General features: G+C 46.8%; 74 protein-coding genes, 1 tRNA gene and 1 pseudogene (1 of these 76 cut by a window edge). 60 read left to right on the top strand and 16 right to left on the bottom strand.

Going from position 1 to position 54250, the window contains the following annotated elements:
* Nucleotides 1-885 carry the 5' portion of a hypothetical protein gene (locus Q0200_RS01145; protein ID WP_297936772.1) on the bottom strand. 96 nt of this gene lie to the left of the window's left edge, so only the first 885 of its 981 coding nucleotides appear in the window; the start codon lies at nt 883-885; the stop codon falls past the left edge of the window.
* 72 nt (nt 886-957) lie between these two features.
* Nucleotides 958-1638 (bottom strand): annotated as a pseudogene (locus Q0200_RS01140) (CRISPR-associated endoribonuclease Cas6).
* 145 nt (nt 1639-1783) lie between these two features.
* On the opposite strand from Q0200_RS01140, the gene Q0200_RS01135 reads away from it, so the two are divergent.
* The 6 genes from Q0200_RS01135 (at nt 1784) to Q0200_RS01110 (ending at nt 6252) form a co-directional block, all read left to right on the top strand.
* Nucleotides 1784-2956: a MalY/PatB family protein gene (locus Q0200_RS01135; RefSeq protein WP_297936770.1), complete on the top strand. Its 1173-nt coding sequence runs from the start codon at nt 1784-1786 to the stop codon at nt 2954-2956.
* A gap of 214 nt (nt 2957-3170) precedes the next feature.
* Nucleotides 3171-3644 carry a cyclic pyranopterin monophosphate synthase MoaC gene (moaC, locus tag Q0200_RS01130; RefSeq protein WP_297936774.1) on the top strand — a complete coding sequence of 158 codons (474 nt, stop codon included), beginning with the start codon at nt 3171-3173 and terminating at the stop codon, nt 3642-3644.
* Nucleotides 3619-3882, top strand: coding sequence for a DUF493 domain-containing protein (locus Q0200_RS01125; RefSeq protein WP_297936768.1), 264 nt, complete (start codon nt 3619-3621; stop codon nt 3880-3882). Before moaC ends, Q0200_RS01125 begins: the two co-directional genes overlap by 26 nt.
* A gap of 8 nt (nt 3883-3890) precedes the next feature.
* On the top strand, nt 3891-5162 hold the full coding sequence (locus tag Q0200_RS01120) for a hypothetical protein (RefSeq protein WP_297936767.1): 1272 nt from the start codon (nt 3891-3893) through the stop codon (nt 5160-5162).
* Nucleotides 5159-5314: a hypothetical protein gene (locus tag Q0200_RS01115; protein WP_297936765.1), complete on the top strand. Its 156-nt coding sequence runs from the start codon at nt 5159-5161 to the stop codon at nt 5312-5314. The genes Q0200_RS01120 and Q0200_RS01115 overlap by 4 nt, the downstream gene beginning before the upstream one ends.
* The gene (locus tag Q0200_RS01110) at nt 5311-6252 is read left to right on the top strand and encodes a DUF4299 family protein (RefSeq protein WP_297936763.1); all 942 of its coding nucleotides are present in this window, start codon (nt 5311-5313) and stop codon (nt 6250-6252) included. Before Q0200_RS01115 ends, Q0200_RS01110 begins: the two co-directional genes overlap by 4 nt.
* A gap of 237 nt (nt 6253-6489) precedes the next feature.
* Here Q0200_RS01110 and Q0200_RS01105 read toward each other — a convergent pair whose 3' ends face one another.
* The 3 genes from Q0200_RS01105 to Q0200_RS01095 all read right to left on the bottom strand — a co-directional run bounded on the left by Q0200_RS01105 (nt 6490) and on the right by Q0200_RS01095 (nt 9074).
* Nucleotides 6490-7269, bottom strand: coding sequence for a hypothetical protein (locus Q0200_RS01105; RefSeq protein WP_297936761.1), 780 nt, complete (start codon nt 7267-7269; stop codon nt 6490-6492).
* A gap of 104 nt (nt 7270-7373) precedes the next feature.
* Nucleotides 7374-8240 carry a DUF3137 domain-containing protein gene (locus Q0200_RS01100; RefSeq protein ID WP_297936759.1) on the bottom strand — a complete coding sequence of 289 codons (867 nt, stop codon included), beginning with the start codon at nt 8238-8240 and terminating at the stop codon, nt 7374-7376.
* A gap of 279 nt (nt 8241-8519) precedes the next feature.
* Complete coding sequence (locus Q0200_RS01095; RefSeq protein WP_297936757.1) at nt 8520-9074, bottom strand: LemA family protein; 555 nt, start codon at nt 9072-9074, stop codon at nt 8520-8522.
* A gap of 2 nt (nt 9075-9076) precedes the next feature.
* Between Q0200_RS01095 and Q0200_RS01090 the strand changes: the two genes are divergently transcribed.
* Nucleotides 9077-9226 (top strand): hypothetical protein, encoded by a 150-nt coding sequence (locus Q0200_RS01090; protein WP_297936755.1) that lies wholly within the window; start codon nt 9077-9079, stop codon nt 9224-9226.
* A 244-nt stretch (nt 9227-9470) separates the two neighbouring features.
* Here the strand turns inward: Q0200_RS01090 and Q0200_RS01085 are convergent, their stop codons facing one another.
* From Q0200_RS01085 to dnaG, 3 genes are all read right to left on the bottom strand, one after another.
* Nucleotides 9471-10046 (bottom strand): restriction endonuclease, encoded by a 576-nt coding sequence (locus Q0200_RS01085; protein WP_297936753.1) that lies wholly within the window; start codon nt 10044-10046, stop codon nt 9471-9473.
* 298 nt (nt 10047-10344) lie between these two features.
* Complete coding sequence (locus tag Q0200_RS01080; protein WP_297936751.1) at nt 10345-11331, bottom strand: argininosuccinate synthase domain-containing protein; 987 nt, start codon at nt 11329-11331, stop codon at nt 10345-10347.
* The gene (gene dnaG / locus Q0200_RS01075) at nt 11328-12986 is read right to left on the bottom strand and encodes a DNA primase (RefSeq protein WP_297936749.1); all 1659 of its coding nucleotides are present in this window, start codon (nt 12984-12986) and stop codon (nt 11328-11330) included. Before dnaG ends, Q0200_RS01080 begins: the two co-directional genes overlap by 4 nt.
* Before the next feature lie 63 nt (nt 12987-13049).
* Here dnaG and Q0200_RS01070 point away from each other — a divergent pair, with 63 nt between their 5' ends.
* From Q0200_RS01070 to Q0200_RS01050, 5 genes are read left to right on the top strand one after another with little or no spacing between them, the layout of a single operon-like run.
* Nucleotides 13050-14075: a hypothetical protein gene (locus tag Q0200_RS01070; RefSeq protein WP_297936747.1), complete on the top strand. Its 1026-nt coding sequence runs from the start codon at nt 13050-13052 to the stop codon at nt 14073-14075.
* The gene (rnhA, locus tag Q0200_RS01065; protein WP_297936745.1) at nt 14053-14490 is read left to right on the top strand and encodes a ribonuclease HI; all 438 of its coding nucleotides are present in this window, start codon (nt 14053-14055) and stop codon (nt 14488-14490) included. The genes Q0200_RS01070 and rnhA overlap by 23 nt, the downstream gene beginning before the upstream one ends.
* Entirely contained in the window at nt 14490-15158 is a 669-nt protein-coding gene (gene rnc, locus Q0200_RS01060; RefSeq protein ID WP_009494817.1) for a ribonuclease III, read from the top strand. The genes rnhA and rnc overlap by 1 nt, the downstream gene beginning before the upstream one ends.
* Nucleotides 15155-16369 carry a chorismate synthase gene (gene aroC, locus Q0200_RS01055; protein WP_297936742.1) on the top strand — a complete coding sequence of 405 codons (1215 nt, stop codon included), beginning with the start codon at nt 15155-15157 and terminating at the stop codon, nt 16367-16369. The genes rnc and aroC overlap by 4 nt, the downstream gene beginning before the upstream one ends.
* Before the next feature lie 47 nt (nt 16370-16416).
* Nucleotides 16417-16569 carry a hypothetical protein gene (locus Q0200_RS01050; RefSeq protein ID WP_297936740.1) on the top strand — a complete coding sequence of 51 codons (153 nt, stop codon included), beginning with the start codon at nt 16417-16419 and terminating at the stop codon, nt 16567-16569.
* Nucleotides 16570-17217: 648 nt separating this feature from the next.
* On the opposite strand, the gene Q0200_RS01045 is transcribed toward Q0200_RS01050, so the two are convergent.
* The 3 genes from Q0200_RS01045 to Q0200_RS01035 form a co-directional block, all read right to left on the bottom strand.
* Nucleotides 17218-17793 (bottom strand): ribonuclease HII, encoded by a 576-nt coding sequence (locus tag Q0200_RS01045; RefSeq protein ID WP_297936738.1) that lies wholly within the window; start codon nt 17791-17793, stop codon nt 17218-17220.
* A 90-nt stretch (nt 17794-17883) separates the two neighbouring features.
* Nucleotides 17884-18765 carry a hypothetical protein gene (locus tag Q0200_RS01040; protein WP_297936736.1) on the bottom strand — a complete coding sequence of 294 codons (882 nt, stop codon included), beginning with the start codon at nt 18763-18765 and terminating at the stop codon, nt 17884-17886.
* An 11-nt stretch (nt 18766-18776) separates the two neighbouring features.
* Nucleotides 18777-19871: an ATP-binding protein gene (locus tag Q0200_RS01035; protein ID WP_297936734.1), complete on the bottom strand. Its 1095-nt coding sequence runs from the start codon at nt 19869-19871 to the stop codon at nt 18777-18779.
* Nucleotides 19872-20032: 161 nt separating this feature from the next.
* Here Q0200_RS01035 and Q0200_RS01030 point away from each other — a divergent pair, with 161 nt between their 5' ends.
* The 33 genes from Q0200_RS01030 (at nt 20033) to Q0200_RS00870 (ending at nt 37767) form a co-directional block, all read left to right on the top strand.
* The gene (locus tag Q0200_RS01030; protein WP_297936732.1) at nt 20033-20527 is read left to right on the top strand and encodes a tetratricopeptide repeat protein; all 495 of its coding nucleotides are present in this window, start codon (nt 20033-20035) and stop codon (nt 20525-20527) included.
* Nucleotides 20528-20921: 394 nt separating this feature from the next.
* The gene (gene rpsJ / locus Q0200_RS01025) at nt 20922-21233 is read left to right on the top strand and encodes a 30S ribosomal protein S10 (RefSeq protein ID WP_002947121.1); all 312 of its coding nucleotides are present in this window, start codon (nt 20922-20924) and stop codon (nt 21231-21233) included.
* A gap of 14 nt (nt 21234-21247) precedes the next feature.
* On the top strand, nt 21248-21826 hold the full coding sequence (rplC, locus tag Q0200_RS01020; protein WP_297936728.1) for a 50S ribosomal protein L3: 579 nt from the start codon (nt 21248-21250) through the stop codon (nt 21824-21826).
* Complete coding sequence (gene rplD / locus Q0200_RS01015) at nt 21823-22437, top strand: 50S ribosomal protein L4 (RefSeq protein ID WP_297936726.1); 615 nt, start codon at nt 21823-21825, stop codon at nt 22435-22437. The genes rplC and rplD overlap by 4 nt, the downstream gene beginning before the upstream one ends.
* Before the next feature lies 1 nt (nt 22438).
* Complete coding sequence (locus Q0200_RS01010) at nt 22439-22720, top strand: 50S ribosomal protein L23 (RefSeq protein WP_002947118.1); 282 nt, start codon at nt 22439-22441, stop codon at nt 22718-22720.
* Nucleotide 22721: 1 nt separating this feature from the next.
* Nucleotides 22722-23552: a 50S ribosomal protein L2 gene (rplB, locus tag Q0200_RS01005; protein ID WP_002947117.1), complete on the top strand. Its 831-nt coding sequence runs from the start codon at nt 22722-22724 to the stop codon at nt 23550-23552.
* A 2-nt stretch (nt 23553-23554) separates the two neighbouring features.
* Nucleotides 23555-23836, top strand: coding sequence for a 30S ribosomal protein S19 (rpsS, locus tag Q0200_RS01000; protein ID WP_002947116.1), 282 nt, complete (start codon nt 23555-23557; stop codon nt 23834-23836).
* Between the two features lie 9 nt (nt 23837-23845).
* Nucleotides 23846-24178, top strand: coding sequence for a 50S ribosomal protein L22 (gene rplV, locus Q0200_RS00995; RefSeq protein WP_002947114.1), 333 nt, complete (start codon nt 23846-23848; stop codon nt 24176-24178).
* Nucleotide 24179: 1 nt separating this feature from the next.
* The gene (rpsC, locus tag Q0200_RS00990) at nt 24180-24881 is read left to right on the top strand and encodes a 30S ribosomal protein S3 (protein WP_009494829.1); all 702 of its coding nucleotides are present in this window, start codon (nt 24180-24182) and stop codon (nt 24879-24881) included.
* A gap of 2 nt (nt 24882-24883) precedes the next feature.
* Complete coding sequence (gene rplP / locus Q0200_RS00985) at nt 24884-25309, top strand: 50S ribosomal protein L16 (protein WP_002947109.1); 426 nt, start codon at nt 24884-24886, stop codon at nt 25307-25309.
* A complete protein-coding gene (rpmC, locus tag Q0200_RS00980) occupies nt 25296-25481 on the top strand; it encodes a 50S ribosomal protein L29 (RefSeq protein ID WP_002953667.1) in 186 nt (61 codons plus the stop codon). Before rplP ends, rpmC begins: the two co-directional genes overlap by 14 nt.
* 10 nt (nt 25482-25491) lie before the next feature.
* Nucleotides 25492-25743 carry a 30S ribosomal protein S17 gene (gene rpsQ, locus Q0200_RS00975; RefSeq protein ID WP_009494830.1) on the top strand — a complete coding sequence of 84 codons (252 nt, stop codon included), beginning with the start codon at nt 25492-25494 and terminating at the stop codon, nt 25741-25743.
* Nucleotides 25743-26111 (top strand): 50S ribosomal protein L14, encoded by a 369-nt coding sequence (gene rplN, locus Q0200_RS00970; RefSeq protein ID WP_002947105.1) that lies wholly within the window; start codon nt 25743-25745, stop codon nt 26109-26111. The genes rpsQ and rplN overlap by 1 nt, the downstream gene beginning before the upstream one ends.
* Complete coding sequence (gene rplX / locus Q0200_RS00965) at nt 26111-26347, top strand: 50S ribosomal protein L24 (protein WP_002943173.1); 237 nt, start codon at nt 26111-26113, stop codon at nt 26345-26347. The genes rplN and rplX overlap by 1 nt, the downstream gene beginning before the upstream one ends.
* Before the next feature lie 2 nt (nt 26348-26349).
* Entirely contained in the window at nt 26350-26895 is a 546-nt protein-coding gene (gene rplE, locus Q0200_RS00960; RefSeq protein ID WP_002947103.1) for a 50S ribosomal protein L5, read from the top strand.
* Between the two features lies 1 nt (nt 26896).
* The gene (locus tag Q0200_RS00955) at nt 26897-27082 is read left to right on the top strand and encodes a type Z 30S ribosomal protein S14 (RefSeq protein WP_002941532.1); all 186 of its coding nucleotides are present in this window, start codon (nt 26897-26899) and stop codon (nt 27080-27082) included.
* A 9-nt stretch (nt 27083-27091) separates the two neighbouring features.
* Nucleotides 27092-27487, top strand: a complete 396-nt coding sequence (gene rpsH, locus Q0200_RS00950) for a 30S ribosomal protein S8 (RefSeq protein ID WP_002943159.1) — start codon at nt 27092-27094, stop codon at nt 27485-27487.
* Between the two features lie 508 nt (nt 27488-27995).
* Complete coding sequence (gene rplF, locus Q0200_RS00945) at nt 27996-28532, top strand: 50S ribosomal protein L6 (protein ID WP_002943347.1); 537 nt, start codon at nt 27996-27998, stop codon at nt 28530-28532.
* A 10-nt stretch (nt 28533-28542) separates the two neighbouring features.
* Complete coding sequence (gene rplR, locus Q0200_RS00940) at nt 28543-28899, top strand: 50S ribosomal protein L18 (RefSeq protein ID WP_124851303.1); 357 nt, start codon at nt 28543-28545, stop codon at nt 28897-28899.
* A gap of 11 nt (nt 28900-28910) precedes the next feature.
* Nucleotides 28911-29354: a 30S ribosomal protein S5 gene (gene rpsE, locus Q0200_RS00935; RefSeq protein WP_002943402.1), complete on the top strand. Its 444-nt coding sequence runs from the start codon at nt 28911-28913 to the stop codon at nt 29352-29354.
* 9 nt (nt 29355-29363) lie between these two features.
* Nucleotides 29364-29765, top strand: coding sequence for a 50S ribosomal protein L15 (gene rplO, locus Q0200_RS00930; protein WP_009494836.1), 402 nt, complete (start codon nt 29364-29366; stop codon nt 29763-29765).
* The gene (gene secY / locus Q0200_RS00925; protein ID WP_297936715.1) at nt 29765-31027 is read left to right on the top strand and encodes a preprotein translocase subunit SecY; all 1263 of its coding nucleotides are present in this window, start codon (nt 29765-29767) and stop codon (nt 31025-31027) included. The genes rplO and secY overlap by 1 nt, the downstream gene beginning before the upstream one ends.
* Nucleotides 31027-31785, top strand: a complete 759-nt coding sequence (gene map, locus Q0200_RS00920; protein ID WP_297936713.1) for a type I methionyl aminopeptidase — start codon at nt 31027-31029, stop codon at nt 31783-31785. Before secY ends, map begins: the two co-directional genes overlap by 1 nt.
* A gap of 125 nt (nt 31786-31910) precedes the next feature.
* Nucleotides 31911-32129, top strand: a complete 219-nt coding sequence (gene infA / locus Q0200_RS00915) for a translation initiation factor IF-1 (protein ID WP_002943098.1) — start codon at nt 31911-31913, stop codon at nt 32127-32129.
* A 156-nt stretch (nt 32130-32285) separates the two neighbouring features.
* A complete protein-coding gene (gene rpmJ, locus Q0200_RS00910) occupies nt 32286-32399 on the top strand; it encodes a 50S ribosomal protein L36 (RefSeq protein ID WP_297936710.1) in 114 nt (37 codons plus the stop codon).
* A gap of 3 nt (nt 32400-32402) precedes the next feature.
* On the top strand, nt 32403-32771 hold the full coding sequence (rpsM, locus tag Q0200_RS00905) for a 30S ribosomal protein S13 (RefSeq protein ID WP_002943382.1): 369 nt from the start codon (nt 32403-32405) through the stop codon (nt 32769-32771).
* Nucleotides 32772-32780: 9 nt separating this feature from the next.
* A complete protein-coding gene (rpsK, locus tag Q0200_RS00900) occupies nt 32781-33173 on the top strand; it encodes a 30S ribosomal protein S11 (RefSeq protein ID WP_002947090.1) in 393 nt (130 codons plus the stop codon).
* Nucleotides 33174-33195: 22 nt separating this feature from the next.
* Entirely contained in the window at nt 33196-33822 is a 627-nt protein-coding gene (gene rpsD, locus Q0200_RS00895) for a 30S ribosomal protein S4 (RefSeq protein WP_297936706.1), read from the top strand.
* Nucleotides 33823-33836: 14 nt separating this feature from the next.
* Nucleotides 33837-34850 (top strand): DNA-directed RNA polymerase subunit alpha, encoded by a 1014-nt coding sequence (locus tag Q0200_RS00890; RefSeq protein WP_297936704.1) that lies wholly within the window; start codon nt 33837-33839, stop codon nt 34848-34850.
* An 11-nt stretch (nt 34851-34861) separates the two neighbouring features.
* Entirely contained in the window at nt 34862-35218 is a 357-nt protein-coding gene (rplQ, locus tag Q0200_RS00885) for a 50S ribosomal protein L17 (protein WP_002943070.1), read from the top strand.
* Nucleotides 35219-35683: 465 nt separating this feature from the next.
* Complete coding sequence (locus Q0200_RS00880; protein WP_297936701.1) at nt 35684-35953, top strand: NifU family protein; 270 nt, start codon at nt 35684-35686, stop codon at nt 35951-35953.
* Nucleotides 35946-36491, top strand: coding sequence for a histidine kinase (locus Q0200_RS00875; RefSeq protein WP_297936699.1), 546 nt, complete (start codon nt 35946-35948; stop codon nt 36489-36491). The genes Q0200_RS00880 and Q0200_RS00875 overlap by 8 nt, the downstream gene beginning before the upstream one ends.
* A complete protein-coding gene (locus Q0200_RS00870) occupies nt 36475-37767 on the top strand; it encodes a UDP-N-acetylmuramoyl-L-alanyl-D-glutamate--2,6-diaminopimelate ligase (protein WP_297936697.1) in 1293 nt (430 codons plus the stop codon). Before Q0200_RS00875 ends, Q0200_RS00870 begins: the two co-directional genes overlap by 17 nt.
* 76 nt (nt 37768-37843) lie before the next feature.
* Here Q0200_RS00870 and Q0200_RS00865 read toward each other — a convergent pair whose 3' ends face one another.
* Nucleotides 37844-38026 carry a hypothetical protein gene (locus Q0200_RS00865; RefSeq protein WP_297936695.1) on the bottom strand — a complete coding sequence of 61 codons (183 nt, stop codon included), beginning with the start codon at nt 38024-38026 and terminating at the stop codon, nt 37844-37846.
* Nucleotides 38027-38038: 12 nt separating this feature from the next.
* On the opposite strand from Q0200_RS00865, the gene panD reads away from it, so the two are divergent.
* From panD to Q0200_RS00805, 12 genes are all read left to right on the top strand, one after another.
* Complete coding sequence (gene panD, locus Q0200_RS00860; RefSeq protein WP_185898326.1) at nt 38039-38386, top strand: aspartate 1-decarboxylase; 348 nt, start codon at nt 38039-38041, stop codon at nt 38384-38386.
* A gap of 311 nt (nt 38387-38697) precedes the next feature.
* On the top strand, nt 38698-39384 hold the full coding sequence (locus Q0200_RS00855) for an EFR1 family ferrodoxin (RefSeq protein ID WP_297936692.1): 687 nt from the start codon (nt 38698-38700) through the stop codon (nt 39382-39384).
* Between the two features lie 382 nt (nt 39385-39766).
* Nucleotides 39767-40084 (top strand): YbaB/EbfC family nucleoid-associated protein, encoded by a 318-nt coding sequence (locus tag Q0200_RS00850; protein ID WP_002947064.1) that lies wholly within the window; start codon nt 39767-39769, stop codon nt 40082-40084.
* Nucleotides 40081-41292 (top strand): PDZ domain-containing protein, encoded by a 1212-nt coding sequence (locus Q0200_RS00845; protein WP_297936690.1) that lies wholly within the window; start codon nt 40081-40083, stop codon nt 41290-41292. Before Q0200_RS00850 ends, Q0200_RS00845 begins: the two co-directional genes overlap by 4 nt.
* A gap of 429 nt (nt 41293-41721) precedes the next feature.
* Entirely contained in the window at nt 41722-42561 is an 840-nt protein-coding gene (locus tag Q0200_RS00840) for a polyprenyl synthetase family protein (protein WP_366118060.1), read from the top strand.
* Nucleotides 42562-42767: 206 nt separating this feature from the next.
* Nucleotides 42768-43934, top strand: coding sequence for a hypothetical protein (locus tag Q0200_RS00835; RefSeq protein WP_297936686.1), 1167 nt, complete (start codon nt 42768-42770; stop codon nt 43932-43934).
* A gap of 169 nt (nt 43935-44103) precedes the next feature.
* The gene (locus Q0200_RS00830; protein WP_297936684.1) at nt 44104-45024 is read left to right on the top strand and encodes a hypothetical protein; all 921 of its coding nucleotides are present in this window, start codon (nt 44104-44106) and stop codon (nt 45022-45024) included.
* Complete coding sequence (locus Q0200_RS00825; RefSeq protein WP_297936682.1) at nt 45017-45376, top strand: hypothetical protein; 360 nt, start codon at nt 45017-45019, stop codon at nt 45374-45376. Before Q0200_RS00830 ends, Q0200_RS00825 begins: the two co-directional genes overlap by 8 nt.
* A 119-nt stretch (nt 45377-45495) precedes the next feature.
* Nucleotides 45496-46368: a hypothetical protein gene (locus tag Q0200_RS00820; RefSeq protein ID WP_297936680.1), complete on the top strand. Its 873-nt coding sequence runs from the start codon at nt 45496-45498 to the stop codon at nt 46366-46368.
* A 48-nt stretch (nt 46369-46416) separates the two neighbouring features.
* Nucleotides 46417-48330: a transketolase gene (gene tkt, locus Q0200_RS00815; protein WP_297936678.1), complete on the top strand. Its 1914-nt coding sequence runs from the start codon at nt 46417-46419 to the stop codon at nt 48328-48330.
* 163 nt (nt 48331-48493) lie between these two features.
* Nucleotides 48494-48670 (top strand): hypothetical protein, encoded by a 177-nt coding sequence (locus tag Q0200_RS00810; RefSeq protein ID WP_297936676.1) that lies wholly within the window; start codon nt 48494-48496, stop codon nt 48668-48670.
* On the top strand, nt 48670-49464 hold the full coding sequence (locus tag Q0200_RS00805) for an undecaprenyl-diphosphate phosphatase (RefSeq protein WP_297936674.1): 795 nt from the start codon (nt 48670-48672) through the stop codon (nt 49462-49464). The genes Q0200_RS00810 and Q0200_RS00805 overlap by 1 nt, the downstream gene beginning before the upstream one ends.
* A 74-nt stretch (nt 49465-49538) precedes the next feature.
* On the opposite strand, the gene Q0200_RS00800 is transcribed toward Q0200_RS00805, so the two are convergent.
* From Q0200_RS00800 to Q0200_RS00785, 4 genes are all read right to left on the bottom strand, one after another.
* Nucleotides 49539-50201 (bottom strand): metallophosphoesterase family protein, encoded by a 663-nt coding sequence (locus Q0200_RS00800; RefSeq protein ID WP_297936671.1) that lies wholly within the window; start codon nt 50199-50201, stop codon nt 49539-49541.
* Nucleotides 50198-50887, bottom strand: a complete 690-nt coding sequence (locus Q0200_RS00795) for a metallophosphoesterase (RefSeq protein ID WP_297936669.1) — start codon at nt 50885-50887, stop codon at nt 50198-50200. Before Q0200_RS00795 ends, Q0200_RS00800 begins: the two co-directional genes overlap by 4 nt.
* Before the next feature lie 55 nt (nt 50888-50942).
* A tRNA-Ser gene (locus tag Q0200_RS00790) sits at nt 50943-51030 on the bottom strand.
* Between the two features lie 174 nt (nt 51031-51204).
* Nucleotides 51205-52035: a class I SAM-dependent methyltransferase gene (locus tag Q0200_RS00785; RefSeq protein WP_297936667.1), complete on the bottom strand. Its 831-nt coding sequence runs from the start codon at nt 52033-52035 to the stop codon at nt 51205-51207.
* 142 nt (nt 52036-52177) lie between these two features.
* Between Q0200_RS00785 and Q0200_RS00780 the strand changes: the two genes are divergently transcribed.
* The 3 genes from Q0200_RS00780 to Q0200_RS00770 form a co-directional block, all read left to right on the top strand.
* Nucleotides 52178-52318: a hypothetical protein gene (locus Q0200_RS00780; protein ID WP_297936665.1), complete on the top strand. Its 141-nt coding sequence runs from the start codon at nt 52178-52180 to the stop codon at nt 52316-52318.
* A 175-nt stretch (nt 52319-52493) separates the two neighbouring features.
* Nucleotides 52494-53201, top strand: coding sequence for a hypothetical protein (locus Q0200_RS00775; RefSeq protein WP_297936664.1), 708 nt, complete (start codon nt 52494-52496; stop codon nt 53199-53201).
* The coding region (locus Q0200_RS00770; protein WP_297936662.1) for a Sua5/YciO/YrdC/YwlC family protein at nt 53185-54250 on the top strand (1066 nt) is incomplete at its 3' end. The genes Q0200_RS00775 and Q0200_RS00770, both read left to right, overlap by 17 nt.

Raw genomic sequence — 54250 nt, 5'->3', positions numbered from 1 at the left:
TGTCTCGAGATAATAATCTATGCTAAATTTTATGGCTTCCTCGGCGATTTCAATATTTTTTATATCACTTTTTGAAGTCTCTTCAAGTATTTTTACAATCTCTTCTAAATTTACTGAGCTACTCAAAATAGTCGGCAAAATCGCCATTTTCATACCGTAAAAATTGTGCGATAGCTTATCTTTTATCGCTTTAAAGCCGTTTTCTACCTTTTTTGCGCTATTGGCGCTTAGCGGCAGGAGTTTTGATTTGATAAATTGCATATTAGCAGGCAGCTCATTTACCGAGCAAAACGCCAAATTTGCATCGCCGCCGATACCTTTTTCATTTGTCAAAATATCGTATCCATAGGACGATTTTTGCTCTTTTATGCTGATATGATTTTCAAAAATTTGCTTAAAATAGGCAGAAATGGGCTTGCCCTTGTATGAGAGCGAGAAAAAAGTGGCGACCTTTTTGCCTTTTTCCTTTTTTATCTCATCAAGACCTTTGATCTCATATATAATATCGGCAAAATATTCTTCATTTATACTAGGTAACATAGACAAAATAGCGTCTTTTTCTATGTCGCTCGGCTCAAAAAACGAGAGCAAATTTGAAACCGATCTCAAAACGCCTTTTATAAATTTAGCTTCGTCTTTATTTACTTCTTTGGATAAGAATTGATAATTTGGAAAAAGATTACCGGAATTTGCGCCTACGCCAAATCTACATATTATCAGATCGTCTTTACTTATGTTCAAATTCGGCTCTATTCGCTTGCTTTCTATGTCACAGAGATACGCTTTGATTGCGTCGTATTTGTAGGCTTCGTTTTTGAGACGCTTTTCGTCTTTTTGGTATATTTCGCCTATGTCGGCGAAAATATTTTCCTTATTTGTATTCAAATAAAGTCTAAAAGATTTAACTAATTTTGCGCCTATCACACTTAAATATCTATAAGAAATTAAATAAATTTTCTAGCAATTTATAATCTTCACAAACCCCGCTCCGCAGTTCATACATCCGTTTCCGACGCCCGCATCAAGAATCAAATTTATGAGCTCGGGCTGCGCGCAAATTTTCCATTTTGATTGCCAAGCCTGAACCGGCGAGCGGTTATTGCCGTAATAAAAATTAAACGGATTTTGTTAATTTTGCCAGAGCAAATTTAGCTCAAATTTGCCGTCGTATCTGCGCCCGGTAAGAGTTTCAAATCTTTGCAAGGCGTTTGTTTCCATCATCTCAAGATGCCTAGAATCTTGCGGCTGTAGATAAATTTTATGCCCCAAAAGTCCGTCTACCGCGCATGCTACGTAGCCTTGCAGCACCGCTTCGCTTTGCGTAGTTCTGTGTTCGCTAACCGCCACAGTCGTATCGCACAGGCAAAGCTCGCCCAAGCTTAACCCGTCTTTTAGCACGGCAAGCGCGATTATTTTTTCAAATTCCGGCTCATATGAGGTAAATCTAATCCGCAAATTTACGCCCTTTAAACGAAAATCAAAATTCGTTCGTTTAAAAATTTTGCCGCCGGGTTCGTGCTTATATCCTTCGTGCTCGGCGCTTGGCAAATAGCGGTAGACGTAGCCTTGGATGAGTTGAGGCAATGCCTTTGAAATTTTTAAATTTGTGCTCGGCAAACGTGAGGTTATCGTGAGCATTTTTATCCTTAAATTTGCTAAATTTTTAATGCAATTATAAAAAATATTGCATTAAAAATCGACTTTGCTCAAAAATGTAGCAAAATTTTAAATTTTGCCCGTCAAATTCGCTAAAATATCCGAAAAAATCACGCAAGGAGAGTAAATGAAATACGATTTTGACGCGCCGGTGGAGCGAGGCGGGACGTATTCGTCAAAGTGGAAAACAAGCGGCGACGAGCTACCGATGTGGGTGGCGGATATGGATTTTAAAGTTGCGCCCGAGATTTTAGAAGCGCTGCAAAAGCGCCTGGATAACGGAGTTTTTGGCTATTCGTACGTGCCGTGGGAGTGGAGCGAAGCCATCTGCTCGTGGTGGAGCAGGCGCCACGACGTCAAATTTGACCCGAGCTGGCTGATTTTTTGCACGGGCGTTATCCCGATCATCAGCTCCGCCGTGCGCAAATTTACGAGCGTGGGAGATAAAATCGTGATCCAAAGTCCCGTCTATCACGTCTTTTACCGTAGTATCGAAAACAACGGTAGGATCGCGCTTACAAACGAGCTAGCCTACGACGGGCGCGGCTACGATATAGACTTTGCGGACCTCGAAGAAAAGCTCGCCGACCCGCTAACGACGATGTTTATCCTTTGCAACCCGCACAATCCCGTCGGTAAAATTTGGAGCGAGGAAAAGCTAGCCAAAATTGGCGAACTATGCGCTAAACACGGCGTTTTGGTGATCTCTGACGAGATCCACTGCGACATCACGAGCCCTGGCAAAAACTACGTACCGTTTATCCGCGCGAGCGAGACTTGCAAAAACATCTCGATCACCTGCGTTTCGCCGACAAAAGCCTTTAACATCGCAGGCTTGCAAAGCTCAGCCGCCGTAGTGCCAAATCCAAAACTGCGCGCCAAAATGGCAAAGGCTATCAACGACGACGAGGTCGGCGAGGGCAACGCATTTTCTTGTATCGCGGCGATCGCGGCGTTTGAGCGAGGCGAAGCGTGGCTCGAGCAGATGCGCGAATACGTAGAACAAAACCGCAAAACCGTGAGCGAGTTTTTGCAAAGCGAACTGCCGCAGATCAGGCTTGTAGAGCAGGACGCCACGTATCTGCTATGGCTTGATTGCCGCGAAATTTGCGACGACGCGAGCGATTTTCATAAATTCTTACGCCAAAAAGCGGGTCTTTGGCTAAACGACGGCAACGCGTACAGAGGTGCCGAAAAATGCTTCTTGCGCCTTAATATCGCCACGCAAAGATCGCGCGTGCTAGAGGGGCTAAAACGCCTAAAATCAGGTGCTCTGGCCTATGCGAAAAGTAGGGAATAATATATTTACGAAAAATTGGGATAAAATTTAGACCTTTTTGGTATGATTTGCGCGTCCGACAAGAAAACCTCCTTTTTGTAACGGCGCCTCGGCTCCCCCTGCCGAGGCGTTTTTGTCTTATTCATTAAGCTTTTTTAGCTATAATCCTTCTCATAAATTTACTCCGCCTAGCTCAAATTTAAGCAAATTTAGCGTTTCAGGCGAAAGGACGAAAATGCTAACTCACATAGACGAAAACAACCGCCCTAAAATGGTCGACGTAAGCGACAAGGGCGTAACTACGCGCATAGCCGTAGCAAGCGGCATTATAAAAATGTCGCGCGAAGCCTTTGACGCGATCAAAAACAACACGGGCAAAAAAGGCCCCGTCCTGCAAACCGCCGTCGTAGGCGCGATAATGGGCGCGAAAAAGACGAGCGAACTCATCCCGATGTGCCACCCGCTGCTAATCAGCGGCATAAACTGCGACATCGAGGAGTTAGAGGGTATCTGCGCCTACAAGCTAACCGTTAGCGTCAAGATAGAGGGCAAAACAGGCGTCGAGATGGAGGCGCTAACGGGCGTTAGCGTCGGGCTACTAACGATCTACGATATGATAAAAGCGATAGATAAAACCATGCAGATAACGGGTATCGCGCTAGAAAGCAAGAGCGGAGGAAAAAGTGGCGACTATATGCGATCTAAATAAAGAACCAGAAATCATCTATCCAAATTTCTGGGAATACAAAATCATCGTGCTCGAAAACGAAAATGCCGAAGCTATCGCGCAGGGCGTCGTAGGCGAAAGGCAACACAAGATAACGCCGTCAAAATCGAGTAAAGAGGGCAAATACAAAAGCTACAATTTAAGCGTTTTGGTTAATTCTAACCAGGAGCGGTTAGAGATATTTTCCGCGCTAAAACGCGTTTGCAAATACGTATTATAAGGGCTTTTATGCAAAATTTAGTCTTCATCCAAATCATAAAAGAGAACAAAAACGACCCGCAAATTTCCGTTTTGATCAGGGAATTTGCGCTAAGCGAGTTTAGAAAAAGCGTCAAAGGCGGCGACGCAAACGCGGCTCTGGCTAAAGAGTTTGAGCAAATTTGCGAGGCGCTAAAAGGCGAGGGTCTGCTAAACCGCCAAAACGTCGCCAACCTCATCCAAAGCGCGGGCGACGCGCTAAGCGAAGCAAAAGAGCAGTATATCCACCGCCTAATCTACGAAAAAGAGCAGATCGATCGGCAAATTTACGCGCAAAAAGACGAGATAAAAAACGACGTTCGCGCGCTACTTGAAAATATGGAAAATTTCATCAAAAGCAGCGACCTAGCGGATAAAGACGAAATTTTAACCGCGATAGACGAAAAAATGCTCTGCGAGCTACAAATGCTGGGAATCCTAAAAGAAACCACCGAGGCGGCGTTTCTAACTGCGATCGAAAAGGGCGACGGCGTGAAAGATACGGTGGAGCAAATCGCCAAAAACGTCGTACTTAGCGCGATAAACGAGGGCGAAGCGAGCAAAGAGCGCATCCTGGAGATCGCAAGGACGGTCTGCGAGGCGGCGTGCGAGATAGCCGATGTCGATCAGGCCTTTGCCAAAGAGCTAATCAGCGGTGCGATCGGCGGCGTAAAAGAGGCGCTTGGCAAAAGGACGGAGAAATTTATCGAGGAGATCAAATTTGCCCCGGACGGCCAGACGCTGCTGGGCGAGGCCAGAGAATTTGTTAGACTCGAGGAGAGATTTGTAGCGATGCTGCGCGATATGGCACGCTCAGATGAGCCGTCTGCTGCTGTGATAAACGAAATCCTAGACGAGTCCGTCGATAGCTACTTTGCTAAATTTAAGCGCCTGCAAAACGACGTTTCGCGCCAGATCGAGCTTCAGCTAGAGGAGCTAAAATTTAACGAAAATATCGATAAATTCGCTAGCCTTGCGGGAGCTAAATTTGAGGAATTAAAGCGCGAAGTCGGCCAGGCCGGCGATAAGCTTAAAGAAAATTTTAACGCCAAAGAACGCATAGAAGCACTAAAAAAAGAGATCAGCGACTTTGAAAAACGAACGCAGGAGAAGCTAACCGAGATAAGTGCTAGCGAGATCGGTGAGAACCTCAAAGCAAAATCAAAAGAACTAGGCGAAAAACTCTACAAAGCCGCCGAAAATCTCATAAAAACCGCCAAAGAAAAAATCGGTAAAAAAGAGGATGAGAAAAAGGACGAGTGAGCCCAGCCTGGGCGCATTTGGTTAAATTTGCGCCCGGATTTTACTTACCCGCTACAAACGGCGGCAAATTTGACGCGGCAAATTTGCGTTCAAATTTAACTCCGCCAAAATGCTACGCGACGCTAAATTTAATACCAAAGGATCAAAAATGAGCATCACGTTTTTCGTTAAAAATAAAAAGAAGTTTCTAGTCGGCCTTGCGCCCGTGATGAGCGTGGAGGAGGCGCTGCGACTGGTGCCGAATTTATCGCAGTTTAACGCCAATGAAGACGACGAGGAGTTTGACGCCGATGGCTTTTACGGCGCGAAGCTCGATGAGCTTGACTGCCTCGTTGCCGGCACGGACGGACTTAGCGGACGCGGCTTTGAGATCGGATACGAAGACGGCGCCTATAACGTCCGCATCGGCACGCCAAGCACCCGCACGGACTGGAAAATCGCGCTAGAGTACCTAAAAAACCTAGCCATAAAAATGGACGGTGATATAACGAGCGAGGACGGCGAGAAATTTAGCGCGCAAAATATAGAGGGCTTTAACTATGAGCACGACATACGCGCGGGGCTAGAGGCGATAGAGCAAAATTTGCAAAAAGAGGCGCAAATCAGCACTATTTACGGCACGCGAAACGAAGTGTCGTTCGATCAAAAGATCATAGCTCGCATACTTAGCGCAAAGGATCCAGCGGACGAATTTGGCAAATTCGTAACCGATATCCAAAACCTAGACGCGTATTTTGCAAATCAGATGTTTTATCGCAGGAACGATAACGGCGAGATCATCGGACAGTACGTCTTGTCGCAAGGCGTCGTTACCGCGCTGCCGTATGAACCTAGCGTGGAGTATAAAAATTTGCAAATGCTAGGCGATGAGAAGGTCGCGCACTGGTCGGTCGCGATATTTGGCGGAGAGGGCGACGATGAGGAAAAATACGAGATCCTAGCGACGCTAAAATATGAAAATTTCATCCAAAATTTGCCAAAAGATAAATACGAATTTATCGACGCTAAAAATATCGTCGTACGCGCGTTTAGCAAAGAGGAATTTGACGCTCTCATCGCAAAATGCGGCGAAGAGGGGCTGGCGGACTAAACGGCTTTTGACGACGGATATCCGACTTCTCGCTTTTTAAAGAGATGCAACGCAGGGCAAATTTAACTTTAAATTTGCCGATCTTTCATTTAAAAACGGCGATATTGCATCTGAATACATCGACTGTTAAAGCAAAAGATAAAACATGGCGGCTTTGGGCTGAGTTAATTTATTTTATTCGTAAGCAAGTCCGGTAAAATCAGCTACGGGGTTTGATTCTATACAGTCGTTTCAAATTTACTCCCCATCTTTTGCTTTGCCGATTTTGTCCGTTTTTACCCAAGCCGCGATATATATAAAAAACGAAGCTACGAGAAAAAACGAGCCAAATACCGCTAAAGAACCGCTCGCCCACATCAGCTCGCCCGCAAAAAACGTGCAAACGTAGACGCGAAAAAGCCCGTTTCTAGTTAGTCTTGCAAGCTCGAAAAAAACCTTTCCCCACACGAACGCGACGTAGCCCAGCAGCAGTAGCGCGATGATGGCGACAAGCTTAGCGAGCGGATGAGCCGCGTCTGCCATATACGATGCCAGCGTCGCCGTGACGTGAGCGACGAACATTACGATCATCGCCTTGCCGTAGTTTACGTGCAGATCCTCGCTATGAGCGAGCCGGGCGACTCCGCCTAGCGCCGCGTAGGTTAGCAGCGCGGACGATATGGCGGCGATATTGTCCGTGATCTGTAGCGCTAGCCCCGAGTAGCTAGCGATAAAGTACGCATATATCTTGATCGCGGCCGGCACGATACCCGATGCGATGCCTAGTATCCTAGCCCGCTCAAACGCCGCGCTCTCTTTTAGCGCAGCCTTCGTCTCCTCGCTTCTGGTATCCTTTACGGCGCGCTTTTCGCCCTCGTCTGCGATCACAAATACGTCTTTGGCAAATATCCCTCCGGGCCGAAACATTACTTGCTCGCCGCCGCTGGGTCGCCCCGAGCGCACGTCCTCGAAACTAAATTTATAGTATTTCCCGTCATCGCCGATTATCGTCGTTTCGTTTATCGCTACGCCCTTCAACAACTCTCCTTTTTGCGTTTTTGCCGCCCTATTTTAGATTAGCCCGCTCGTTTGTATTTTTGGGGTGCGGGTTATGCCGCCCGTCAAATTTGACGCCACGCTCCCTAGTCCAGCCAAATTTTACGGTTTAGCCGCAACTCCTCGACGATACGCAAAAATCCGCCGATCTCGTCTTTATAAAATCTATTCGCCCCCTTGCCCACGAGTGGACGGCGCAGATCGGGCTCGAAGTTATCGCGTCCCGTGCGGATCGCCATGCAGATTTTATCCCCGGTTAGCACGATGTTTATGGGGCGGTGAAATCTCATTTTTAGCAGTTTTAAGCTCTCCATCAAGCTTGGCGTGAGCGCGTATCTAGCCTCGATCTGATCGGTCGCGTAAACCCTAAAATACCGCTCAAACTCCGCGTCGTCCATCCTCGCGCGCTTGCCGCCATAGTCCTTAAAATCATCCGTCCCACTGCAAATTTTCGTGACGCCCTTTAAGCGTTTAGGAAAATCCGCGACGAACAAAAGCCCCGCAAAAAGCACTCTATGAGTCTTGTTCCCCTGCCAGTCCTCTTTGATGCTTATCGCCTCTACGTCGCTAAATTTGACCCGCACGCCCTCTATCTGCCCGAAAATCAGGTCGTTGCCCGAGTATTTATCGATGTCAAAATCGTAAATCATATAAAGATAATCGCTCTCTACGTATTCGCCCGGATAATACGTCAGACCGCACTCCTCCACGATGCTCCTCACGACTTTTCGCTTAAATTTAAAGGTAAAGCTATCCGTGAAAATACTCTCGAAAAAATAGTACATCGCAGTCCCACAAACCACAAATGCACCCGCGCTAAGAGCGGCGTTTTGCGCGGCTAGATAAAGTAGCCAAGCAAGTGTCGCGGCGACGAAGACGCAGGTGAGTTTTAGCCTAAAAATCGAGCGTAAAACCTTTTGTCGCTCAAGCTCTAGCAAGGCCAGATCGTCCATTTATGCTCCTGTTTTTCATTTAACGCAATTTTTGCAAATTTGGCTATTTTACGCCTGCATTTTGGCTTTCGTCTTTAAATTTGCGTTTTAAACCGCTTAAATTTAAGCTCGCCGTTTGCGGGCGACGACGCTCAAATTTGGATCAAATTTGCCGCTCAAATTTACCGCCCGCGCCGCTTTTGCACTCAAATTTGACGAACCGACGAAGGCTGCTTGCATTTTAAAGAGTGCTGTTAAGCGCTCAAATTTAACGTCAAATTTGACTAAACGAGCATAAATTTAGCGGTTAAAAAGCTCGTGCACGTCGTGCGGATCGTCTTGACCCTTTGGCACCTCGAAAAATGCCGCCTTATGAAACCTCGCCCAGCTAGCGACGATGTTTGACGGAAACATTTCCACGGCGTTGTTATAGTCGGTCACTGCGGCGTTGTAGGCGCGGCGCGCGGCGGATATCTGTTCCTCGATCTCGTTTAGCGTCTTTTGCAGGTGCATGACATTTTCGTTGGCTTTGAGTTCGGGGTAGTTCTCGACGACGACGTTGAGCTTTGAGATGAGGTTTGACAGCTCGCCGTTTAGCGCAAATCTCTGCTCGTCGCCCGCGGCCTTTTGGATGCCGCTTCTAAGCGCGGAGATGTTTTCTAGCAGCTCGCGCTCGTGCGTGATGTACTGCTTGACGGTGGCGACGAGGTTTGGGATGAGGTCAAAGCGCCTTTTTAGTTGCGTATCGACGCCCGATCTGATATTTGAGACCTGGTTGCGCTTGCCCACCAGCGAGTTGTAGAGTGAGATGACGATGAGCGCGAGAACGGCGATGATGCCTAGGACGATGTACATTTTTGCTCCTTTTTAGCCGTGATTATAGCCAAACGGGGCTAAAATTCGTAAATTTGAGCTTGATTTTGGGCTTTTGGACGGCTGTTTGGCTGCTGATAGTGCACGGACTTTTTTGGACGTTTGCACGGTTTGATTGCACTAGCTCGGCTTGACGGCGGATGCTTTTATTGTTTATGTTTGCAATATCAAATCGGCCCCCAAATTTATGCGCTCCGCAAAGCTGCCAATTTAACCATAGCCAAATTTAACGGTAAATTTTAAAAGAGAAAGTAAATTTCATTGCGTTGTTATTGCAGTCTTTACAGCATTGCGTTCGATTTAACTGCCCGCTTTATTGCGGACGAGGATAAGATGTAAATTTGATAAAAATAGAGTTGCGGCAAATGGTTTTGGATTTTACGTCAACGCGCTTAACTGTTTGCTTGCAAGCAGTTTTTCTAGCTTGCGATTTTTAAAGAATTTTACGACGTCAAACGCGATTTTGGCAGCCAAAAGCGCCAAAAAAACATGTCTAAAAGCATAAAATTTGCCTAGATATTTATGCTTTTTCATAAGTTTTAGCGCGAGAGATTTTATCGCTTCTATGGGCTTTTTGATTGCTTCGCCGATCATTTTGTCCTTTATCTCGTGGGCGACTAGAGCGGTGACGGTTTTTAGGTATTTTTTAGTTTTGGGCGCGGGTAAATTTTGCGTCTTGGTTTCGCCGTAAACGTCGCCGACCCAAGCTTCAAAATTTTGTCTAGCATTTTTGTTTTTTAGGAGTTTTTCGCCGACCTTGCTTATCTCGTAAATCCCTCGCGAGGTCTTTAAAACGATCCTTTTTTCTTGCGGCAAAGCTTGAATTTTAGGGCTATTTGCTATGACGCCTAAAAGCGCGTCCGTTTTGCTTTGGCTAGCACCCGTTTTACGCGACAAAAACTCCGATATTTCTTTACGACTCGCCTTTTTTCTCTCATTTACAAACTGTGCCAATAAAAATAATCCTTGATAATCCATCACAAAAACTCTCATTATTATATTAAAATGAGAATTATACTTAAAATATATCAAAATAAAATAAAAGCCAGTATCATTTTGATTTCACCTCGTCGTAAGATAAATTAAATTTGCCGAGTTGCAACAAAGGGTTTGTGTCGTAAATTTGAATTTTATCCGTGCGTGGGCTCTAAAATTTGCGGTAAATTTAATGAAAGACGACAAAAACTTAAGCGCTTCGAGCCGCTTAAATTTGCCATTTTCCGAAAATCAGGCAAATTTAAAGCTCCTAAATTTAACTAACAAAAAACTCCTGCGCGGGCTCTTTACTCTCAAACGGCTTCACGCAAATTTCGCGTTCGCCGACTCTAGCGAGCACTGCCGTATCTTTATCCGCTCTAGTGTAGGCAAGCGCCAGCCGCACGGCAAGCTGGAGGTCGGCTTCGTTAAATTTAGCGTCAATGAAACTCACCGCGCCCACGATATCGCCGTCAAATTTGATCTGAGTAAATTTCGGATTATTTAGAGCTAGCAGTTTGGCGTTGTCGTTTTCGTCGCGGCCGATGACCATTTTGGTGCCGTTTGTTAGGCGTAAATGGCGTCCGAGGCGCAGTAGCTGCATATCCGCGCTCGTCATTTCAGGGTCAAATTTGATGAAATCTCTGATTTTATTCGCAAAGCTCTCGATCGTGAGCAAGCACCCGCCGCCCGGCGTCTCGTACTCGCTAAAGCCAAACTCTTTCGCAAGCGCGAGCTGCCTTTTGCGGTCGCGTCCGCTGATGGCGAGCAGTTTGCTGCGATCGACCCAGCCCTCGCGCTCCGGTTTTGTGGGCTTCATCAGCTGCGCAGACATCGGACGCAGGATGAGATCCTCCTCGTCGCCGGCGGCGTTTTTGACCTGCGCCATCGCGTCGCGTCTCTGACTCATTGGACGCTGGCCGATCACTTCACCGGTCGCGATAAAATCTGCGCCCTCCGCGCTCATCATCGCAAGCGCGGTTTTAAACATATATCCGTGGCAGTCGATGCATGGGTTAAAGTGCTTGCCGTAGCCGTATTTAGGCGTAAAAAGCACGTCGCGCAGGTATTCGTTTCTGATATCGATTATTTTAAGCTCGGCTCCGGCTTCATTCGCGCGGCGACGTAAAATTTCGGCCTTTTTCTCGTCGCCGCTAAAGCCGATGTCGATGTGCACAGCCGTGACGTCGATGCCTTGGGTCGTTAGCAGCTTGATGGCGATCATGCTGTCCAGCCCACCGCTAAATAAAACTAATGCTTTCATTTTTTAAGTTCCTCGATAATTTTTTTTATTTTTGATAGTATTTGTTTTTTTTCCTCTAAAGGAATTTGTTTTGCCGAATATTCTTTGTGCAAATTCTCGTAAAATCTCACTTTTAAAATAACTATATTTTTTAAAATTTCATCCTCGTCTTTAAAGGCGTCGTAGTTTTCAAACATCAGCTCGCGAACAGCAGGATCGTCTGCATTAGCCCCCTGTGCAACCGCTTCGTAAATATCTCTGTGACGGACGAAATACTCAGTTTTTAAATTTTCTAAAACAATTTTTTTAAAATTTGGATTTTCGATCATCGTTTTTAAAAACCGAATTTCAAGTATATCTTTACGACCGCGCTGATTTTTGCCCAAATTTTGCATTTCGTAGGCTTGCATGCGCTCCTGAGCGGCTTGCGTATTTGCGCCCCTAGTTAACCAAAACGACCCCTCGGCTATCTTTAAAATTTTAGCCACTAGCGGGGCGTAGGAGTTTGCTACGACGGGCTTTAGACTTGCCGTAAAGGCCTGGATCGCTTCTAGCGCTTTTTGCTTTTGCACGGGGCGCGAGAGGTCAAAGCCGCTAGCTAGATGCCTGATGTAAAATTCGCCGATCTCCGTGCCGCTTTCAAAAATTTGCCGCAGATACTCTATCTTGCCGGCAACTACCATATCGGCCGGGTCTGCACCGCCTTCTATGATGACGACGCTGCCGTCGATTTCGTTTTGCGCGAGCAGCAGGGCGGACTTCGTCGCGGCGTTTATGCCCGCGTCGTCGCCGTCAAAGCACAAAATCACGCTAATCTCGCCGCGTTTTAAAAGCGGCAAATGCTTGGTCGTGAGCGCGGTTCCAAGCACGGCTACGACGTTGTTAAAGCCCGCCTTATGCAGCATGATGACGTCCATGTAGCCTTCGGTGATTATGATCTGATTTTTGGTGAAAATTTCGCGCTTTGCCAGGTGGTAGCCGTAAAAAAGCGTCGATTTGTCAAAAACCGCGGACTGGGGCGAATTTACGTATTTAGCGGGGTTGCCGCTGATCGTGCGTCCGCCAAATCCCACTAGCCGTCCCGCGTGCGTGTAGATAGGAAAGGTGATGCGGTTTATGAAGCTAGCGTAGATGCCGTTTTCGTTTTGCTTTACGATACCGATTTCTAGGGCTTCTTTTGGCTCTATTTGCTCGTTTTGCAGTAGCCTTATCGTTTGCGCGCTTTCAGGCGCGAAACCTAGTTCAAATTTATCTATTAGCTCGTCCGTTATACCGCGCGAGTACAAATACTCCACGGCCGCTGGTGTTTTATAAAGCAGTGAGCGGTAAAAGGCGTTTGCGTTTTCTAGGATGTGCTTGTTTTCTTTCGCCGGTTCGCCGCCGCACACGTAGTTTAGCGTGAAATTTTGCAGCCCGGCGATCTTTTCGACGGCTTCGGGGTAGCTTAGCTTTTCGTAGTCCATTACGAATTTGATCGCGTCGCCGCCGGCCTTACACGAAAAGCAGTGAAATATCCCGCGCGACGGGCTCACGCTCATGCTCGGGTTTTTATCGTCGTGAAACGGGCATACGCACACGAAGTTCGCGCCGCTTTTTTTCAGCGGCAGATAGTGCCCGACGACATCGACGATATCGGTTTGCGCTTTTAGTCTTTCTATTGATTTTGGATCGATCATAAGCGAGATTATACAATCGTTTTGCTATAATCGGCGTTAAATTTGACTTTAGAAAGCGGCATTTTGGATATATTTTTTATCGAATTTAGAGACCCGATTTTCGGTCTCGTGGTGCTAGTCGCCGCGGTGCTCGTGATCGCCGTTTTTAGCTATGCGTGGGGCGTTTTTAAGAGCAAGGACGAAAAGGCGGAGATCGCGGGATTTTTGAAAAAATTCGGCAAATCTCAAGGCCTGAGCGAGGAAAACAAGCAGCTTTTGATAAACTCGGGCGCAGATACGGCTACGATGTGCTTTTTGGCGGGGACGTTTTCAAAAAGCGGGTATTTTGAAAAAGCTATCAACGTCTATGCCGTGGCTTTGGAGCGGGCTAAAAACCGCGTGGCAAAGGAGCAAATTTTTACCGATCTTGGGCAGACTTATTTTAAGGCAGGCTTTTTAGAGCGCGCAAAGAGCGTCTTTTTGGAGGCGCTAAAAATCTCTCCGCGAAATCAAATCGCGCTAAAATCGCTAACGATAATTTTCGAAAAACTAAAAGACTATGAGGGCGCGCTGCAGGCTTTGGATGCCTTGCAGGAGCTTGGCGAGGGCGTGAGAGCGCAGACGGCCTACATAAAGGCGCTGCAAATTTTAGCGGATAAAAGCAAAGACGAAGCGGCCAAAATCGGCGAAATTTTAGCTCTAAAAGATGAATTTGCGCTAGTGCGGCGTATGGCGATGGAGAGGTTAAATTTAAGCGGCTCGGCTCTTAAAGATTTTGCCGATTTCCCGCCGCTTGAGGACGTTTTAGACTTGGTTTATTATCAAAACTCACCCGTAAATTTAACCGATCCCGAGTACAAGAGCCTGTTTTTCGTCAAAGGCATGAGCGACGAGGATGGCGTGCCGCTGGGCTTTGAGTTAGAGGTTTTAAAGAGACTAAAAGCGGCAAACTACGACAAAGCCGCGCTTAGCTTTAACTACGTTTGCAAGGGCTGTAAAAATGCCTTTCCGATGCATTTTTACCGCTGTCCGATGTGTAGCGAGCTAGGCAGCGTGCAAATTTTGCCTCACATCACGGAAAAATCCGATGAAAACAGTATGCCTTTTTAGCGACGGCTCGTGCCTGGACAACCCGGGGCCGGGCGGCTGGGCGTACATCCTAGAGTACGGCGAGCACAAAAAAACGGCAAGCGGCGGCGAGGTGCACACTACAAATAATCAAATGGAACTACGCGCTGCGATCGAGGGGCTAAAAGCGCTCAAGCAGCCCTGCCGCGTAAAGCTCTACACCGATAGCTCATACGTCGCAAACGCTGTAAATGCGTGGCTGGACGGCTGGGTGAAGAAAAACTTTAAAAACGTAAAAAACGTCCCGCTATGGCAGGAGTATCTGGTTGCTAGCGAGCCGCACGAGGTTGAGGCGATCTGGGTCAAAAGCCACGCCGGACACCCGCAAAACGAGCTTTGCGACGAGATGGCGCGCGAACAAGCCGTAAAGATAAAAAATAGCTTAAAAGGCGAATAATGCGAAATTTGGAAGAGAAATTAGGATATAAATTTAAAGACGAAAAGCTGCTGAAAACCGCGCTCACGCATAAAAGCGTAAAAGGCGGCGCAAACAACGAGAGGCTCGAGTTTTTGGGCGATGCGGTGATGGATCTTGTGATCGGGGATTATCTTTTTCACAAATTTTCGCGTCTGAGCGAAGGCGATCTAAGCAAACTGCGCGCCGCACTCGTAAATGAAAAAAGCTTTGCCGAGCTCGCCAAATATCTAAATTTGGGCCAGCTCATCAACATCTCGCCGGCTGAGGAGCACAACGGCGGACGGGCAAAAGCCTCGATCCTATCAGACGCCTTTGAGGCGCTGATGGGCGCGATCTACCTAGAAAGCGGCTTTGACGCCGTGCGCGCAGCTAGCCTAAAAGCCTTTGAGAGGTGCTACCCTGATATAAATTTCGACCGCATGGTAAAAGACTACAAAACAGCGCTACAAGAGCTCACGCAAGCGCGCTTCGCCGAGATACCAAAATACGTGCTGGTGGGCTCAAAAGGCCCCGATCACAAGAAGGAATTTGAGATCGCGCTGATGCTAAACGAGCGCGAGATCTCGCGAGCCGCGGGCAAGAGCAAAAAAGAAGCCGAGCAAAAAGCCGCTAAAACCGCGCTTGAGATTTTAGGAGAGGGCAAGTGAACACCTTTGGACGCAAACTAACGCTAACGACGTTTGGCGAGAGTCACGCAGCAGCGATCGGCGGCGCGCTAGACGGCTTTCCTGCGGGCGTGCATATTGATTTAAATTTTATCCAAAGCGAGCTTGACAAACGAAAACCTGGCAGCTCGAAATTTGCCACGGCAAGGAGCGAAGGCGACCGCGTGGAGATTTTAAGCGGCATGTTTGAAGGTGTCAGCACGGGTACTCCGATCGGCTTTATCATCCGAAACGAAAATCAAAAATCGGGCGATTATGAAAATTTACGCGAGCTCTTTCGTCCGGGGCACGCCGACTATGCTTACTACCGCAAATACGGCATACGCGACCACAGAGGCGGCGGACGCAGCTCGGCTAGAGAAACGGCCGTGCGCGTGGCGGGCGGCGCGATAGCTCAAATTTTGCTGGGCGAGTTTGGCATCAGCGTGCAAAGCGGCGTGGCTAGCGTGGGCGAAATTTCGTGCGGCGAGCGGTTAGACTTTGATCTCGCGGCGCGCTCGGAGATATTTTCGCTAGGCAACGAAGAAGCGATGAAAGAAGAAATCCTGAAAGCCAAGCAGGGGCACGACAGCGTCGGAGCTAGCGTCGTAACGGTTATCCGCGGCGCGCCGGCCGGGCTTGGCGAGGGGCTATACTATAAATTTGACGCGGCAATCGCGGCTGCGATGATGGGCATAAACGGAGTCAAAGCCGTAGAGATCGGCGAAGGCGTGTGCGCGAGCAAGATGCGCGGTAGCCAAAATAACGACTCGATGGGCGCGTCGTATGCAGGCGTAAATTTGGGCGTAGATAACTCTACTCTTGACGGTGCGGGCGATCGGTCAAATTTAAACGGCGGCAAATTTGACGAATACAAAAGCGAGGCGGACGGCGCGACTTGCCGCGGCTCAAATTCGGACGAGAAATTCGGTTTTGCCTCAAACCACGCGGGCGGAACGCTAGGCGGCATGACGAGCAGACAAGAGGTCGTGATAAAGACGCATTTTAAGCCCACTCCGTCGATATTTTTGCCTCAGCCGACGCAAAACGTGCGCAGCGAGGATGTCATCTGCGAGCTGCGCGGACGGCACGATCCATGTATCGGAGTGCGCGGTAGCGTCGTAGCCACTGCGATGGCAAGGCTAGTAACGGCCGATATGCTGCTTTTAAATTTGAGCGCAAATCTAGCAAATTTAAAGAAAATTTACGGCTAACTCCAAGATAACCGCACTTCAAGCGAAGCTGAGAAAACGGACGCTGCGTGCGTAAAATTTGCAATGATTTTTGCGCGCGTTTGAGCGATCTAGCCGTAAATTTCGGCTACGAATACGTAAAATCCAGCCGCGAAATTTATAAAAATCGGACATTTTCATGCGTGGCAAAGACGTTTGGCAAATATATATTTATGATATAAACGGCGAAAAAACGGCGTAACGGACATATTTTATATAAAAATATCTCGCACGGCGGCTTAGAAAATTTACTCGCAGACGCCGCAAAATATCTAAAATTTATGCAAGAAATCATAGAAAAATGGAGCGCACCGATGAGACGGGAGCGCGTAAATTTAGACTTTTAATCCAAACGTCAAGCGCAAATACGTCCTCAAAAAATCGCGACCAACGAACTACGAAGCTCGGAAATCCAAGCCTTGGTACGATATTTACGCGAACGAGTCGGCTTTTTGCGTTTATGAGGAGTTTCGCAGCTTTTTAAAATATCCAGCGCAAAATAAGCCAAATTTGCTTCATTTTTGCGTTTAAATTTGCGGGATTTTTAACCAAAATTTAGAGTTTTACCGCTACGCCAAGCGGTGGTCGCCCTGAGGTCAACGGCATTGCGACAAGCGCGCGTAAATATCAAATTTACTCTTGTTTTCTTGTAGAATCAAATTCGGCAACTAGGCCGTATCGCATAATTCTGTCACTCATAAGGTCGCCGATAAAACAGTTAAATTTAAAGACATTCTAGTTTTAGTTTTTTGATATTCATATGAAAAATTCGTAAAATTTGCCGTCGCGCAAATGTTCAATCTATTTTACGAAAACAAGGCTACGCAAAGTCAAATTTGTTCGTCAAACAGTCCGCGCTCAAAGCTTTTCACGCGAAAGCTGCGCCTTTGCAGCGGCGAGTCGCCAAGCCTTGCGATCGCGTCTAGATGCGCCTTTGTGCCATATCCTTTGTGCGCGGCGTATCCGTAGCCAGCATGCACGCCGTCCCACGCCGTCATCAGCGCGTCGCGGCTGACCTTGGCTAGGATGCTTGCGGCGCTTACCTGCGCGACTTTGCCGTCGGCTCCGACCATGGTTTTTATGCCGGTGCCGTAGTTTGCGTTGCCGTCGTAGAGTAGCTCACAGTCCGTAAAATGCGACTTAAACAGCCGCAGTGCGCGTCTGAGGCACTCGCTAAGGCCTAGCTCGTCGATCTCTTTGTTTGAAAAATATACGATGAGAAAGTCCGAGTTTTTGATGATCTCGCGAAACAGCTGCTCGCGCAGCTTCGCAGTCAGTTTTTTAGAGTCGTTTAGTCCAGCTACCTCACTCTTTAGTACGCATGCAGCTACCGCTAAAGGGCCCGCTAGCGCACCGCGCCCCGCCTCGTCGATACCGCAGATTTGGGCGTCAAATTCGTTTTTCATCGCTACGCTTTCAAATAAATTTTGAAAAATTTAAGCTATCAAATTTTGTCTTGCATGTTTCAAGATTTCCTTTTCTGGCGGAAAATTTGCCTAAAACAGCCCAAAATTTTGCTTTAAATGCTCTTTGATGGGCTCAAGCGGTAGCGAGATCTCGCTGTTTTTGCCGCCGGTCGCACCGTCAAAAAACGTAATCCCGCTTGGCGAGAGCGTAAAATTTTCGCTTGGATTTATCTTTTCTTTTGCGAATATCGCCGCTAAATTTACGTCGTTTAGATCCTTAAAAACGTCGCTCAAATTTATCTTTTTTAGATTTTTTAGCCAGACGGTTTTGCAGACTTTTCCGCTTGTGCCTAGTTCGCAGACGCTTCTTATTTTGCCGTTTTGATACTCGAGGTTATTTAGCGCGTTTGCGGTGTTGTTTGAAGGGTCTTTGAGCCACGTCGTTTTAAAATTTACAAGTTTTGCGGCGAGAGATTTTTTGTTATTTTGTGCAAATTTTGGCGAATAAAAGTCACTCGCTACAGCTTCAAATCGCGCCCCGTCTCGCTCGATCTCTTGTAGCCCGAGTGCAGCAAAATCATAGCTCGCGACCTGTTTTAGCACGGCTTTTTGCGCCTTGCCTCTGATCGCTAGTTTGCCCGTTAGTTCGCCGTTGTCCTCTTTTACGCTTAGATTTAGCCACTCGGTAACAGCGTTTACGGCCGTTATATCGGCGCCTGATTTTTCGATGCCGCCTTTAGTAAAGTCGTATCTGGCGCCTTCGAAAAAGGCGTGTCCCTGAAATTTGGGCGGTAAAACGGCGCCCTTGTCGCTAAAATTTTCAAACTCGGCCTCAAGTTCGCTGATGTAGAGCTCAATTTTGCTCCCGTCCGCTTCGCCTGCAAATTTATAAATTTTACCCTCGTTTTCGTGTCTGATCTCATAGCCTAGCGCCAAAACGCAGGCTAAAAATAGCGCCGCAACGGCTCTCACAATCGCTCCTTTTATATGCCCAGCGCCCAGCGCGAAAACGGCGTGACTTCGCATTTTATGCCCTCTATGCTCGTCTCGCCCGAGTTTGCCACGCTGATTGCTTGTAGCCTATTTATACCTAAAATTTTTAAATTTGCGTGCAGTTTTTTAAATTTTAAAAAGACCAAATCCGCATCGCTAAACGGCGAACAAATGATCGCAAGCTTCCTTTTTGGCAGGAAAAAATCAAGCTCTTTTGTATAAAAAATCTGCTCGTTAAATTTGGCCAGCTCACAAAAAACCGTGTTGTTGAAATTTTTAGCGAAGTCCTTTTTTAGACTTAGCGCGCTTTTAAACGCAAAGTCGTTAAAATAAAGCCTTTTTGCGGCGTTTGGCTCGTTAAATTTTTCCACTAGGCTAACCACGCTCATATTTTCTAGCTCGCTAAGCGCGCCGTAAACGCTATCTTTTGAGATTTTGCGGGTGGATTTTAGCGTGCTAAAAATCTCAAAAACGCTCACATTTTGCGCCTGAGCTTTCGCGCACTCTTTTAGCACGGCTAGTTGCGTGGCAGATAGAGACGATTTTAGCGCGGTTTGCAGATTTGTCGCGACGTTTTCGGCGTCGCAAAAGGCCGATGCCGGGCTCCTGCCATGAAGCAAAAAGTGGCTAAAAAGCGTTTCTGGGTCGATCTTTTTTGAAAAAAAGGCGATAAATTCCTCGTAGTCTAAAAAATCCAAATTTAGCTCGTTAAAACCGCTAAAATTTGCATCTCTAAATCGCGAGGCTAGGATAAAATTTGATAAATTTAGCTCCAAAACCGGCTCAAATTTTTCCTGAAATCTCTGCTCGAAATCGTCGATCGCTAGAATTTTTATCTGAGGATTTTGGCGTAAAAACTCTGGCAAATTTGACAAAATCTCATCCGCACCTATGCGTAAATCGCCTAAATTTACATATAAATACTCTTTGCTCTCAAATGTCGACAAAAAGCCCGCGATTAGAGATGTTTTGCCGCTTCCTATACCGCCTTTTATCAGCGTTTTGGGCGCTGTGATCTCAAATTTTCTATTTATAAAATTGACGTTTTTCGGCGGATTTTGATAAAGCGCGATTAGGGTTTGCATTTTTTGCCTTTAAAATTTGGAAAATTATAACGAAGTTTCCTTGTAAAGAGGAAGATAGTTAAAATTTGACGCCAAAAAACAAGGGTAAATTTAACGATTTTTTAAAAAAAAAAAGGGGGGGGGGGAGAATGCGTTAAATTTTTATTTGAAAGGCGGATATTATGAAAAAAATTACGGTTTTTGGTCTGATGTTAATAAGCGCTTTGGTGATAGACAATCCGATGGCAAATATACTAAAGGACTATGAAAACAAGTGTAATGCCGGAGACGAGATGGCGTGCGGCGTGGCGGGCGGAGTTTATGATTTTGCCTTTGAGGTGTACGGGGTAAAGCAAGACTACGGCAAGGCGATGAAATTTTATAAAAAGGGCTGCGATAATGGAAACTACAGGTCGTGCAATAATCTAGGCTTTATGTACCAAAATGAAAAAGGCGTAAAGCGGGACTACAAAAAAGCGTTTGAGTTATATGCTAAATCTTGTGATGTCGGAAACGACGCGCTCGGTTGTAGAAATCTTGGATTTTTGTATATCAATAAGCATGTTTCAGGCATAAATGAGAAGCAAGCGTTTTTGGAAGGATTTGGGCGTGTTAAAAAAGCTGCGACATCACGCCGGATTTTACTGCTTGCAGCTTTTTGGGCGATGTATACTTAGAATTAAATGAAAAAAACGACGCAATGAAATATTATCAAAGAGGATGTACTGCCGGGGCTACCGATAATGTTGTTCAATCTTTTGAAGAAGGCGTTAAGCTTTGGCAACTAACCTGCGGAAAGTACGAACTTTTAAAGCAAGGCTCAAGGTAATTTTAAAATTTGGACATGGTTTTAATCTGTCCAAAATCTCCCAAAATCAAATCTAAATTTCCAGCATCAAATTTTCAGCCGAATTTACAAAAACTTCCTTATAAAAAGGAAATAATTTTATTAAATTTCACCAAATTTGCTCAAAATATTGACATTAAAAAGTCATTTGGATAAAATCCGAGTCTCTTACACAAGTAAGAAGTGTCGTATGTTTGCGACAAGTTCTATTCAAAGGAAAGAAAATGGAAAGAATCAGGCTTAAGCTTAAAGCTTATGACCATAGAGTTCTCGACCGCACAGTTGCAGCCATAGTAGAAGCTGTCAAACGAACGGGCGCCGATGTCAGAGGTCCGGTGCCGATGCCTACGAAGATCAAACGCTACACGGTCTTAAAATCACCACACATCAACAAAGACTCACGCGAGCAGTTTGAAATGAGAATTCACGCTAGAATGCTAGATATCGTAGCGGCTACGCCCGATACCGTCGACTCGCTAACAAAGCTTGACTTAGCCCCTGAGGTTAACGTCGAAGTCCGCGCGATGGGCAAATAAAGGCGAGGTGAAAGATGGAATATATCGTAGAAAAAATAGGCATGAGCAGAACGGTTAATAACCCGAGCATCCCTGTTACGCTTCTAAAGGTCGTAAACGCTAAAGTTTGCGAAGTGAGCGAATGCGGCAGCGCGATAGTAGCTTATGCTAAAGGTAAAGCAAAAAATAAAGCCATAGAGGGTCAGCAAAAAAAATATAGCCTAACAGCGGAATTTAATAAATTCGCAACCCTAGAGGTCGCCAATAAAGAGGCGGGCGATCTTGATTTTAGTCCGCTTAGCTCGGCTAAAATTTTAAAAGTTAGCTTCAGCTCAAAAGGTAAAGGCTATCAAGGCGTCGTGAAAAGACACGGCTTTGGCGGCGGTCCGAAAAGTCACGGTTCTCGCTTCCACAAAAGACACGGCTCTATCGGTAACCGCGAGTGGCCGGGACGCGTTCAGCCTGGTATGAAAATGGCCGGACATACCGGAAACGAAAAAGTTACCGTTAAAAACGAGATCGTAAGCTTTGACGCCGAAAACGGAATTTTGGTTTTAAAAGGCAGCGTCGCTGGCTATAACGGCGCAATGGGCAGAATAAGGATAGTAAAATGAGTAAAGTTTGCGTATTAAACGAAAAATTTGAAAAAGCTAGCGAGCTTGATCTACCGGCTAATTACGCTGAGATTAACCCGCACAACCTATATCTTTACGTTAAGTCTTATTTGTCCGGTATGCGTTCAAATTCGGCTCACACCAAAACCAGAGCTTTCGTAAGCGGCGGCGGTAAAAAACCGTGGAGACAAAAAGGTCGCGGCGGCGCTAGAGCGGGCTCAACCAGAACTAACGTCTGGGTAGGCGGCGCAGTGGCGTTTGGTCCGAGCAACGAGCGAAACTACTTCCAAAAGGTCAATAAAAAGCAAAAAAGATTGGCGCTTGAGTTCGCGCTAAACGAAAAAGCTAACGCGGGTAAAATTTTCGCGGTAGATAGCATAGAGATCGCAAGCGGTAAGACTAAAGACGCAGCTAAAGTAATCAACGCGTTAAATTTGAGAGACGCTTTGGTCGTAAAGGATCTGCTTGACGACAACACGCTATTGGCGTTTAGAAATCTATCAAACTGCTATCTAATCGATGCGAGCGAGATAAACGCTTACTTAGTGGCGACTTACGGTGCCGTCGTTATCGAGAAGGCCGCACTTGAAACTATAATAAAAGAGGGCTGAAATGGCAGATATAACTGATATCAAAACGATTTTATATACGGAAAAAACTCTCGGTCTTCAAGAGCAAGGCGTGGTCGTTATACAAACTTCGCCTAAGATGACTAAAAATAGGCTGAAAGAAATTTTGAAAGAGTATTTTGGGGTAACGCCGCTTCGCGTAAATTCGCTTAGAATTGACGGAAAAGTTAAGCGTTTCAAAGGAAGAGAAGGACAACGAAGCGAGATAAAGAAATTTTACGTTCAGTTGCCTGAAGGCTCAAGCCTAGAAAACACGGAGGCGTAAGATGGCGATAAAAACCTATAAACCTTATACACCTAGCCGCAGATTTATGACGGGTCTATCAAGCGAGGACATCACTGCTAAACCTAGCGTGAGAAGCTTGCTTGTAAAGATCCCTGTAAGCGGCGGTAGAAATAGCAATGGTAGAATAACTTCTAGACATAAAGAAGGCGGAGCGAAGAAGCTTTATAGAATCATCGACTTTAAACGCCGCAAATTCGGTATAGAAGGTAAAGTCGAAGCTATCGAGTACGATCCGAACAGAAACTGCCGCATCGCGCTTATCGCTTATAAAGACGGCGAAAAACGCTACATCATCAGACCAAACGGACTAAACGTTGGCGATATCGTAGCGGCGGCCGAGGCAGGTCTAGACATAAAACCCGGCAACGCGATGAAACTAAGAAACATCCCGGTTGGTACTATCGTGCACAACGTGGAGCTAAAACCTGGCAAGGGTGCTCAGATGGCTCGTTCAGCTGGCGGTTACGCTCAGCTAATGGGTAAAGAGGAAAAATATGTAATGCTTCGCTTGCCAAGCGGCGAGATGAGACAAGTACTCGCAGAGTGCATGGCTAGTATCGGCGTAGTAGGTAACGAAGATTGGGCGAACGTAACTATCGGTAAAGCCGGACGCAATCGCCATAGAGGTATCCGTCCTCAAACTCGCGGTTCTGCGATGAACCCGGTAGATCACCCGCACGGCGGTGGTGAGGGCAAGAAAAACTCAGGCCGTCATCCTGTTACTCCATGGGGTAAACCGACCAAAGGTGCTAAGACTCGCCGCAAAAAGGCTAGCGATAAGCTTATAATTTCAAGAAGGAAAGGTAAATAGAGATGGCAAGATCACTCAAAAAAGGACCTTTTGTCGATGAGCATGTAATGAAAAAAGTCGTTGCCGCTAAAAAAGCTAACGACAACAAGCCGATAAAAACATGGTCTAGACGCAGCACGATAGTGCCTGAAATGATAGGCCTAACGTTTAACGTTCATAACGGCAAGAGCTTCATTCCAGTATACGTTACTGAAAACCACATCGGATATAAACTAGGCGAATTTGCTCCTACGCGCACATTTAAGGGTCACAAAGGCTCAGTGCAAAAGAAAATCGGTAAGTAAGGGGATAAGATGAGCAAATCAATTATTAAATTCGTAAGACTATCTCCGACCAAAGCCAGACTAATCGCAAGAGAAGTACAAGGCATGAACGCCGAATTTGCGCTAGCTAGCCTTAGCTTTATGCCAAACCGCGGCGCCAAATTTATCGCTACGGCTATCAGCTCAGCGGTAGCTAACGGCGGATTCGAGCCTGAAGAGGTTATCGTTACAAGCTGCCGCGTGGATGCGGGCCCAGTATTAAAAAGATTTAGACCGCGAGCGAGAGGAAGCGCAAGCAGAATCCGCAAACCGACTTCTCATATCTTAGTAGAAGTATCTAAACCTGAAAAGAAGGAAGCGTAATATGGGTCAGAAAGTAAATCCGATAGGTCTAAGACTAGGAATAAACCGCAACTGGGAGTCAAGATGGTTTCCTGCTAAAGGAACTTTGGCTGAAAATATCGGCGAAGACTACAAAATTCGCGCTTTCTTGAAAAAGAAACTTTACTACGCGGGCGTTTCTCAAATTTTGATCGAGAGAACCGCTAAGAAAATTCGCGTAACCGTCGTAGCAGCTCGCCCCGGTATTATTATCGGCAAAAAGGGCTCTGACGTAGAGAAGCTTAAAGAGGATATCCAAAAGCTAATCAACAAAGAAGTAAACGTAAATATCAAAGAAGAAAGAAAAGCTCAAGCTTCGGCTCAGCTAGCTGCGGAAAACGTAGCGATGCAGCTTGAAAAACGCGTTGCATTTAGACGCGCAATGAAAAAAGTTATCCAAGGCGCTCAAAAATCAGGCGCTAAAGGTATCAAAATTTCAGTTGCTGGACGTCTTGGTGGTGCGGAAATCGCTAGAACAGAGTGGTACTTAGAGGGTCGCGTTCCGCTTCACACTCTAAGAGCTAAGATCGATTACGGCGTTGCCGAAGCGCATACGACTTATGGAAACATAGGTATAAAAGTGTGGATATTTAAAGGCGAGGTTCTTCAAAAAGGCGTTCAACCTGAAAAGAACGAAGAAGAAAAAGCCGATAAAAAACCGCGCAGAGCAAGAAGAGGTAAATAATCATGTTGATGCCAAAACGAACTAAATTTCGCAAACAGATGAAAGGCAGAAACCGCGGTAAAGCTACTCGCGGCGCTGATCTTGCTATGGGCGAGATCGGAATAAAAGCCGTAGAAGCAGGCCGCGTAAATTCGCGCCAGATCGAAGCGGCTCGTGTGGCTCTAACCCGCCACGTAAAACGCCAAGCTAAAACTTGGATCAGAGTTTTCCCAGATAAGCCGCTAACCAAAAAACCTCTACAAACTCGTATGGGTAAAGGTAAAGCCGGAGTCGAAGAGTGGGTTATGAACATAAAACCAGGTCGTATAATAGTCGAAATGGCGGGCGTAGATGAGGAATTAGCGCGCGAAGCTCTAACTCTAGCCATCCACAAACTTCCGTTTAAGACTAAAATCGTAACGCGAGAGAGTGAAAATGAAATATACTGATATTAAAGACAAAAGCGTTGCAGAACTTAACGCGTTATTGAAAGAGAAAAAGGTGCTTTTATTTACTTTAAGACAAAAGCTAAAAACTATGCAGCTAAGCAACCCTAACGAGATTAGCGCCGTCCGCAAGGAAATAGCGCAAATCAACACTGCAATTAGCGCTTCAAAGTAAGGGGTGAGAAATGGCATTAAAAAGAGAAATTCAAGGTGTCGTTTTACAAAAGGCCGGCGATAAGACGGCTACGATTTTGGTTGAGAGACGCGTTATGCACCCAAGATACCACAAATTCGTAAAACGCTTTAAAAAATATATGATTCACGACGAAAAGAACGAAACAAAAGCGGGCGATACTGTTGTAGCTATCGAATGCAGACCGCTAAGCGCGAGAAAATCTTTCCGCTTAAAGACTATTTTAGCGACGGGGGTTGAGTAATGATACAATCTTTTACGAGGCTTACGGTTGCCGACAATAGTGGCGCGAAAGAGCTAATGTGTATTAAGGTTTTGGGCGGCAGCAAGAGAAGATACGCGACGCTTGGCGACGTTATCATCTGCTCGGTCAAAAAGGCGCTTCCAAACGGTAAGATCAAAAAGGGTCAAGTGGTAAAAGCAGTCGTCGTTAGAACCAAAAAAGAGGTTCAAAGAGATAACGGCTCTCTAATCCGCTTTGACGAAAACGCAGCCGTCATCCTAGATAACAAACGCGAGCCTATCGGTACTCGTATCTTTGGACCGGTCGGCCGTGAGGTTAGATACGCTAACTTTATGAAAATCGTTTCGCTTGCTCCGGAGGTGTTATAATGGCTAACGTTAAATTTAAAGTAAAAAAAGGCGATACCGTTAAGATCATCGCAGGCGACGACAAAGGTAAAACAGGTAAAATTTTATCCGTCCTAGCCAAAAAAGGACAAGTCATCGTCGAGGGCTGCAAGGTAGCTAAAAAAGCTATAAAACCTAGCGAGAAGACCCCAAACGGCGGCTTTATCAATAAAGAGATGCCTATTGATATCTCAAACGTTGCAAAAGTTGAGGGCTGAAAATGAATAGATTAAAAGCTAAATATAACGAGGTCGTAAAGCCTGCTTTGGCTAAAGAATTCGACATCAAAAATCCTATGCTAATCCCTGCGATCGAAAAGATCGTGATAAGCGTAGGCGCTGGCGAATCGGCTAAAGATCAAAAGCAACTTCAAAACATTGCCGATACTATTTCGCTAATCGCCGGACAAAAAGCCGTTGTTACCGACGCTAAAAAATCGGTTGCGGGCTTTAAAGTGCGCGAGGGATTTCCCGTCGGCGTAAAAGTAACGCTTAGAAAAGAGAATATGTTTGCGTTTTTAGACAAACTAATCTCTATCGCGCTACCGAGAGTTAAGGATTTTAGAGGCCTTCCAAAAGACGGTTTTGATGGACGCGGAAACTACAACTTCGGTCTTAACGAGCAGCTAATGTTCCCAGAGGTCGAGTACGATAAGATTTTACGCACTCACGGTATGAATATAGTTATAGTCACGACGACAAACAGCGACAAAGAGGCATTCAAATTGCTTGAGCTATTTGGTTTGCCGTTTGCGAAAGGAAAGTAATATGGCGAAAAAATCAATGATAGCAAAGGCTGCCAGAAAGCCTAAATTTGCGGTTCGCGGCTATACGAGATGCCAAATTTGCGGACGTCCGCATTCGGTTTATAAAGATTTTGGAATTTGCCGCGTATGCCTAAGAAAAATGGCTAACGAGGGACTAATCCCGGGTCTAAAAAAAGCAAGCTGGTAAGGAAGAGAAATGTTAAACGACTTAATTTCAGACGGACTAACTCGCATTAGAAACGCCGCAATGAGAAGACTTGAAACTACAAAGCTTCTTCATTCAAACGTCGTCGAGGCTACTTTATCTATCCTTGCGGCTAAAGGCTATATCGAGAGCTACAACGTCGTAGAAGAAGATAAAAAGAAATTTATAAACGTAGTTCTAAAATACGACGAGCACGGCAGAAGCGTGATTAACGAGCTTAAGCGCGTATCAAGCCCGGGTCGCCGCGTTTATAAGGGAAAAGACGAGATCAAGAGATTTAAAAACGGCTACGGAACGATCATCGTTAGCACCAGCAAGGGCGTTTTGAGTAACGAAGATGCTCACAAAGCTGGCGTAGGCGGCGAAATCCTCTGCTCTGTGTGGTAATTGTCTAAAACGCTACGGGGTAGCGTTTTAGATTACCTTAAAAAGAAGCTTGAAGCGGTGAGCTTGCTGGATTTACAGCGGAGCATCGTTTTTGAATCTTTAAAATGTAATCTAATTCGGTAGGCTTGTCGTATTTACGACGGGTAGCGTTTCGGATTGCTTTGAAATGAAATTTGACTCGGCAGGTTTTCGTAATTTATAAAATTTACTGGAAACTTTCGCCGTCAAATTTATAAAATTTAAAATCGGAAGTTTAAATTTAAAAAGCTTCCCGAATTTAGCTCGATATGCAAATTTATCCAAATTTGCTAAAGCTAAATTTAAAAACGACTATGTCAAATTTGACGGCAAATTTTAGGAAGTAGATCCAAAAAAACAAGTCAAATTTGACAAGAAAATTAAAGTGTTTGAAGCGGTTTTTATCGCTTCGATTCATTTCTATTTTTATGGTATTGCGGTATCCATTCGTAAAAGTAGACATACCCTAGACAAGTAAAAAAGGAAAAAAATGTCACGTATAGGAAAACAGCCGATAGCTATTCCAAGCGGAGTAGAAGTCAGCGTAGAAGGCAACGTCCTTAAATTTAAAAAAGGTGCTCATTTAAAAGAGCTTGACACAAAAGGGCACGTAGACGTTAAAGTCGAAGATGCTCACATAGTATTTTCTCCAAAGAGCGACGAGAGACAAGATAGAGCCTACTGGGGCACTTATAGAGCGCTTGCAAACAATATCGTCATCGGCATCACAAAAGGTTTTGTTCGCCAGCTTGAGATCAACGGCGTCGGTTACAAAGCTGCAGCTAAAGGCCAAGTACTTGAGCTTACTTTAGGATTTTCTCATCCGATAAATCACGAAGTGCCAAAAGGCGTTGAAATCAGCGTAGAGAAAAACATCATAACTATCAAAGGCGACGATAAGCAAGTGGTCGGCCAGATCGCAGCTCAAGTCAGGGCGTACAGACCGCCTGAACCGTATAAGGGCAAAGGCGTTAAATACGTAGAAGAGCGCATCATCCGCAAAGCCGGTAAGACATCTAAGAAGTAAGGGATAGATAATGACAGCAAATGTATTAAAAAGAAAACTCGCTCTTAGAATCAAGAGAAAAAGAAGAATCAGAGCCAAAATTTCCGGCACTGCGGTATTGCCTAGAATTTCTATCTTCAAATCAAACAGAACTCTTTACGTTCAAGCTATCGACGACGTAGCAGCCGTAACTCTAGCGGCAGCCGACGGCAGAAAGCTAGGCGTAAAAGCAAACAAAGAAGGCGCCGTAACTTTGGCTAAAGAATTTGCAAAAACTCTAAAAGCTAAAAAAATAGAAACGGCATTATTCGACAGAAACGGCTATTTGTATCACGGAGTTGTAGCGGCTTTTGCAGACGCATTACGTGAAAACGGTATCAAACTATAAGGAAAATCGCTATGGAAAAATATAACAGAGAAGAATTCGAAGAAGTAATGGTTGATATCGGCCGCGTTACAAAGGTCGTAAAAGGCGGTCGTAGATTTAGATTTACGGCTCTTGTCGTAGTAGGAAACAGAAACGGCCTAGTAGGCTTTGGCTTCGGTAAAGCAAAAGAGGTGCCGGACGCTATGAGAAAAGCAGTAGACGACGCGTTTAAAAACATCATCGAGGTAAAAAGAAAAGGCTCGACTATACCTCACGACGTAGAGGTTAAATTTAACGCTAGCCGCGTTTTACTTCGCCCTGCTAGCGAAGGTACGGGCGTGATCGCGGGCGGTAGTGCTCGTCCTATTCTAGAGCTTGCGGGCATCAAGGACATCCTAACAAAATCGCTTGGCTCAAACAACTCGGCAAACGTCGTTCGCGCTACTTTAAAAGCGCTAAGTATGCTTAAAGGCTAAGGAGAAGATATGGGACTAGAAAATTTAAAACCTGCCGAGGGCTCGACTAGACAAATCAAAAGACTAGGTCGCGGTCAAGGTAGCGGTCAAGGTAAAACCGCGGGCAAAGGACACAAAGGTCAAAGAGCTAGAAAAGGCTACAATGAAAAAAGAGGCTTCGAGGGCGGTCAGCAACCGCTTCAAAGACGCCTTCCGAAAGTGGGCTTTACATCTAAATTTGAAAAACCTTACGTAATCAACGTAGAAAAAATCGTTGCGGTAAAAGAGCTAAGCGAGATCACTATCGCTACTATCGCTACCGTACACAAAATTTCAAGCAGCGTCAAGAAAATCAAATTGATCGGAGTGAGCGCGAAAGATTTGGCTTCGAAAATCAAAGACGAGAACGTAACCGTTAGCGGACGTGCGTAATGAATAAGACATTGACCAACAAGATTTTAATCACGTTGGCATTTTTATTTGCTTACAGGATACTGGCATACGTGCCGGTTCCTGGCGTAAACGTCAATGTTATTAAAGAGTTTTTCGATTCGAATTCCTCAAATGCGCTTGGACTATTTAATATGTTCAGCGGTAAGGCCGCAGAGCGCCTCAGCATCATCTCTCTAGGCATTATGCCATACATCACGGCATCTATCATCATGGAGCTTTTAGCGGCTACTTTCCCAAATTTGGGCAAGATGAAAAAAGACCGCGACGGCATGCAAAAATATATGCAGATTATCCGTTATGCCACTATCGGTATCACGCTTGTTCAAGCAGTGGGTGTTAGTATGGGGCTTCAGAGTCTTCATGGTAGAGGCGGAGAGGACGCAATAATGATAGATATGAATTTATTTATCGCGATTGCGGCAGCTTCGATGCTAACAGGAACTATGCTTTTGATGTGGATAGGCGAGCAGATCACTCAGCGAGGTATCGGCAACGGCATCAGCCTTATTATCTTCGCTGGTATCGTTAGCGGCATACCTTCAGCCATCGGCGGAACGGTAAATTTGGTAAATACGGGCGAGATGAACTTCCTCGTGGTTATCGGAATTTTGCTTGTTATCTTGGTCACGGTAGGCATAGTTATCTATGTCGAGATGGGCGAGAGGCGCGTACCGGTGAGCTATTCGCGTAAGGTAGTGATGGAAAATCAAAACAAACGCATCATGAACTATATACCTATTAAGGTAAATTTAAGCGGCGTTATTCCCCCGATTTTCGCCAGTGCGATTTTGATGTTCCCAAGCACCATTTTGCAGGCCAGCACAAATCCTTACATCCAAGCTATTCACGATTTTTTAAATCCAAATAGCTATTTTTTCAACTTTTTAACGTTCTTGCTGGTCGTATTTTTTGCATATTTTTATGCTTCGATCGCGTTTAACGCAAAAGATATCAGCGAAAATTTAAAAAGACAGGGCGGATTTATCCCGGGCATTAGACCGGGCGAGGGCACGGCCGGGTATCTAAACGAGGTCGCATCTAGACTAACTTTTAGCGGAGCGATCTACCTAGGACTCATCTCGACGCTTCCTTGGGTGCTCGTTAAATTTATGGGCGTTCCGTTTTATTTCGGCGGCACGTCGGTACTGATCGTGGTTTCTGTCGCGCTTGATACGATGCGAAGGATAGAAGCTCAAATTTATATGAACAAATATCAAACTCTAAGTGCGGTAGGCTTGTAATGGCTATAACCATCATGCAGCCAAACGACATAGAGAAGATGCGAGCGGCGAATAAAATCGTCGCTCAAACCCTCGACTACGTAGAAAGCGTGATCAAGCCCGGCATCTCACTGCTCGAAATAGATAAAATTTGCGAGGATATGATAAGGTCCGCAGGCGCAAAGCCGGCGTTTAAGGGGCTTTACGGCTTTCCAAACGCAGCTTGCATCAGTGTAAACGAAGTAGTCATCCACGGAATCCCGAACGAATACAAACTACAAGAAGGCGACATCGTAAGCGTCGATATCGGCTCAAATTTGAACGGATATTTCGGCGACTCGGCTAGAACTTGGGGCGTGGGTCAAATTTCGCGCGAAGACGAAAAGCTGATCGCTTGCGCCAAAGACGCGCTATATTTTGCGATAGATACCGTAAAAGCGGGAATGCACTTTAAAGAGCTTAGTTTTGAAATCGAGAAATTTATAAGAGCTCGCGGATTCGTTCCGTTAACGGGATTTTGCGGTCACGGCATCGGTAGACGCCCACATGAAGATCCGCAAATTTTAAATTATTTAGAGGGCGGCAGCCCAAAATCGGGACCAAAAATCAAAAACGGAATGGTATTTTGCGTAGAGCCGATGATCTGCCAAAAAGACGGCACTCCCGTGATCGGTCACGACAAATGGAAAGTAACTAGCAAAGACGGGTTAAGAACCAGTCACTACGAGCACTGTATGGCGGTCGTGAACGGACGTGCGGAGATCTTAAGCCTAGCGTAAAATTCTAAAATTTACAAATCGTTTGCGCGACTTGTAAATTTTAAAATTTTAATTTGTGGTGAGTTAAAATTTTAATTTCGAACTTCCGTCGAACGGCGAAAGTAAATTTAACAAAAAGGAGTTAAGTGGCAAAAGACGACGTCATAGAGATTGACGGCAACGTCATCGAGGCGCTGCCAAACGCGACGTTTAAGGTCGAGCTCGACAACAAACACGTGATTTTGTGTCATATTGCGGGCAAGATGAGGATGCATTATATAAAAATAATGCCTGGAGACCGCGTAAAGGTGGAACTAACACCTTACAGTCTGGATAAGGGCAGGATAATTTACCGACATAAGTAAGTTAAAAGCTAAATTTGGCTATACTCAGCCCTTTGCGACAAATTGCTGTATGAAGAATTGTTTTCAAAGCCCACCACTTGTTTTGAAAATAGTTGGTTTAAAATTTCGTTAAACCTGATGCAGCCTAAAAGTGGAATAAATTTTTAGGAGACTAGAATGAAAGTTCGTCCTTCTGTAAAGAAGATGTGTGACAAGTGCAAAATTGTCAAGCGCCAAGGCATAGTTCGCATAATCTGCGAAAATCCAAAACATAAACAAAGACAAGGATAAAGCATGGCACGTATCGCAGGTGTGGATTTACCAAAGAAAAAGAGAATCGAATACGGTTTGACCTATATTTACGGTATCGGTCTTCACAAATCTCGTCAAATTTTGGATGCTACTAAAATTTCTTACGATAAAAGAGTAAACGACCTAACCGAAGACGAAGCTGCGGCTATCCGCAAAGAGATCCAAGAGAACCACGTGGTGGAAGGCGACCTTAGAAAAAGCGTCGCTATGGACATCAAGGCTCTTATGGACCTAGGAAGCTACCGCGGTCTAAGACACAGAAAAGGTCTTCCGGTGCGCGGTCAAAAGACTAAAACAAACGCTAGAACTAGAAAAGGCAAGCGCAAAACAGTCGGCGCTGCGACGAAATAAGGATAAGCGATGGCAAAAAGAAAAGTAGTTAAAAAGAAAATTGTAAGAAAAAGTATTGCTAAAGGTATCGTTTATATAAGCGCGACTTTTAACAACACTATGGTAACGGTTACCGATGAGATGGGAAATGCTATCGCTTGGAGCAGTGCTGGCGGACTAGGCTTTAAAGGAAGTAAAAAATCAACTCCTTATGCGGCTCAACAAGCAGTAGAAGACGCTCTAACTAAAGCAAAAGAGCACGGTATAAAAGAAGTAGGTATCAAAGTACAAGGTCCTGGCAGCGGCAGAGAGACCGCAGTCAAGAGCGTAGGTGCGGTAGAGGGTATAAAAGTAACGTTTTTAAAAGATATAACTCCGCTTCCGCATAATGGTTGCAGACCGCCAAAACGCCGCCGCGTATAATTAGAAATTTAGGAGAATTATTATGGCTAGATATAGAGGACCCGTTGAAAAATTAGAAAGAAGACTCGGCGTTAGTTTGGCGCTAAAGGGCGAGCGTCGCTTGGCAGGTAAGAGCGCGCTTGACAAAAGACCTTACGCTCCGGGACAACACGGACAAAGAAGAAGCAAGATAAGCGAATACGGCTTACAGCTTCGCGAAAAACAAAAAGCTAAATTTATGTACGGCATTAGCGAGAAGCAATTCCGCCGCTTATTCCAAGAGGCTGCTCGCCGCGAAGGAAATACCGGTGCGCTTTTGGTGCAGCTTTTGGAGCAAAGACTAGATAACGTAGTTTACAGAATGGGCTTTGCGACGACTCGCCGCTTCGCTCGTCAGCTAGTTACTCACGGACATATTTTAGTAAACGGCAAGAGAGTAGATATTCCTTCTTACAGAGTCCAAGCGGGCGCTAAGATAGAGGTTGTCGAAAAATCTAAAAACAATCCGCAAATTGTTCGCGCGATCGATCTTACGGCACAAACCGGCATAGTAGCTTGGGTTGACGTAGAAAAAGATAAAAAATTCGGAATTTTCACAAGAACTCCGGAAAGGGAAGAAGTCGTCATTCCTGTCGAGGAAAGATTCATAGTAGAGCTTTATTCGAAATAATAAGGGGTATAACGATGAGAAAAATTACCACATCAGCTTATATGCCTACCGAAATTTCAGTAGAGAGTATAAGCGAGAATGTCGCCAGAATAACCGCGTATCCGTTTGAGACGGGCTATGCTGTTACTTTGGCTCATCCGCTAAGACGACTTTTATATAGTAGTACGGTTGGATTTGCGGCTACGGGCGTCAAGATAGAGGGCGTATCTCATGAATTTGATTCGATGAGAGGCATGCTTGAGGACGTAGCGCAGTTTATTATAAATTTAAAAAATATCCGCTTTAAACTAAAAAATGAGTCTGAGCGCGAAGTGGTCGAGTATTCGTTTAAGGGTCCAAAAGAGATAAAAGCCGGCGATCTAAAAAGCGATGTCGTAGATATCGTAAATCAGGATGCTTATCTTGCTACCATAAACGAGGACGCAGAGCTTAAATTTTCGGTAATCATCCAAAAAGGTATCGGATACGTCCCAAGCGAAGAGATAAGAGATAACACCGAAGAGGGTTATATAGCCCTTGACGCGTTCTTTACGCCTGTTAAAAAAGCCGTTTACGAGCTAGTAAATGTCCTTGTTGAGGATAATCCTGACTATGAGAAGATTATTTTCACGATTACGACGGACGGACAAGTGGGCGCGATCGAGGCGTTTAAACATGCTATCGAGGCTATGTATCAACAGATGTCGGTGTTTAAAGGCGTTTTAAATATCGACGTTTCGGCAGGTCTAAATGCTCAAGTTTCCGGCAGCGAGCATGCAAAGTTGCTTCAAAGCATAGAAGAGTTAAATTTGAGCGCTAGAAGCTCCAACTGCCTTGATAAAGCCGAGATTAGATTTATCGGCGAGCTTGCTTTGATGGATGAAAACGAGTTAAAAGAGCTTAAAAATTTAGGTAAAAAATCTCTCGACGAGATCAAAGCCGTTATGCAAGAGATCGGATATCCGGTCGGCGGCGACCTAGGCGGCGGCAAAGAGCACCTCAAGAAAAAAATCGCCGACCTAAAATCACAAATGAGTGTAAAAGAGTAAAAGGAACATAAATGAGACACGGTCACGGATACAGAAAACTAGGCAGGACGTCGGCTCACCGCTCGGCTCTACTTAAAAACTTAGCTATCGCTATCATCAAAAGCGAAAAGATAGAGACAACTTTGCCTAAGGCAAAAGAGCTGAGAAGCTATATCGAAAAGCTAATCACTAGAGCAAGAAAAGGCGACAGCAACGCTCACAGAGCAGTTTTTGCCAGCTTGCAGGATAAAGAAACTACTAACAAGTTGGTAACTGAGCTTGCTCCAAAATTTGTAGGTAAAAACGGTGGATATACGCGTATTGTTAAGACTCGCGTTCGCCGAGGCGATGCCGCTGAGATGGCTTATATCGAGCTAATCAAAGAATAATTTTTTAGAGAGCTTCGGCTCTCTTTTTATTTGTTAAATTTACTCATCCCAGTTACCCAAAAATTTTTTTCTTTTTAATTAAATTTATTTGCTTGCCTATTATTGATGGTTTCGCATACATACTAAAATATTGAAATTCACATCAAGTTTAAAAAAATATATAGAGTTATAATCTCTGTCGTAGTTTTACTTACAAATTTGCTTTTAAAAGATTTGCTTGCAGTATGCCAAATCCAAAATATCTTAAAGGTTTTGTATATATGACTGCGCTTGTATGACTTTTACTTATTATGCTTTTTTGTACTTAAACGGCCGCTGTGCTTTTTTAAATTTGTTTTTATATCAGCACTCAATGGTCTTAATATCAAAATTTAATCAAGTTAAAAATAACCGCAAAAACGCCAAACTCATTGCGTATTTAAAATTTTATCTGCTATAATATCTCAAAAATTTAAAAGGTTAAAAATGATCCCATTTACCGACGAAGAGCTTCTAAAGCCCGTAAAAGCCAGCCTGCAAAAGGTTTTGCCTATGCTTGAAAATGACGGCGGAGGCATGGAGCTGCTAGGTATCAAAAACGGCAAAATTTACGTCCGCCTCACCGGCCACTGCCACGGCTGCGCAGCTAGCACTACTACGCTAAAATACGGCATCGAGCGCCAGTTACGCACGGATATCCACCCCGAACTTAGCGTCGTAAATATCCCTATCGGCGAGGAAGTTAAATTTGATTGATCATAAAAAGGCGGGACTAAAAGCATTTAACAAGGGCGATTATGACGCCGCTGCGAGCTATTTTTCGCTCGCCTACGACAAAAAACCGGACAAAAAACTACTTTTTCTCATTATGCTTTGCTCGCTTGCTAAGACTCGCCGCGACGAGGCTATGACGCTATTTGAGATATTTAAGCTAAAAGATAAGCTCGGTATGAGCCCAGACGAGCTAGAGGAAATTTTAGGCGCGCTCGAGGCAAAATTTAGCGACGATGAGAGCCTTGAGGAGCAAAATGCCATCAGCTATGCGGATTTTATGGATGCGGTTAGGCGCGGCGGATTTAAAAGCACCTTTGAGGACATCATGTTTTCCACGCGCGTGATGATCGACAACCGCGACGATTTTCTCGAGTTTTTGCAAAATCTTATCAAAAACGGCTTCATCGAAATGGGGCTAAACTACATCGAGACCGCAGCCGTAATGTTTGCCGGCGACGAGCGACTAAGCGCCCTGGCTCGCGAAATCAACGAAAAGGCCGAAAGTGAAAATTTACGTTAAAGAAGGCTTCGTCACCGACAACTCGAACGAATGCGAAGCGGGTTGCTGTTTCGTAAAAACGGCGACGAACGCCAAATTTGAAGCTGCCGCCGAAGCAAAGGGCGCAAAAATCATAAATTTGACCGAGTGCAAGCAGATGCTAGGTATCGACGAGAACATCAAAATTATCGGCATCACGGGCACGAACGGCAAGACCACGACCGCGGCGGTTATCTACGCCACGCTGCTAAATTTAGGCTACAAATGCGGCCTGTGTGGCACTCGCGGCGCCTTTATAAACGGCGAACGCATAGACGACAAGGCGCTAACGACGAGCGAAATTTTACGCACGCTTAGCTACCTAAAAGCCGCTAGCGAGCGCGGCTGCGAGTACTTCGTGATGGAGGCTAGCTCGCACGCCATCGCGCAAAAGCGCATCGAGAGCCTATCGTTTGCGATGAAAATTTTTACGAATTTGACCCAGGACCACCTCGACTACCACGGCACGTTTGAAGAGTACGCGCGCGTAAAGAGCGAGTTTTTCGCAGACGACGCGCCAAAGCTCATAAACATAGACGACCGCGGCGGGATCAAATTTAACCCAGCAAATGCCCTAACATATGCGCTCCACGCTGACGCGGACTTTGCGCCTGGAGAGTATTCGCTAGAAGGCGGCATACACGGGACGCTAAAGACCCCGCGCGGGCAAATAGCGCTAAGCTCAGATTTGCACGGCGAATTTAACCTCTATAACATTATCGCAGCCGTCTCTTGCGTCGCGACGTTGACGGATCGGCCGCTAGATGAGATCGCGCGCGCCGCGGCAGGGTTTGACGGCGTCGAGGGGCGCATGGAGGTCGTGAGCCGTGAGCCACTCGTGATCGTGGACTTTGCGCACACTCCAGACGGCATCGAAAAGGTGCTAAACGCGCTTCGCCATCGCAAAATCGTTGCGGTTTTTGGCGCCGGAGGCGATAGAGACCGCACCAAACGCCCTAAAATGGGCGCAATAGCGCAAAAATACGCGCACAGGCTCGTCGTCACCAGCGACAACCCCCGCAGCGAAGAGCCAGAAAGTATCATCGCCGAGATATGCGGCGGCCTAGAGATGAACGAGTGCGTAAAATGTATTGCAAACCGCAAAGAGGCGATAAAATACGCGCTTGAAAGCCTCGCACGGGATGAAATTTTGGTGATTTTAGGCAAGGGCGACGAAACCTATCAAGAGATCAAGGGCGTAAAATATCCGTTTAGCGACAAAGAGGTCGTGCGCGAACTTTTGAACGAACGCGCCTAAATTTACGAACGAAACGGCGACGAAATAAGGGTAAATTTGAGTAAAATTTGCCTTTGTTTGCGCCTAAATTTCTATTTTACTGCCGAGCGGCGTCAAATTTATCGCAGTTTTTATCACTCGCGTAAATACCTCTAAAATCAAATTTGATCACAAATTTAACTCCTGATTTTATCGCGTCAAGCAAGCAAAAACGAATCGCCGCGGATATATAAAGTTGCTTTTTGCAGCTAAATTTATAGTATAATTTTCCCAAAAACACAAAGGACTGCCGATGAAAATCGAAATTTTATCAAGCAAAATCCACCGCGCGCGCGTGACGGACGCCAACCTAAACTACGTGGGTTCGGTCACGATCGGACCCGAGCTCATCGAGGCTGCGGGGCTTTGCGAGTACCAAAAAGTCGAGATCCTAAACGTCAATAACGGCGAGCGCTTCGCTACATACGTGATTCGCGGCGAGAAAAAGGGCGAGATCTGCCTAAACGGCGCTGCCGCGCGCAAAGTCTGCGTCGGCGACGTCGTCATCATCGTTGCTTACGCGCTTCTTAGCGCCAAAAAAGCGAGAGATTTCGAACCAAAAATCGTGCAGGTAAACGAGCAAAACGAGATCGTAAAATAATATACGCCCAAATTTGCCGCTTCTTTCACAGAACCATTTAAATTTACGTTTTGTGACACATGGTCAAATTCGCGGTAAAATTTAGGCAAAGCACGCGGCAGCTATTTTGCAAACGAACGAATTTTTGAATTTTGCCAGCTTTTGACGTTAAATTTGACGCGGTCGGCAAAATTCCGCGAAATTTGACCAAATTTTGCGCCTGAATTTAAAAGGATTCGCAAAATGATAGCGATTTATTTTAGTTCCACGGGCAACACGAAGCATTGCGTAAAGAGATTTATAGAGCGCCTGAGCAAGGGTATCCTCGCGGTTTGACCCGGGACGAGGACTGCGGCGAGCTACTAAAGCACCACGATGACGTGATCCTCGCCTATCCTGTTTACTTTAGCGACCTGCCGCAGATCGTGCGCGAGTTTATTTGCGAAAACAGCGCGAATTTTCGCGGCAAAAACGTCTTTATCATCGCTACGATGGAGATTTTTAGCGGCGACGGAGCGGGCTGCGCGGCTAGGATCCTAAGGCGGGCGGGCGCGAGGATAACGGGCGGCGCGCACATCAGAATGCCCGCGTTTATCCTCGATGTGGCGATTTTTAGCTATTCGGCGCAGAAAAACGAGCGCGTGATCAAGGAGGCGAACGCTAAGCTAGAGCGCGTCGCGGAGGCATTTGCCGCGGGTAAGCCGCCGCAAGAGGGGCTAGGCGTGCTATGCCGTATCGCGGGGCTTTTAGGGCAGCGGCTATGGATGAAAATTTGGGACAAAACGCCCTTTGCCAGGCGCAAACCTAGCCTTGATCCGGCGCGCTGCAACGGGTGCGGCGAGTGCGCAAAATCCTGCCCGACGCAAAATATAAAAATCACGCACGGCAAGGCGAGATTTGGCGAGCGCTGCACGATTTGCTACAGATGCGTGAACAAGTGCAGGCAAAAGGCGATAACGATCCTCGGCAAGGCGGAAAATCTGGAAAAGTCGGTCGCGGCGAGCTTTAAAGATATCTGACGTGCGCTCGTTTGCACGGGCTCCGACCTCGCGATAGTTTATTTTATCGCGTTTTACGTGCGGCTTTTAAATTTGCCGAGACGATCTTTTAGCCTCGTAGTTTGCCCATTATTTCAGGTAAATTTCTCAAATTTGCAAAAAAGTCCACGCTAGAAAACTACGCAGGCATTCTTGCGGAAGCCAAAACAGATCAAAACTCGCGCGGTTCATATAAAATAAAATTCTATCATCAAATTTGACGGCTTTTCGGACTCAAATTTACCCGTCCATGCTCGTATCCGCCGCAAATTTCAAGGCGGGAACGAAACTTGCATTGCAGGCTTTAAATAAAGTAAATTTAGCTTAAATTGGCTAAAATAACGCGAAATTTGAAAGGATGTTTATGTTTGAGGGGATTGATTTTTCAAAAATGGGACAGATGCTCGAGGAGGCGCAAAAAAAGGCGCAGGAGATCGAGCAGGAGAGTCAAAAGCGCGAATTTAGCGTAAAAAGCGGCGGCGGACTCATCAGCGTCAGGGCAAACGGCAAGGGCGAGGTGCTCGATATCAGCATCGACGACAGCTTGCTAGAGGACAAGGAGAGCTTGCAGATCTTGCTCATCAGCGCGGTAAACGACGTGCTAAAGATGATCGAGGACGACCGCAAAAACGCCGCGTCAAGGATGCTGGGCGGGTTTGCCGGCATGGGGCTAGGGCAATGAAACGCGCAGCTATCTCGCGCCGTTTGGACGCGGTTTTTGGGCTCGCGCGGTTAAATTTCGGCGGCGCTTTGGACGGTGCGGCTTTAAATTCGAACTCAAATTTAGCCCGCAAATTTTGCTCTCCCGTTTTTGCGGTTTTTATGATTTGCGCATTTACCGCGTCGCTTAGAGCCGAGCCGCGCCCGACGCAGGACGATTTTAACGCTTGCTTTGAGAAAAACCTGCCTGCAATGGTAAACGTCGCGGGTAACGGCGGTATCGCGATCGCGTCAAATTTAATCGCCGTGCCTAAAGGCGAAATCCCCGTGAAAAACTACGTCAAATTTGACCCCTATCTGGGCCTTTATCTGGTCGCCTCGGACGTCAAACTCGAGCCTATGAAGATGGCCGACGATAACGCGACGAAAAAAAGCGACTGGGTCAGCGTCACGCGCGATCTAAACGCGACCGTCTACGGCCACGTAAAGGCGCAGGCGCAGGCGCTAGGCGAGCTAGACGTGCTCACGTTTGACGTAAACGGCACGGGCGCCGTGCTAAGTCCGTGCTGCAGGCTGCGCGGTATCGCCGTAGGCGGGGATAAGTTTGTCCCAAGCCGATATCTAAAGCACTTTGCGGCGTATAAAGACGTGTACTACGGCGACGTGGGCGCGGTTTTTGAGGAGCGAGACGGCAAACTCTACGTAAAAAACGTCGATCCGCTCGGACGCGGCGCGGCGCTGATGGCAGGGGATGAAATTTTGAGCGTAAACGGCGAGAAATTTGAGAGCTTGCGCGAGCTAAACGAGAGGATTTTGTTCGCCAAAAAGGGCGAGCGGCTCAAATTTGAGATCAAGCGCGGCGACGAGGTTTTGAGATTTGGCGTAGCAGTTTCGGACGACGCGACCAAAAAAGAGCAAAAAGCGCCGACGAGAGCGGATAAAAAGGCCGCCTCTAGCGACGCAAAGCCTCAGTCCATACCGCAAAGCAGCGATGCCGCGAGCGTGCAAAAGCTCTACGGCATAACATTTGACGAGAAGCTGACGGTAAAAAGAGTCGACGCAGGCTCGGGCGCGGCGAAATTCGGCGTCAGAGTCGGCGACAAGCTGATACAAGTGGGGCAAAAAACGGTCTCAAGCCGCAAAGAAGCGCTAGGCCTGCTTGCTAAAGGCGGCGGTCAAAATTTGCTCTTTAGACGCAACGGCTTTGACTTTTTTTACAACGCGCGGTAGTTTCGGGCGACAAATTTGACGCCTTTGCAGGCTAAATTTGAGAAATTTAGCCTGCACCCGACCAGTCGGCAAAAATAAAACGGAGAATAGATGCAAAATCAAAATTTAGCGGTAAAATTAAAATTTAGCGGCAATGATCAAATTTGCCTTCAAAGCGCGGCAAAATCGTCAAATTTGAGCGAGTCGCGGGCGCTGCCGAAGGATCAAATTTTAGCTCGTAGTTCGCGCGAGAGCTCGTCCCAAAATCGCTCTCAAATTTTAAACTCGACCAAAGCCAAAACTAGCTCCGAAAATCCGACTCAAAGCCTGAAAAACCGATCAAATTTGATCTCGTTAAATGCGGCAAAAGGCTCGTGTTTTACCTCGGGCGCAAATTTACAGCCAAATGCAAACCAAACCGCTCTTAGCGCCGCCGATCAGGACGCGCTTTTGGCCGAGTTTAAGGAGTTTTTGAGCGCGCATTTACCGAGCTCGCCTAGCTTTCATCCGTGTTTTGACGAGGCGCTCTCATACACGCTAAAATCGGGCGGCAAGCACTTTCGCGCTATGCTGGTCGCAGGCGTCGTAGCGGCGGTGCGCCCCGAGCGCAAAGAGGCGGCGTTTCACGTCGCGCTGGCATTTGAGACGATGCACAGCTACTCGCTCATCCACGACGATCTGCCTGCGATGGACGACTCGGATCTGCGCCGTGGGCAGCCTAGTTTGCACGTCAAATTTGACGAAGTGACGGCGATCCTGGCTGGCGACGCGCTAAACACCCACGCCTTTTATCAGATAGCAAGGGCTCCGCTGGATGCGGACGCGCGCATAAAATGCGTCGAGATCCTAAGCCGCAACGCCGGTATCTACGGCATGGCGCTTGGGCAGGCGGTGGATTGCTATTTCGAGAATCAAAAACTAGGGCTTGAGGAGCTAAAATTTTTGCACATCCACAAGACCGCGCGCCTCATCGCAGCAAGCTTGCAAGCAGGCTGCGTCGTGGCGGGGTTATACGAGGCGGAGGCTGCGCATATCTACGACATCGGGCTTGATCTGGGGCTGGCGTTTCAGATCGCAGACGACATCATCGACGCGACGCAAAGCGCCGAAACGGCGGGCAAGCCGACGCATAACGACGGCGCTAAAAACTCATTTACCAACCTTCTTGGCGTTGATGGCGCGGTGCAGGCTAAAAACGAGCTCATCGCAAAGATAGAGTACGAGCTAGGCGGCGTGCATACCGGCATCCGCGCTATCGTGACGGGCCTCATCGACAAGCATCTGCGGTAAATTTGACTTAAATTCGCGTTTTGTTTGGTCAAATTTGAGCAGCTAAATTTGCCGTCAAATTTCGCAAATTTTATCCTTAACTACAAAATGCTATCCGCGTGCTATAAATAAAGTGCCTCCAAACCATGCCGATGCCGCCGTAAATTCGGCAAAATTCGGCGTGCATTTTATGTTATAATCTTTTAAATTTATCAAAAGTAGAGATAATGAAAAAAATAGCCTTATCGCTTGCGCTTTTGTGTGCGGCGGCGTTCGCCAAAGAGTACGACTACATGCTAGCTAGCACCGCGCAAAAAACTTTTGAGGAACCGACTTCTAGCTACGAAACCAAGCAAAGCTACGACGCCAAGGCTCGCCGCCTAGAGCTAGTGAGCAACTCCGAGCTCGCAGACGGCCTAAAGGGCAAACACAAAGAGATCAGCTACTATAACAAAGACGGCAAGATGACGAAATTTGAGGCTTTTAGCTATGATTTTGCCGCGAAAAAATGGATCAAAGTAACCGAATACAAAGCCGACTATAAAAAAGGCGTCCTCACGCAGGAGTCTAGTTCATTTATCAGGGGCGTGCCGGAAAATGCCAGCAAAATCATCACAAAGTACCTAAAAAACGCTAGCGAAGAGATCAGATACGAGCTGGTAAAGGGCAAATGGCAAAAAGCCGCGCTAACCAAAACCGTCGAGAACGCATACGGCGAGAACGAGCTTATAGTGCTTAGCGTCTGGGACGGCAAAAGATGGCAGCCTAAGTCAAAAACGCAGCTGCTCTACGGCGCGGACGGACAGACGCGCGGCTATGAGAGCTGGGACTATGAAAACGGCGCGTGGCGCTATGACGAGATGTCAAAGCACGACTACGACGCCTCTAGTGGCAAAGACGTGACGATAAATCTCATCTGGAACGCCGAGCAAAACGCGTGGGAAAACAACAGCAAAAGCGTCTCGGTCGTAGAGGGCGCAGACTTCGAGACGGCGGCATTTTTGTGGGATAAAGAGCGCAAAGAGTGGACGCAGGAGTACTCCAACCGCAGCATCTACGACAAGAGCGGCGAGCGTCTGCTAACGCAGCGATACGACACGATGGACGGCAGCGAAAAGTTCGTCTACGGCTACAACGAGCGCGGCGATAACGTGAGCGTGGATATCTACGAGCTAGTTAGCGACGAAAACGGCAAAAGATGGGTGCAAAATAAGCGCCTGGAGACGACCTTTGATCCGAGTATATTAGCCGACGACGTCGGACACGGCGGCTCGCTGATGTCTTTTGAGATGCCTAGCAGATACGCGGTGACTAGCTTTAAGCAGTTTGTCGCGGCGGACGGTAAATTTAAGCTCGCCTCAGAGCAGACGTGGAAATATAAAAAGATCAAATGATCTTTTGCTAGCGGCCCAACTGCGGTAAATTTGACGCGGCGAGTCGATCTGATTTTCAGTTTACGCCGTTAAATTTGACGAGTATCCGAACGTAAATTTAGCTCGTTGAATTTTGCTTTCACATCAAATTTGACGCCGTTTGGGCGGCTAAATTTAAAAAGGAGCGAATGTGAGATTTTTTTGGAAAGCGGCGGCGATGGCGGCGATTTGGGCCTTGCCGCTAGCTGCGGCAGGCGAAATTTGCCTAAAAAAGACTATCTATAAAACGCAGGGCGACGCCGTGCCGCGCTACAAATATGAAACGAGCCAAGCTTACGACGCGAAGACTCGACTACTAGAAAAAATCTACGACGAAATCAGCGATGAGGGCAGGCGCAGGACGAAAAGCATTGTTAAATTTGACGAAAGAGGCGAGCGCGAGATAGGCAGCACAGAGTACGAGTGGGACTTTAGAGCCGGCAAATGGCGCAAAGCAGGGTTCTCAAAAATAGAAAGGACAAAGGACGGCGCGTTTGTTTATATCGACACCCGCGGTCAAAACGGCAAACTAAACCAAGGTCAAAAAACCGTCGAAAAGCGAACGGGCGCGACGGAAATCTCTCAAAATTTCACTCTAAAAAACGGCAAATGGATGCCAAATTATCTAACCAAAAGACTTTATGACGAAAACCACAAAACTACGCTCATAACGACCTTTGAGTGGAGCGCCAAAGCCAAAAAATGGACGCCGTACGAAAAATCTATATACCGCTACAACGGCGACGTTTACGCTAGCTCCGAGGGCTATAAGTGGCAGGGCAAATGGGTGCCGCAGACGAAGCACGCTGCCTTTACGGCTGCGGATGGAGCGCGCACCGAGATAAATTTTACGTGGAGCCAGGACGCGTGGCAGCCGCAGGAGAGGACGGTGCAAAAAATAGAGCCAGAGTTTAGGCGTTTTACCGATCTTAGATGCCGCTGGGACGCCGCAAAGAGCGAGTGGAACGGCTGCTACAAAAACGTGCGCGAGGAGACCGAGCAAGGTCGGCTAAAGTACTCCGCATCGTCGTTTTGGCAGGGGGAGTCGCAGCGCTGGGGGGGTTGTGTTTGAAAACGAGCTTAGCTACGACGCGCGTGGCAACCTGATAAAAAATCGCGAGATGTCTGATGGCGAGCGGCGCGAGTACGTCTACGCCTACGACGAGGCGGGAAATAACGTATCCTCAGCGCTTCGCGAGCCCGATGAGAGCGGCAAATGGCGCGAAACGCAAAAGACGGTAAATGTATTTGAACGTGAAATTTTAGCACGCGACGTCATGGACCGCGGCTTCATCGGCGACTACGTGGCCGCGGGCGAAAACGCGATCAAAAGCAGCAAGCAGTATTTTTTAGACGGCGATGAGTTTAAGCTAAACGAGACGCTCGAGTGGTTTTACGAAAAATGCGAGCCGTCTCGTGAATGAGCCCTATATCGTTCAAATTTCGCGCGGCGACGCGATGATATTTGGCTGCGAGGCGGATTTTGGCGTCTAAATTTGACGAGCGGCGGAGTATGGTTTTTAAATAAAATTTAGGAGAAAATATGAAAAATTTGGATGAAATTTTACTCTCTTTCGACGAAAGTACACAAAATGTTTTATTTCTAAACGGCAATGGCGCTAAACACCCGGTTTGGGACGATGCGGACGAGGTTTTCGCAAAGGCGGTGGAGCAAATTTTAGATAAAAGCCTAGGGCTGAAAAAGGGCGTGGACTATAGCAAAACGCCTAAATTTTATGGTGCCCGGCCGCTCGCGTTTATCGGCGTGCATGCGCAGATGATCGGGCGAAAAAGCATAGGATTTTTGCTCACGAGCCGGCATCTTTTGGTTAAATTTGACGCGTCGGCCGCAAACGCGGACGAAGTAGCCGCGGCGTTTAGGCTCGGCAAGCATTCGCCTGACGAGCTGGAAACTCTCGCGTGGCAAGAGCTAGAAAAATGCGAATTTGAAATCGAGGACGAGATGAAAGCGGCGATGAAAACTGCGCTGGAAGCGATCTTGCAGGCAGTTTTAGAGGAGGGCGTTAAGGCCGAGGAGCGCACGATCGCGGATAAAATTTTGGAGCTTGAGCTGGGCGAAGCGCTAAAAACGCCGCTTGACGAGACGAAGCTGCTATCAAAATCGCTTAGCGTCTTTAAGCCCGTCTCGCCGATGCTTCACAGCCTTGACCGCTCGCTTTTTGGTAAGCCTTACGGCGTGATACTGGACGAGCGCGGACTTATTAGCCGCGAGCTGATGGAAGAGCCCGTTTTTAGCTCGTGGCACGAGATCGCAGGCGCGTCCATAACGGTAAAAGATGGCGAAGAGGACGCCATAATAATCGGCGAAAAAGAGCATAAGATACCTTTTGAGCTAAAAGATAAAAAAGAAAATTTCGTCGAGTTTTTAAAATTTACGGCGGCGTTAAAAGCGTAAAATTTAAGCCGAATTTTCGTATAATCGCATAAAAACTAAGGAGAAAAAATGCTAAAAAAGATGGCTGATACGATAAGGTTTTTGTGCGCGGATATGGTGCAGCAGGCAAACAGCGGGCATCCGGGCGCGCCGATGGGGCTAGCAGACGTCATGGTCGTGCTGGCTAAATTTCTAAATCACAATCCTAAAAATCCAAACTGGCTAAACCGCGATAGGCTCGTGTTTAGCGGCGGTCACGCAAGCTCGCTCGTGTATAGCTTTTTGCATCTTAGCGGCTACGATCTTAGCCTTGATGATCTAAAAAACTTCCGTCAGCTAGGCTCCAAAACACCGGGTCACCCCGAGATCCACACCAAAGGCGTCGAGGTCGCGACGGGGCCGTTAGGGCAGGGCGTAGCAAATGCGGTGGGCTTTGCTATGGCGGCAAAATACGCGGCTAATCTGCTAAATGAACCTGAAAACGTCGTCATCGATCATAAAATTTACTGCCTCTGCGGCGACGGAGACTTGCAGGAGGGTATCAGCTACGAGGCCTGTGCGGTCGCGGGCAACCTGCGCCTAGACAACCTCGTGCTGATCTACGACTCAAACAACATCACGATCGAGGGCGACACGAGCATCGCTTGGAGCGAGGACGTGAAGGCAAGGTTCGAGGCTCAGGGCTGGGACGTCGCTCGCATCGACGGCCACGACTACGATCAGATCGAGTTTGCGCTCGAGCAAGCCGCCGAGAAGGAGCGCCCGTATCTCATCATCGCAAACACGCGCATCGCAAAGGGCGCGGGCGAGCTAGAGGGCAGCCACCATAGCCACGGCGCGCCGCTTGGCGAGGAAATTATAAAGGCCGCTAAAATCGCGGCAGGCTTTGATCCTGAGCGCAAATTTGCTATTGACGAGGACGTGCTGATTCGCTTCCGCGCCGCGATAGAAAAGGGCGACCTAGCCGAAGCTCAGTGGAATCAAAAAGTGCAAAATTTAAGCGCCGAGAGCAAAAATATGCTAAACGCGCTGCTAAACCCTGATTTTAGCAAGATAGATTTCCCTGATTTTAGCGGCAAAAAGCTAGCCACGCGCGATAGCAACGGCATCATCATGAACGAGATCGCGCGCGCCCTACCGGGCTTTATCGGCGGTAGCGCGGATCTGGCGCCGTCAAACAAAACCGAGCTAAAAGGCATGGGCGACTTCCCTAACGGCCGCAACATCCACTACGGTATCCGCGAGCACGCCATGGCCGCGATAAACAACGCGGTTGCTAGATACGGGCTTTTCTTGCCGTTTAGCGCGACGTTTTTTATCTTTAGCGACTACCTAAAGCCGTCTGCGCGTATCGCTTCGCTGATGAGCGTTAGGCACTTTTTTATCTTTACGCACGACAGTATCGGCGTGGGCGAGGACGGCCCGACGCATCAGCCTATCGAGCAGCTTAGCACGCTACGCGCGATGCCGAATTTTTACACCTTCCGCCCGGCCGACGGCAACGAAAATACGCTTTGCTGGAAAGCTGCGCTAAATTTACGCGCTCCAAGCGCCTTTGTGCTTAGCCGCCAAGGCCTCGCTCCGCTTGAAAAGGGCGAATTTGGCGGCGTAGAAAATGGCGCTTATCTACTAAAACGCGCGCAAAACGCCAAAATCACGCTAATAGCCAGCGGCAGCGAAGTCGAGCTTTGCGTTAAAGCGGCTGAAATTTTAGCCGCTCGCGGTATCGGCGCGAACGTCGTCTCTGCTCCGTGCTTTGATCTGCTTTGCGAGCAGCCGCGCGAGTACGTAGATCAGATCATAGATCCAGCGACCAAGGTCATCGCCGTCGAAGCCGCAAGCGCGCTGGAGTGGTATAAATTTGCTGACGAGATCTACTCGATGAAGAGCTTTGGCGAGAGCGGCAAGGCGGGCGCATTGTTTGAGTACTTCGGCTTTACGCCTGAAAAGATCGCGGAATTTGCGCAGAAAACGGCGAAGTAAAATTTAGCTTTAAATTTGACGGTTTTAGCTTGAGCTGGATGCGTCAAATTTGAGGACAATATAGCTGTTTTAAGCGCAAATTTGACGACTCTTGACGGGCAAGACCCGCATCAAATTTAAGCGGTTTGCTCGCAGTAAAATCAAAATTAAAAAAAGGGAAATATTGCAAAGATATAGGCAAAAAATAGGGAGATTCGCCGACGAAAACTTCATCTTAAATTTAGTTCGCGGCGCAGGTAAATTTGACGCGCAAAAAGGCTTGAACGAGCAAATTTATGCTCAAGACAAAATCAAATTTAGCGCACAAAATTCGTTTAAATTTAACCAAAAGGCCGCGTGATGGAGCTTTCGCATATCATAGTTTTGGCCCTAGTTCAGGGCATTAGCGAGTTTTTACCGATCTCTAGCTCGGCGCATCTCGTGCTGGTGCCAAAGCTGCTTGGATGGGCGGATCAGGGGCTTGCTTTTGACGTAGCCGTTCACGTAGGCACGCTCGCGGCGATACTTTTTTATTTTAAAGATAGGCTTGCTGGGCTCGTGCGTGATTTTTTCGCGTCTATCGCGCGGCGCGAGAAGGTCGGCGACAGCACGCTCGTGTGGTCGGTCGGCTTTGCGACCGTGCCGGTGGGGCTTTTTGGCCTAGCGTTTAACGACGCCATCGAGCAGTACGCTAGAAACGGGCTCGTGATCGCGGCGATGACGATAATTTTCGGTATCGCGCTCTACGTCGCGGATAAAAAATCAGGCCTAAAAACCGAATACGAAATGACGATCAAGCTCGCTCTCATCATAGGTCTAGCACAGGCGATCGCGCTGATACCCGGCGTTTCGCGCTCGGGCGTGACGATGACGGCGGCGCTGATGCTTGGCTTTAGTCACAGCGCAAGCGCAAATTTCTCGTTTTTGCTCTCGATCCCGGTTATCGTGCTAGCAGGCGGACTCGAGGCAGTAAAGCTGCTAAAAACCCCGGACGCGCTGCCTTGGAGCGACCTTGCTATCGGCGCGGCGGTTAGCGGCCTTAGCGCGTATCTTTGCGTGCGGCTGTTTATGGCGCTGATCGCGCGCGCGAGTATGTTGCCGTTTGTTATCTACCGTATGATTTTGGGCGTGTTTTTGTTTGTGATGTTTTTATGAAAATAGCTAAATTTGGGCTCAAATTTAAGATTTGAAGCCCAAATTCGCTTTGTAAATCCAAAGCGCAAATTTGACTAAGGCCAGTCAAAATTTAGCTTTTCTAAAACCTCTTTTATCCTTTTGTTTCTACTTTCCATGCTATCTTCTTCGCTAAACATCCTGTGTTTGCTATGTTCAAAAGGCGGCAGGTCTTTAACGAAATCGTAAATTTCCTCAAAGCTCAAAATCTTGCCGTGCAGGTCGTAGCTGGCGTTTAGAGCCTTGCCTTTTACGTTTGCGATATTTGCGTGGATGTGGCCGTAGAGCTGGATAGAGCCGTGGTGGCCTGCGTTCCACTCGGCTAGCGGATAGTGAAAGAGCACGAGGCGAAATTTATCCTGTTCGCGATGTACCGTTATCTCTTTGTATTCGCAAATTTCATCAAACAGCGCGTTGCCGTCTTGTTTTTTCATAGCTAGCAACTCGTCTTTATGCTTTTTTATCGCCTCGTCGTGATTGCCCAGTACTAGGACGTGCTTGCCGTTTAGCTTGCTAAAGATGGATATATTTGTCTCCATATCCTTGTGAAAGCTAATATCGCCTATGTTATAAACCGTATCGCAGGGATTTACCCTCTCGTTCCAATGGCCAATAAGCGCGCTATCCATCGCCTCTACGCTAGAAAAAGGCCTAAAACATGGATGAAATTTCATGATATTGCTATGCCCGAAATGCAAATCGGAGGTAAAATAAATCATTTTTGCTCTCTTAAACTCACTTCAAATTTCTCGCCGCTTTTTATCTCCATTATCTCTAGCCTTTTAAAAAACACGGCTCCCACGTCCATAGAAAAGACGTTATTCGCGCGCCTGGTTATTCTATTTTCTTCGCTTGCGACGTGCCCGTGAAATATCCGCTTGCCCGTATTATTACTCTCCCAAAATGGCTCTATACTCCACAGCACGTAGTCCTCGTCCTGCTCCTCTTCGCTTTTGTCGCCGTCAAAGGCCGCGTGGACGAATATGCTTTGCTCCGAGCTCATGACGTGGGGCATATCGTTAATGAAATCTTTGAGCCACGAGAGCGCGAAGCTGTTTAAATTTCGCTTGTAGATCGACCTTTTGGTTTTATCGCCGCCGTTTCTAAGCCAAATTTGATGATCTAGCGAGTCGCCGCCGAAATACCCGTCCATCATCATTTTCTCGTGATTTCCCAGCACGTGGATCAGCGCGTATCCGTTTCTAACTAGCTCGGCGTATCTTTTGTATAGCCCGATCGTATCCTCGCCGCGGTCGCAGCTGTCGCCCAGGATGATTATCAGATCTTTTTTACTCAAATTTATCTCTTTAATCATCAGATTAAAGAGCCCGAGGCAGCCGTGCATATCGCCGAATACGAAAATCCGCGCGTAATCATCTTCGTTTATGTGTTTTATCTTTATCATTTTTAGTTCTTGCGTTAAATTTGTGGAAAATTTTGGGTTAAGTTTTATAAGATTATGGCAGATGGGAAGGGATTCGAACCCTCGAAAGCTTGCACTTTACACGCGTTCCAGGCGTGCTCCTTCAACCGCTCGGACACCCATCTATGAAGCCTGGATTATAGCTAAAATTTAATAAGCGCAAACTTATATTTGAGTTTGATTGCGTTTGATGGAGGCGTCAAATTTGAGCACGCATAAGGGTTTTAGCGTCATAAAGGTGCGGGTTAGGGTGCAAAACCGTCAAATTTGCTGCCAAATTTGGCTTAAATTTGAGCGAATTACCCGCGCTTGCCCAGAGCGAAAACAAACATCCTGCACGCCTCGCGAAACGGCTTTATGTAGCCCAGCATGCGCGCGATAAGCCCCCAGCGGTGTTTGTACATATTTGTCATGGTGCCGATTTCTAGGCACTTTATACGCTCTTTGTTCCATGCCTCGACCTCGTCTGCACCCTCTACGCTCATCTTAAATTTCACGTCTCCTTTCATAAATTTGAGCACGTCGTGCTTGCGCGTGTTTGATTTTGCGGCAAATTTGTTTATCAAATCGGTGAGCAAAAGTCCCTCGAACCGCTCGCTCAAATTTAGCACAAACTCCCGAAATACTGCCTTTTCAAAATACATCGCCACGCCCTCTAGCACGAAAATAAACTTCGCGCCTGCGTGCTTTTTTGCTAGCTCGTCCATCCACGCGGTTTCTAGCATCGAGCACGCTAGGCTGTAGTTTCGCGGCGCTTTTGGCACGAGCTTATCGCGAAGCGCGATGACGTCTGGCAAATCAAGGTCGTAAAAGGTCGCCTCGGGGCAAACGGGAGCTAGCCGCAAAGGCCTGGTATCAAGCCCGGCGCCTACTTGAACGATGACGGCGGTCGGGTGCTCGCGGGCAAATTTAAGTATGCAGTCGTCAAAAAACCTCGCTCGTATCACCGTGCCGACCCTGCTTAGCGTCGAGCGGTCAAATTTAGCGAAATCATAATCTATCTTGCTCACGACGTCTCCCGAAAACGCGTCTTTTAGTATAGGTGTCGTTTCTTGGTTTTCCTTGCTTCTAAAGTATAAATTTATAAGTAGCGTCTCGGAGACCGTGCCCTCAAATTCGATCTTTTCCATACGGCTTTTCCTTTTTATTTTGATAATCTTTATAGAAATTGTAGTGCAAACGGCTTTAAAAAAATATAAAATTTAGCGTTTAACTCGCCGTTAATGCAATGTCGTTTATAATACGGCTTTTAAAAACGAAAAAAGGCAAAAAATGAAAAAAATCCTCATCATCGCAGGCTCATGCAGCAACGGCGGCGCGGGACTGACAAGTAGCCCTAGCAAGCTACGAAAAGCCCGCCGTTACGCTAAAAACGACGGCGATCTACCGCGGCAATCACTCAAGCTCTCCTAGATTTTTTGACGTCTGCGCGGCTAGAGATATTTTTCTCTACGCGCTTTGCGACAAGCTTTTTAAAGCAGGCGTAAATTTTATCGCTTTTTTGGCGCAAAAGCCGCCGTTTAAGGCTACCGTACTTGAAAACGGATATATTTTTAGCGGCTCTAGGATTTATTATTCACGCGCAAATTTGAGTGAGGTAGAGGGCGCCGCGGATAAAAACCTAGCCGCTTTTAATCTCGCAAAAAAAGAATTTGACGAAGAGGGTGGGATAGCTAGGATTTTTTTAAGCAGGTTTAAAGACGATGAAGTTAAAATTTACCCCAAATTTGATGATTTTAACGTCTTAAATTTCGCCTTGCCTGCGAGCTTTGAGGAGCTTTACGCGCAGATAAAGCGCGAGGAGGGCGGCGAGAGATTGCTTCAAAATTACGGCGAAAACTTTAGCCTGCCGCGCGGCGAGCTTTGCTTACAAAACGGCTTTTTTGGGCTATTTTGTATGGCTGGAGCGCTGCTTGGATTTGATAGCGATGTGCAAAAAGCAGGAGAGATTTTACTGCAAAACGCGAGCGATTTTAACGGCGCAAAAGGGCCTAGGCTTGATTTTAAAATGCTAAACAAAACGCATTTTGACGTCGTTAAATTTGCTAGAAGCGGCATGAGCTTTAGGCTAGCAGGCGTCGATGATAGGCTGCTTAGCTACGGATACGCCGAGTCGCTGGCTTATTTTTTGAGCGATTTTTCAGGCGCGCTAAAGCAGGATTTTGGCGTGCAAAACGCGCTGCTTTGCGGTTCGCTTTTTGAGAACAAAACGCTTGCGAATTTGACGTTAAAGCATTTAAAAACGGGCTTAAACGCCAAATTTAGCAAAGAGTTTTTGATTGAAGAGATGTTTTAAATATGAAATTTCAGGCCTGGTTCAAGGTGTGGGTTTTCGCCCCTTTGTTTATAATCTAGCCCTTAAATTCGGCCTTGCGGGCGAAATTTACAACGACGACGAGGGCGTGAAGCTAACGCTTTGCGGACAGGGTGAGCAGATAGAAGAGTTTGAAAAAGCTCTGCACGAGGAGCTACCAAGCCTCGCTCGCATCGACGAGATGCGAAAAACCGAGCTAGAGGACGCGAAATTTGACGAGTTTAAGATAGTCGCCTCAAAATCAGCCAAAAAACACGCGCCTATCTTGCCTGATTTTGCCCTCTGCGCCGACTGCGAGCGCGAGTTTTACGACCCCGCGGACCCGAGGTATCATTATCCTTTTATCAACTGCACCAACTGCGGCCCGAGGTTTTCTATTATCGAGTCGCTGCCTTACGACCGAGCAAACACGACGATGAGCGCGTTTAAGATGTGCGAATTTTGCGGCGGCGAATACAAAAATCCGCTAAATCGTCGCTATCACGCCCAGCCCGTCTCATGCCCAAACTGCGGGCCCAGACTCGCTCTAAAAGACAAATTCGGGCAGGTTTTGGCGCGGGATAACGAAAGCGCAAAGCAGGCGGCGCGGCTCATAAACGAGGGTAAAATTTTAGCCGTAAAGGGACTTGGCGGATTTCATCTGATGTGCCGTTTAAAGGATGATACGGTGGGGCTTTTAAGAGAGCGAAAAAAGCGCCCTAAAAAGCCATTTGCAGTGATGTGCAAGGATCTTGCGCGCGCTAAAAAATACGCTAAAATTTCGCCCGAGGAGCAGCAGCTTTTAAGCTCAAATTTAAAACCGATCGTCGTTTTGCAAAGCTTGCCGGGTGCGCGGGTTCCGTCAAATTTAGCGCCGGGGCTTAATAAAATCGGCATATTTTTGCCATACACGGGCGTTCATCTCTTGCTTTTTGAGTACCTAGAGGGCGACGTCATCGCTACCTCGGCCAACGTCTCTGGCGAGCCCATCATATATGGCGAAAACGACCTGCGAGAAAAGCTGGGCAGCGTGATAGATTTTTACCTAGATA

Source organism: uncultured Campylobacter sp., from assembly GCF_938045225.1.
GTDB lineage: Bacteria > Campylobacterota > Campylobacteria > Campylobacterales > Campylobacteraceae > Campylobacter_A.
Note: the sequence above shows the minus strand (reverse complement) of the source record. Positions and strands in the feature narration are given on the sequence as shown.

Bases quoted from the DNA above. Each gene is read 5' to 3' on its own strand.
- Q0200_RS01135 (WP_297936770.1), top strand. From the start codon at position 1,784: ATGAAATACGATTTTGACGCGCCGGTGGAGCGAGGCGGGACGTATTCG.
- moaC (WP_297936774.1), top strand. From the start codon at position 3,171: ATGCTAACTCACATAGACGAAAACAACCGCCCTAAAATGGTCGACGTA.
- Q0200_RS01120 (WP_297936767.1), top strand. From the start codon at position 3,891: ATGCAAAATTTAGTCTTCATCCAAATCATAAAAGAGAACAAAAACGAC.
- Q0200_RS01110 (WP_297936763.1), top strand. From the start codon at position 5,311: ATGAGCATCACGTTTTTCGTTAAAAATAAAAAGAAGTTTCTAGTCGGC.
- Q0200_RS01100 (WP_297936759.1), bottom strand. From the start codon at position 8,240: ATGGACGATCTGGCCTTGCTAGAGCTTGAGCGACAAAAGGTTTTACGC.
- Q0200_RS01095 (WP_297936757.1), bottom strand. From the start codon at position 9,074: ATGTACATCGTCCTAGGCATCATCGCCGTTCTCGCGCTCATCGTCATC.
- Q0200_RS01080 (WP_297936751.1), bottom strand. From the start codon at position 11,331: ATGAAAGCATTAGTTTTATTTAGCGGTGGGCTGGACAGCATGATCGCC.
- dnaG (WP_297936749.1), bottom strand. From the start codon at position 12,986: ATGATCGATCCAAAATCAATAGAAAGACTAAAAGCGCAAACCGATATC.
- rnhA (WP_297936745.1), top strand. From the start codon at position 14,053: ATGAAAACAGTATGCCTTTTTAGCGACGGCTCGTGCCTGGACAACCCG.
- rnc (WP_009494817.1), top strand. From the start codon at position 14,490: ATGCGAAATTTGGAAGAGAAATTAGGATATAAATTTAAAGACGAAAAG.
- Q0200_RS01045 (WP_297936738.1), bottom strand. From the start codon at position 17,793: ATGAAAAACGAATTTGACGCCCAAATCTGCGGTATCGACGAGGCGGGG.
- Q0200_RS01035 (WP_297936734.1), bottom strand. From the start codon at position 19,871: ATGCAAACCCTAATCGCGCTTTATCAAAATCCGCCGAAAAACGTCAAT.
- Q0200_RS01030 (WP_297936732.1), top strand. From the start codon at position 20,033: ATGAAAAAAATTACGGTTTTTGGTCTGATGTTAATAAGCGCTTTGGTG.
- rpsJ (WP_002947121.1), top strand. From the start codon at position 20,922: ATGGAAAGAATCAGGCTTAAGCTTAAAGCTTATGACCATAGAGTTCTC.
- rplC (WP_297936728.1), top strand. From the start codon at position 21,248: ATGGAATATATCGTAGAAAAAATAGGCATGAGCAGAACGGTTAATAAC.
- rplD (WP_297936726.1), top strand. From the start codon at position 21,823: ATGAGTAAAGTTTGCGTATTAAACGAAAAATTTGAAAAAGCTAGCGAG.
- Q0200_RS01010 (WP_002947118.1), top strand. From the start codon at position 22,439: ATGGCAGATATAACTGATATCAAAACGATTTTATATACGGAAAAAACT.
- rplB (WP_002947117.1), top strand. From the start codon at position 22,722: ATGGCGATAAAAACCTATAAACCTTATACACCTAGCCGCAGATTTATG.
- rpsS (WP_002947116.1), top strand. From the start codon at position 23,555: ATGGCAAGATCACTCAAAAAAGGACCTTTTGTCGATGAGCATGTAATG.
- rplV (WP_002947114.1), top strand. From the start codon at position 23,846: ATGAGCAAATCAATTATTAAATTCGTAAGACTATCTCCGACCAAAGCC.
- rpsC (WP_009494829.1), top strand. From the start codon at position 24,180: ATGGGTCAGAAAGTAAATCCGATAGGTCTAAGACTAGGAATAAACCGC.
- rplP (WP_002947109.1), top strand. From the start codon at position 24,884: ATGTTGATGCCAAAACGAACTAAATTTCGCAAACAGATGAAAGGCAGA.
- rpmC (WP_002953667.1), top strand. From the start codon at position 25,296: ATGAAATATACTGATATTAAAGACAAAAGCGTTGCAGAACTTAACGCG.
- rpsQ (WP_009494830.1), top strand. From the start codon at position 25,492: ATGGCATTAAAAAGAGAAATTCAAGGTGTCGTTTTACAAAAGGCCGGC.
- rplN (WP_002947105.1), top strand. From the start codon at position 25,743: ATGATACAATCTTTTACGAGGCTTACGGTTGCCGACAATAGTGGCGCG.
- rplX (WP_002943173.1), top strand. From the start codon at position 26,111: ATGGCTAACGTTAAATTTAAAGTAAAAAAAGGCGATACCGTTAAGATC.
- rplE (WP_002947103.1), top strand. From the start codon at position 26,350: ATGAATAGATTAAAAGCTAAATATAACGAGGTCGTAAAGCCTGCTTTG.
- Q0200_RS00955 (WP_002941532.1), top strand. From the start codon at position 26,897: ATGGCGAAAAAATCAATGATAGCAAAGGCTGCCAGAAAGCCTAAATTT.
- rpsH (WP_002943159.1), top strand. From the start codon at position 27,092: ATGTTAAACGACTTAATTTCAGACGGACTAACTCGCATTAGAAACGCC.
- rplF (WP_002943347.1), top strand. From the start codon at position 27,996: ATGTCACGTATAGGAAAACAGCCGATAGCTATTCCAAGCGGAGTAGAA.
- rplR (WP_124851303.1), top strand. From the start codon at position 28,543: ATGACAGCAAATGTATTAAAAAGAAAACTCGCTCTTAGAATCAAGAGA.
- rpsE (WP_002943402.1), top strand. From the start codon at position 28,911: ATGGAAAAATATAACAGAGAAGAATTCGAAGAAGTAATGGTTGATATC.
- rplO (WP_009494836.1), top strand. From the start codon at position 29,364: ATGGGACTAGAAAATTTAAAACCTGCCGAGGGCTCGACTAGACAAATC.
- secY (WP_297936715.1), top strand. From the start codon at position 29,765: ATGAATAAGACATTGACCAACAAGATTTTAATCACGTTGGCATTTTTA.
- map (WP_297936713.1), top strand. From the start codon at position 31,027: ATGGCTATAACCATCATGCAGCCAAACGACATAGAGAAGATGCGAGCG.
- rpmJ (WP_297936710.1), top strand. From the start codon at position 32,286: ATGAAAGTTCGTCCTTCTGTAAAGAAGATGTGTGACAAGTGCAAAATT.
- rpsM (WP_002943382.1), top strand. From the start codon at position 32,403: ATGGCACGTATCGCAGGTGTGGATTTACCAAAGAAAAAGAGAATCGAA.
- rpsK (WP_002947090.1), top strand. From the start codon at position 32,781: ATGGCAAAAAGAAAAGTAGTTAAAAAGAAAATTGTAAGAAAAAGTATT.
- rpsD (WP_297936706.1), top strand. From the start codon at position 33,196: ATGGCTAGATATAGAGGACCCGTTGAAAAATTAGAAAGAAGACTCGGC.
- Q0200_RS00890 (WP_297936704.1), top strand. From the start codon at position 33,837: ATGAGAAAAATTACCACATCAGCTTATATGCCTACCGAAATTTCAGTA.
- rplQ (WP_002943070.1), top strand. From the start codon at position 34,862: ATGAGACACGGTCACGGATACAGAAAACTAGGCAGGACGTCGGCTCAC.
- Q0200_RS00880 (WP_297936701.1), top strand. From the start codon at position 35,684: ATGATCCCATTTACCGACGAAGAGCTTCTAAAGCCCGTAAAAGCCAGC.
- panD (WP_185898326.1), top strand. From the start codon at position 38,039: ATGAAAATCGAAATTTTATCAAGCAAAATCCACCGCGCGCGCGTGACG.
- Q0200_RS00850 (WP_002947064.1), top strand. From the start codon at position 39,767: ATGTTTGAGGGGATTGATTTTTCAAAAATGGGACAGATGCTCGAGGAG.
- Q0200_RS00845 (WP_297936690.1), top strand. From the start codon at position 40,081: ATGAAACGCGCAGCTATCTCGCGCCGTTTGGACGCGGTTTTTGGGCTC.
- Q0200_RS00835 (WP_297936686.1), top strand. From the start codon at position 42,768: ATGAAAAAAATAGCCTTATCGCTTGCGCTTTTGTGTGCGGCGGCGTTC.
- Q0200_RS00820 (WP_297936680.1), top strand. From the start codon at position 45,496: ATGAAAAATTTGGATGAAATTTTACTCTCTTTCGACGAAAGTACACAA.
- tkt (WP_297936678.1), top strand. From the start codon at position 46,417: ATGCTAAAAAAGATGGCTGATACGATAAGGTTTTTGTGCGCGGATATG.
- Q0200_RS00805 (WP_297936674.1), top strand. From the start codon at position 48,670: ATGGAGCTTTCGCATATCATAGTTTTGGCCCTAGTTCAGGGCATTAGC.
- Q0200_RS00800 (WP_297936671.1), bottom strand. From the start codon at position 50,201: ATGATTTATTTTACCTCCGATTTGCATTTCGGGCATAGCAATATCATG.
- Q0200_RS00795 (WP_297936669.1), bottom strand. From the start codon at position 50,887: ATGATAAAGATAAAACACATAAACGAAGATGATTACGCGCGGATTTTC.
- Q0200_RS00785 (WP_297936667.1), bottom strand. From the start codon at position 52,035: ATGGAAAAGATCGAATTTGAGGGCACGGTCTCCGAGACGCTACTTATA.
- Q0200_RS00780 (WP_297936665.1), top strand. From the start codon at position 52,178: ATGAAAAAAATCCTCATCATCGCAGGCTCATGCAGCAACGGCGGCGCG.